Here is a 55,851-nt window from a genome sequence, read left to right as displayed (position 1 = left end):
CTTCGTGCGGATGCCGTTGCGCGCCTTGTACCAGTTGGGCGTAGCGCCCTGCTTGATACGCCACTTCTTCTTCGGGTGGCGGTACTCGGGATAGATCGCGAACGGGTCAGACGGCGGCTCGGACAACTCGGACATCGCCGGCGACTCCAGCGACGTCGCCTGGTTCAGCTCGATCTGCACGTTGGTCATGCCGCTGTGAATCGATGTTTCCACATCGCGTGCGGCCGACTCCACGGTGTCCTTCATTTTCTTGAGTTCTTCAAGATCCATCGACCGGTTGACCTCGGCCTTGACGTCGGCCACATAGCGCTGAGCCTTGCCCAGCAGCGTGCCCACGGTGCGGGCCACGCGCGGCAGCTTTTCAGGCCCGATGACGATCAGCGCCACAGCGCCGATCACCATCATCTTTTCTATTCCGAGGTCAATCACGGCGCTTGCTCGCTCAACCCTTGTTGCGCGCTTCGACGTCGATGGTGTTCTTGTCGGCGCCCGCCTGCTGAGCAGCTGTCACCTGGCTTTGCGCCTGTGGCGGCGTCGGTGTTTCGGGCGTGCTGCCTTCCTTGATGCCGTCCTTGAAGCCCTTCACCGCGCCGCCAAGATCGGTGCCGATGTTCTTGAGCTTCTTGGTGCCGAACACCAGCACGATGATCAGGAGCACGATCAGCCAGTGCCAGATTGAAAACGAACCCATGGAAATCTCCTAAACCTTGTCTGTGGTTGATTCTAGTCGGCACGCCTGGTTCGGCATTCGTGCGAAAGACCCTTTACCGACGTGGCGCGCACCACCTCACGCGTGGCGCAATGCTCAGCCTTTGGCCCAGGGTCTGGGGCCACCGAAAACGTGAATGTGCAGATGATGGACTTCCTGCCGGCCATCTGCGCCGGTATTGATGGCAATCCGAAAGCCGCCTTCCGGATAAGGCCGGCAGCCCTCCTGCATGGCAAGCTTCGGCGCCAGGGTCATCATGCGGCCGAGCAGCGCCTGGTGGCTGTCGTTGACCTGCGCCATCGATGCAATGTGCTGCTTGGGGATCATCAGGAAATGAACCGGCGCCCACGGATTGATGTCGTGGAACACGAGCATCTCGTCGTCCTCATACACCTTTCGCGAGGGAATCTTGCCTTCGACGATCTTGCAGAAAATACAGGTCGGATCGGGTGTACTCATGATCAAAACGGCGGCTTGCCTTCTGAAAAACGGAACAGGCCGCGCAGGCACCGGTAGAGGTACCACAAGCCCACAATGCCGTAGGCAATCGCGCCCGGAAACACCAGCAGCAGCCACAGTGGCGCCGTCACGATCAGCCACAGCACCGTCCACCAGAAGGTGGAAATCATGTAGTTGTGGTGGCTCGCGTACACGGCGTCAGCTTCGTCCATGCGCTTGATGTAATTCAGGATCACCGCAATAACGGCGAGCGTGCCCATGCTGGCCCACGCCACCGTGTGAAGGCCGTACAGCACATACATGAACGTGCGGTCATTGGCGGATTTCTCAGTGAATTCCGCGAAATTGGTTTCTGCCATGGCGTTCTCCTTCGTGAAAGGCGACCTACTCGCCCGATCCCTCGCGCGCACGCGCCTTGCGCAGCGCCTTTTCTTCGATGCCGCTTGTTCCCTCACGGCGCTCCAGCTCGGCCAGCACATCGGCCGGCGTGAAGCCATAGTGGGCCAGCGCAATGAGCGAATGGAACCACAAGTCAGCCATCTCGGTCACGACTTTGTTGCGGTCACCGCCGTGGTCGGCATCCTTGGCGGCCATCACGACTTCGGTCGCCTCTTCGCCGATTTTCTTCAGGAATGCGTCCGGACCGCGAGCGAGCAAGCGCGCGACGTAGCTCGCCTCGGGGTCGCCGCCGTTGGCCTGCTTGCGGCTCTCAACGATCGCGGCCAGACGGGCCAGTACGTCGGCGGCGTTGATGGCGGCAGTGGTGGGCGCTGTCATGGTTTGTTCGCAGAACTGTAGATCGATTCGGGGTTTTTCAAGACCGGCTCGACAGATTGCCACGCACCATCGCGGTAAAGCTGGAAAAAACAGCTGTGGCGGCCGGTGTGGCAGGCAATCGACGGGTCATGCCCCTGCTGTGTCACCTTCAACAGCACGACGTCGTTATCGCAATCAAGACGAACTTCATGCACCAGCTGGACGTGCCCCGACTCCTCGCCCTTGAACCAGAGTTTCTGGCGCGACCGGCTGAAGTACACGGCCCGCCCCGACTCCACCGTCTTGAGCAATGCCTCGCGATCCATCCACGCGAACATCAACACGTCGTTTGACGCAGCTTCCTGCGCGATCACGGGCACAAGGCCCTGCGCGTCCCACTTCACTTCATCGATCCAGCTCATGGTCCTATTGTGACCAATGCAGGCAGCACACTCACAGGCGCACGGGAATGCCGCGCTCGGCCATGCGTGCCTTGGCCTGGCCAACGGTGAATTCGCCGTAGTGGAAGATGCTGGCGGCCAGCACGGCGTCGGCGCCGCCCTTCTGGATGCCATCGGCCAGATCATCGAGATTGCCGACACCGCCGGACGCAATCACCGGGACCGACACTGCATCGCTCACGGCGCGCGTGAGCGCGAGATCGAAGCCGGATTTCGTGCCGTCGCGGTCCATGCTGGTCAGCAGGATTTCGCCGGCGCCGCGCCGCGCCATTTCCCTGGCCCATTCAACGGCGTCGAGGCCGGTGTTCTTGCGGCCGCCGTGGCTGTACACATCCCAGCCGCCGCCCTCGCGCTTCTTGGCGTCGATCGCCACGACGATGCACTGCGCGCCGTACTTTTGCGATGCAGCAGAAATCACTTCCGGGTTGGCAATCGCCGCTGAATTGAAACTGGTCTTGTCGGCACCGGCATTGAGCAGCCGCCTGACGTCTTCTACCGTGCGCACGCCGCCGCCCACGGTGAGTGGAATGAAAACCTGGGACGCGACGGCCTCGATGATGTGCAGGATCAAGTCACGGTCGTCGCTGGTCGCCGTGATGTCGAGAAAAGTGAGTTCATCAGCGCCCTGCTCGTTGTAGCGGGCCGCGATTTCGACGGGATCGCCTGCGTCACGCAGCTCGACGAAATTCACGCCTTTGACGACGCGCCCGCCCGTGACGTCCAGGCACGGAATGATTCGTTTGGCAAGCATGGTTGGTTCGGCGTTCAGCGTTCGGCGTTCGGCGTTCAGCGTTCAGCGTTCGGCGTTGGGCGGGGATTCCGCCCGACGCCCTGCGCTCAACCTGCCCCCAGTTCGTCTGCTCGCGCCTGCGCGGCAACAAAATCGAGATCGCCGGAATACACAGCACGGCCGCAGATCACGCCTTCGATGCCCTCGTCTTCCACGGCGCAGAGCTTTTCGATGTCGGCCATGTTCGACAGGCCGCCCGAGGCGATCACTGGAATGGTCAGCGCCTGTGCGAGCTTGACCGTTGCCTCGATGTTGATGCCGGTGAGCATGCCGTCGCGGCCGATGTCGGTGTAGATGATCGAATCGACGCCCCAGTCCTGGAACTTGCGCGCGAGATCGACGACTTCATGGCCGGTGAGCTTGCTCCAGCCGTCGGTGGCCACTTTGCCGTCCTTGGCGTCCAGGCCCACGATGATGTGGCCGCCGAACGCGGTGCAGGCGTCTTTCAGGAAGCCGGGGTTCTTCACGGCTGCGGTGCCGATGATCACGTAGCGCAGGCCGCCGTCGATATAGCGCTCGATGGTGTCGAGGTCGCGGATGCCGCCGCCGAGCTGCACCGGAATGTCGTCACCGACGGCTTTGAGGATGGAGCGGATGGCCGCGAAATTCTGCGGCTTGCCCGCGAAGGCGCCATTCAAGTCCACCAGGTGAAGGCGACGCGCGCCTTTGGCAAGCCAGGCTTTTGCCATGGCTGCCGGGTCTTCGCCGAACGTCGTGGCTTGCGCCATGTCGCCTTGCTTCAGGCGCACGCAGTGGCCGTCCTTGATGTCGATCGCGGGGATAAGGAGCATGGTGGGGGGTGAAACGGCCTGAAGGGCGAAGCGAATTGCGCCCGCGAGTTCAAGGGTTCCAGTGCAGGAAGTTTCGGTAGAGCCTCAGGCCTTGGTCTGCACTTTTCTCGGGGTGGAACTGTGTTGCGAAAATATTATCGCGTGCAATCGCGGCGGTAAAGCGTGACCCATAGTCTGCCTGCCCCGCGCTGTGGCGCGCATCAGACGGCCGGGCATAGAAGCTGTGCACGAAATAGAAGTAGCTCGCCTCGGGAATGCCGTCCCAAAGCGGGTGCGAAGCAGTCTGCATCACCTGGTTCCAGCCCATCTGCGGCACCTTGAAGCGGCTGCCGTCGGCCTGCAACTGGCCGTCCAGCTCGAACTTGCGCACGTCACCCGGGATCAGGCCAAGCCCATCAGTCGGGCCTTCGTCGCTGCGGTCGAGCATCATCTGCATGCCCACGCACACGCCCAGCAGCGGCTTGGTTGCTGCTGCTTCCAGCACGCAGGCCTGCAAGCCTGATTCACGCAGTTCGCGCATGCAGTCGGGCATGGCGCCCTGGCCGGGCAGCACCACACGGTCAGCTGCGCGCACCTGCTGCGGGTTCGATGTGACGACGACATCGAAACCGCTGTCCTGCGCCACATGAATGACAGCCTGCGCCACCGAGCGCAGGTTGCCCATTCCATAGTCAACAACAGCAACGGTTTTCATCGCAGGGAAACCTCAGAGCATTCCCTTGGTGGACGGGATCGTGCCGGCAGCACGTGCGTCAAGCTCGATCGCCGCGCGCAGGGCGCGGGCGAATGCCTTGAACACCGTTTCGCACTGGTGGTGCGCGTTCTCGCCGCGCAGGTTGTCGATATGCAGCGTTGCGAACGCATGGTTCACGAAGCCCTGGAAAAACTCATGCGCGAGCTGGCTGTCGAACGTGCCGATCATTCCGCTCTTGAACGGCACATTCATGACCAGGCCCGGCCTGCCAGAGAAGTCGATCACGACGCGCGAGAGCGCTTCATCGAGTGGCACGTAGGCGTGGCCGTAGCGGCGAATGCCCTTCTTGTCTCCCAGCGCCTTGAAGACGGCCTGCCCCAGCGCAATGCCGACATCTTCCACCGTGTGATGACCGTCGATGTGCAAGTCGCCCACGGCCTCAATGTCGAGATCGATCATGCCGTGACGCGCGATCTGGTCGAGCATGTGGTCGAAGAAACCGATGCCGGTGGACAGCCTCGCCTGGCCCGTGCCGTCGAGGTTCACGCGCACTGCGATCTTTGTTTCGGCGGTATTGCGGGTGATGTCTGCGATGCGAGCTTGTGTCATTGGGCTTGGGCGATGAAGTGCTCAGAGGGAATCGCGAAGGGCGGCCATCATCTGCGTGTTCTCTTGCGCCGTCCCGACGGTCAAGCGCAGGCAGTTGGCCAGCAATGGATGCATTCTAGAAACGTTCTTGATGAGGATGCCACGCGACTTCAGTCCTTCGAAAGTCTTCGCTGCATCGGGCACACGCACAAGAATCATGTTGGCGTCGCTCGGCCAGCTCTTGACGGCCGGCATTTCAGCCAGCGCGGCCTGAAGCCATGTGCGTTGCTCGCGCAATTGCTGCGCCTGTTGCGCGAACACGGCTTCATGCTCCAGCGCGAACAATGCCGTCTCGCAGTTCAAGACGCTGATGTTGTAAGGCGGGCGCACCTTGTCGACTTGGGCGATCACGGCCTTCGGCCCGATCATGTAGCCAATGCGCACACCCGCCAGGCCGAACTTGCTCATCGTGCGCATGAGCAGCACATGGCTGTGGCGCGCGATGCGATCGATATAGCTGCGGCTTGCGAACGGCTGGTACGCCTCGTCAAACACGACGAGGCCCGGCGCGGCTTGAACGATGCGCTCGATCACTTCGTCGTCCCAGAGATTGGCCGTGGGATTGTTCGGGTACGCGATATAGACGATGGCCGGCTGGTGCTTTTCGATGGCAGCGAGCATCGCAGGGCCGTCGAGTTCAAAGTCAGCCGTGAGCGGTACGCCGACATAGCCCAGGCCCTGCAGCTTGGCGCTCATGCCGTACATGACGAAGCCGGGCTCGGGAGCAAGTATCGATGCGCCCGGAATATCGCAGGCCATGGCCAGCAGCGAGATCAACTCGTCGGAGCCGTTGCCCAGCATCAGGTCAAAGCCTGCCGGCAGGCTTGCGTACTCGCCCAGCTTGCGCCGCAGCGTGTTCGTCTGGTCAGCGGGGTAGCGGTTCAACGCCATCGCGCCGAGCCGGCTGCCGAGCTCGGCCTGCAGTTCTGGCGACAGCCGATGCGGGTTCTCCATCGCATCGAGCTTGAGCATGCCGGTCGAGTCCTGGATGGCGTAGGCATGCATGCTCTGCACGTCATCACGGAACACGCGCAGCACCTGCGCCTCGTCGCGCCGCGTCATCGCTTCATCCTCATTTCAGCGGCACGCGCGTGCGCCTGCAGGCCTTCACCATGCGCGAGCACCGACGCAATCTGGCCAAGCGCTAGTGCGCCTGCCTCGCTTACCTCAATCAGGCTGCTGCGCTTTTGGAAGTCGTACACGCCCAGCGGGCTGGAAAACCGCGCAGTGCCGCTCGTGGGCAACACGTGATTCGGGCCAGCGCAGTAGTCGCCCAGCGACTCGCTCGTGAAGCGGCCCAGAAATATCGCGCCGGCGTGCCTGAGATGCGGCTCCCACAAATGCGGATCGTCGCTCGCGATTTCCAGGTGCTCGGGCGCGATGCGATTGCTGATGTCGCACGCCTCCTGCATGCTGCGCGTGTGAATCAACGCGCCGCGGCCATTGAGCGACCTGGCAATGATCTCCGCGCGCGGCATGTCCGCCAGCAGCCTGTCGATGGCCTGCTGCACTTGCTCGATATACGCCGCGTCGGGGCACAACAAAATGCTCTGGGCCAGCTCATCGTGCTCGGCTTGCGAGAACAGGTCCATCGCAACCCAGTCGGGCGGTGTGGTGCCGTCGGCCAGCACGAGAATTTCGCTGGGGCCCGCAATCATGTCGATGCCCACGGCGCCGAAGACGCGGCGCTTGGCGCTCGCGACGTAAGCGTTGCCGGGGCCGGTGATCTTGTCGACCTTGGCGATGGTCTTCGTGCCGTACGCCAGCGCGCCAACGGCCTGGGCGCCGCCGATCGTGAAAGCGCGGCTCACGCCAGAGACGTGCGCTGCTGCCAGCACCAGCTGGTTTCGCTCGCCACGCGGCGTCGGCACCACCATGATGATTTCTTCAACCCCGGCGACCTGCGCAGGGATCGCATTCATCAGCACCGACGACGGATAAGCGGCCTTGCCGCCAGGCACATAAATGCCCACGCGATCAAGCGGCGTCACCTTCTGCCCCAGCAGGGTGCCCATCTCGTCGCGGTAACTCCAGCTCTCGCCAGTCGCGCGCTTTTGCGCGACGTGATAGGCGCGCACACGGGTTGCAGCGGCCTGCAGTGCTTCGCGCTGCTGCACGGGCAGGCCGTGATACGCATTCTTTAATTCACGCTGCTCGAGCTCAAGCCCTGACACTGACGCAACAGCCAGGCCATCGAACTTCTGCGTGTATTCGAGAACGGCCTCATCGCCGCGCACACGCACATCAGCCAGGATGTCGGCGACAACCTGCTCGACCTGCGCGTCGGTCTCGGCCGACCAATGCAGGCGGCGCGATAACTCGGCTTCGAAATCCGGCGAGGTCGTGGAAAGGCGCAAGGGACGGGCGTTCATCCGGCAATCAGTCTTTCGCAATAGCAGACGCAAACGCGTCGATCACGGCGCGGATCGGTTCCTGCTTGAGTTTGAGCGCAGCCTGGTTCACGACAAGGCGCGAGCTGATGTCCATGATCCGCTCGACTTCGACCAGGTTGTTCGCCTTGAGCGTGCCACCCGTGGACACCAGATCGACAATTGCGTCGGCCAGGCCCGTCAACGGCGCGAGTTCCATGCTGCCGTACAGCTTGATCATGTCCACGTGCACACCCTTGGCCGCGAAAAACTCGCGCGCGATGTTCACGTATTTCGTGGCGACGGTCAGCCGCGAGCCTTGCTTCACGGCGCTCGCGTAGTCAAAGTCCGACCGCACGGCCACGCTGACGCGGCACTTGGCAATGCGCAAGTCGAGCGGCTGGTACAGGCCCGCACTGCGGCCCCAATCGGCGCTGTGTTCAATTAACGTATCGAGGCCGGTCACGCCAAGGTCAGCGCCGCCGTACTGCACATACGTCGGCACGTCGGTCGCGCGGACGATCACGACGCGCACGTCTGCACGGCTCGTGGCCAGGATGAGCTTGCGTGACTTCTCGGGGTCTTCAAGCACCTCGATGCCAGCCGCCTTGAGCAGCGGAAGTGTCTCGTCGAAGATGCGCCCCTTCGACAGGGCCAGGGTGAGTGCCATGGTCAGCGGATCCGCTCGATGTCGGCGCCGATGGCGCGCAGCTTGGCTTCCATCTGGTCGTAGCCGCGGTCCAGGTGATAGATCCGGTCGACAAGCGTTTCGCCTTCAGCCACGAGCCCGGCAATCACCAGGCTGGCCGATGCGCGCAAGTCAGTGGCCATCACGGTCGCGCCCGAGAGCTTCTCGACGCCGTCGATCACGGCCAGCCGGCCATCAACCTGGATGTTGGCACCCAGGCGAGTCATCTCGTTCACGTGCATGAACCGGTTCTCGAAAATGGTCTCCTCGACCTTCGAAGAGCCACTGGCAATCGCATTGAGCGCCATGAACTGCGCCTGCATATCCGTCGGGAAGCCCGGGTATTCAGTGGTGCGGAAGCTCTGCGCCGTGAGCCGGCCCTGCGACTGCACACGGATGCCGCCTTCGACAGCCGTCACAGTGGCACCCGCAGCACGCAGCTTGTCAATCACAGCGGCAAGGTGGTCGGCGCGGCCGTGCCGAAGCACGACATCGCCACCCGCCGCCGCCACCGCGCACAGGAAGGTGCCGGCTTCGATCCGGTCGGCCACCACCTCATGCGTGCAGCCGGAAAGCTTTTCCACGCCCTGGATGACGATGCGGCTCGTACCGTGGCCCTTGATGTTGGCGCCCATGGCGATGAGCATTTCCGCCAGGTCGGAAATCTCCGGCTCCTGCGCAGCGTTCTGCAACACCGTCTCGCCTTCGGCAAGCGAGGCGGCCATCAGGAAATTTTCGGTGCCGGTCACGGTAACCATGTCGGTCGTGATGCTGGCCCCCTTCAGGCGCGTCCAGCCCTTGGGAAGCTTGGCGATCATGTAGCCGTGCTCGACCACGATCTCCGCGCCCATCGCCTGCATGCCCTTGATGTGCTGGTCAACCGGCCGCGAGCCGATTGCGCAGCCACCCGGCAGCGACACAGTTGCCTCGCCGAAGCGCGCGAGCAGGGGCCCGAGCGCCAGAACAGCGGCGCGCATTGTCTTGACCAGCTCGTAGGGCGCTTCAGGCGAGCTCAGGCGCGCGGAATCGATCCGCACGCTGCCTTCGCCGTCGCGCTCGATGGTCACGCCCATGTTGCGGATCAGCGTGAGCATCGTGGCCACGTCCTGCAGGCGCGGCACGTTCGTGAGCACGACGGGCTCGGCCGTCAGCAGCGCCGCGCACAGCTCGGGGAGCGCCGCATTCTTGGCACCGGAAATCCGGACCTCGCCGCGGAGTTGGTGGCCACCGCGGATCAGAAGCTTGTCCATAGCGAATTCAGTGTTGGTCTGGGGAGGCAGCCCACTCGGCGGGCGTGAAAGTCTTCATCGAAAGCGCATGCACTTCGTCTGTCTGCATTCTCGCACCCAGCGTGGCGTACACACGCTGGTGCCGCTGGATGAGGCGCTTGCCCTCGAAATCGGCAGACACGATCACGGCGCTCCAGTGGCGGCCATCGCCCATGACTTCGAGGTGCGTGCAGGCCAGGCCCGCGGCAATGATGGATTCGAGTTCTTCGGAAGTCATGACCTGATTTTGTAGCCGATTCGCAGCAAGTTAATCGCGATGGCGCTGACCACCAGAAAGGCCGTGCCGACGATGCCAAGGCTCAGCCATGGCGACACATCGCTCACGCCGAAGAACCCATACCGGAAGCCGTCGATCATGTAGAAGAACGGGTTGAGGTGGCTCACCTGCTGCCAGAACGGCGGCAGCGAGTGGATCGAATAGAACACGCCCGAGAGGAACGTCATCGGCATGATCACGAAGTTCTGGAACGCGGCCATCTGGTCGAACTTCTCGGCCCACAGGCCCGCGATGATGCCCATGGCGCCGAGCATGGACGCGCCGAGCACCGCAAACACGATGATCCACACCGGCGCCACAAACGCCGGCCTGCCGAAAAGCACCGTGACGACAAACACCCCAACCCCCACTGCAAGGCCGCGCGTGACAGCGCCGCCCACATAAGCGGCAAACCAGTGCCAGTGCGACAGCGGCGCGAGCAGCACAAACACCAGGTTGCCCGTGATCTTGCTCTGGATGAGGGACGACGAGCTGTTGGCAAACGAGTTTTGCAGCACGCTCATCATCACGAGCCCCGGCACGAGGAAAGCCGTGTAGCTCACGGTGTCATAAATCTTGACGTGGTCTTGCAGCACATGGCCGAAGATCAGCATGTACATCACTGCTGTGAGTACCGGCGCTGCCACCGTCTGGAAACCCACTTTCCAGAAGCGCAGCACTTCCTTGTAGAGCAGTGTTTGCCAGCCCGTCATGCTGCGCGCGCTCCCGCCAGCGGCTGCTCGCCGTGCCGCGCCATCACCTCGAGAAATACATCTTCAAGGTCAGCCTTGCGGATTTCGACGTCTTCGACGCTCAGGCCCGCCTGGCGAAGCGCCGCCAGATACTGCTCGATCTCGTGTGCGTCATGCGCGGGTAGCTGCACGATCCGGCCCGTGACCCGCGCCTTGCCTGCAAATTCGGCGGGAAGGACGCTGTCGAGCTTGAAGCGCAGCACACTGCTCGAAGCGGACTTGAGCAGGTCGCTCGTGCGCTCGAGCGCGACTGCCTTGCCGGACTTGAGCATCGCAATGCGCCCGCACAGCGCCTCGGCCTCTTCGAGGTAATGCGTCGTGAGCAGTACGGTGTGCCCCTGCTTGTTCAGGCGTGCAATGAACTGCCACAGCGTCTGGCGCAGTTCCACATCAACACCGGCCGTGGGCTCGTCCAGGACGATCACGGGTGGCTTGTGAACCAGAGCCTGCGCGACGAGCACACGCCGCTTCATCCCGCCCGACAGCTGCCGCATATTGGAGCCGGCCTTGTCCGCAAGGCCCAGGCTTTCGAGCAGTTCATCGATCCATGCGTCGTTGTTTTTCACGCCGAAATAGCCGGATTGCATGCGCAGCGTCTCGCGGACATTGAAAAACGGGTCGAACACCAGCTCTTGCGGCACCACCCCGAGAAGGCGGCGCGCCTGCGCATAGTCGGCCTGCACATCGTGGCCATGCACCAGTGCGCGTCCGGAAGTCGCGCGTGTCAGGCCAGCCAGCACACTGATCAGGGTTGTCTTGCCTGCGCCATTGGGCCCGAGCAGCCCGAAGAACTCGCCCTGCTCGATGTCGAAGCTGACGCCGTCGAGCGCCTTGAGGGTCGAGCGGGCCGGATTGCTGGCGCCGCCACGCGATGCGTAGTGCTTGGAAACAGACTGGAAAGAGATCGCGGGCATGGAGAACCCGCAATTTTAGCGAGCGATGCCGCCCGCCGCCCCGCGATGGGGCAAGGCCTTACGGCGCGGCGGGCAGAAGTTGCGCCACGCCGTAGAGCGTGGCGAGTTCGCGCAGGCGCGCAGGCATGCGGCTGATCGACAGCGTCTTGCCGAGCGCCGCGGCCTCGCGACGGATCTCCAGCAACACCGCCAGCGCGGACGAATCAAAGCGTTCCAGCCCACCCGCGTCTGCAACGACAGCCGCTTCGGTCTGCGATCGCAGGCCTTGCGCCAGCATGCGGCAGCAGGCAGCTGCCTCCTCGTGCGTGATTTGAGAGGGCAGGATGATCACGAGCTCTTCTTGCCTGCGTTGGACTTGTTGCGCTGCTCGAGCGCTGCAATCAGGCCGTCAATGCCCTTTGCATTGATTTCAGATGCAAACTGGCTGCGGTAGGTTTCAACCAGCCAGACTCCCAACACATTCAGGTTGTAGATCTTCCAGCTGGAGCCGACTTTCTCAAGCCGGTAGTCAAGCTGGATAGGCTCGCCACGGCCGCGGATTTCAGTTCGCACCAGCACGTCGGTGTCTGTTGGCGCGCCGCGCTGCGGCTTGGTGCTGATCGTCTGGTCGTCAACCTGGGCAAGCGCGCCCGAATACGTGCGAACCAGCAGGATCTTGAATTCTTCCTGCAGGCGCTTTTGCTGCTCGGGTGTTGCCTGGCGCCAGGCCGGGCCGACCGCCGCGGCGGTCATGCGCTGGAAGTTGACGCTTGGCATCACCTTGCCATCGACCAGCGCAATGAGCTTGTTCGTGTCGCCCGCCTGGATGGCCTTGTCGGCCTTGATGGCCGCCAGCACGTCGTCGGACAGGCGCTTGATCATCGCGTCGGGCGTTTCGTCGGCGGCGAGCGCAACCGGCGCGAGCTGCGCCATGCTGACCGCCGAGAGCAGGCATGCCGCCCACTGGATGAGGATTCGTCGATTCATTCACTGACCTTTCATGTGTCGGCCGACAGGGGCCGGCCCTGGTTGGAACAACGGGCAAGCGCCCGGTTCCGCGGACATTGTCATTTTTTGGGCGCTGGCCCTGCGGGTTTGTCAGCGGGCTGCCCATCGGCCTGTGGTTCCTTGCCGGCATTGGGGTCCTCGTCGGACTTGCGCTCAAAGATCTCGGCGCGGCGGCGCTGCAGATGCGCGTCGCGCGTGAACGAGTATTTGTCGAGCGCAGCGCCATCGACCACATCGCCGACGCGCAACAGGTTGGCTCGCAAATCGACGCCGCGCAGCGTGTAGAGCTCGTAGCGGGGCGTCCAGGGTTCAACCCGGCGAATCGGGTCGCCAAGCCTGTCGAACGACAGCGCAAACGTATCGCGCAGCGTGGAGGGGCCCAGCAAAGGCAGCACCACGTAGGGGCCGGCCGGAACGCCCCAGCGCCCCAGCGTCTGGCCGAAGTCTTCCTTGTGGCGCTCAATATTCAATTCACTCGCGACATCGAGAATGCCACCCAGCCCGAGAAAGGTATTGACGTTCAGCCGCATGAAGTTTTCAGCCGCGGCCTGGAACTTGAACTGCAACGCGCTGTTGACGAACGACCAGCCGTCGGTCAGGTTGCCGAAAAAATTGCTCACGCCCGTGCGAACGAGTGCCGGAACGTAACGGCGATAGACGATGGCGGCAGGCTTGAGCGCGACGGAGTCGACGCCGTCGTTGAGCTGCGAGATGCTTCGATTGAGCGGCTCCAGGGGGTCGCGCGGGTTCTGGCCCAGGCTGGCGCAGCCTGGCAGCATCAGCACCGACGCCGTCAAAGCCATTCCAGTCAGCACACTGCGTGAGAGCGCGCTCGGAGGGCTGTGGAAAGTTGTTGTCATTTCTTCGCGGCTCCCTGCGAATTGCTGCCGTCAGCCGCCTTGCTGTAGAGGAACTGGCCGATCAGGTTTTCAAGGACGACAGCCGACTGGGTCGAAGCAATGGTGTCGCCAGCGGCAAGATTTTTGTCCCCTGCGCCTGCTTCGATTCCGATGTATTGCTCGCCCAGCAGGCCGCTCGTGAGGATCTTGAGCGAGCTGTCTTTCGGGAAGGCATAGCGGCTCTCGAGCGTGAGCGTGACTTGCGCCTGGTACGACTTGTCGTTGAAGGTGATCGAATCGACACGCCCGACGACCACGCCGGCGCTCTTGACCGCCGCCCGTGGCTTCAGGCCGCCGACGTTGTCGAACTTGGCGGTGACTTTGTATTCGGACTGGAAGCTGAGGTTGAGCAGGTTGGCTGCCTTCAACGCGAGAAAGAGCGTCGCCACCAGGCCGACGATCACGAACAAACCTACCCACACATCATTTTTGGAACGCTCCATGCGGTCCTCCTAGTAGTTTGAACAGCCGCTAGATACTGAACATCATGACGGTCAGGATGAAATCCAGACCAAGTACCGACAGCGATGCGATCACCACGGTGCGAGTCGTCGCGCTGGACACACCTTCTGGTGTCGGCTGAGCTTCATAGCCCTGGAGCAGCGCGATGAACGTCACGGCCACCCCGAACACAAAACTCTTGATGAAGCCGTTGCCCACGTCTTTCCAGACATCGACACCGCCTTGCATCTGGCTCCAGAACGATCCGGAGTCGATGCCGATGAGCAGCACGCCGACCACATAGCCGCCAAAGACACCCACGGCGCTGAACACGGCGGCGAGCATCGGCATGGCGATGATGCCGGCCCAAAACCGTGGCGCCAGGATGCGGCTGAGCGGATCGACGGCCATCATCTCCATCGCTGATATTTGCTCGCCGGCTTTCATCAGGCCGATTTCTGCCGTGAGTGACGCACCTGCCCGCCCGGCGAACAGCAACGCCGTGATCACCGGCCCGAGTTCGCGCACCAGACTCAACGTGACGAGCAAGCCCAGTGCTTCGGACGATCCATAGCGCTGCAACGTGTAGTAACCCTGCAGCCCGAGCACGAAGCCGACGAACAGCCCCGACACGGTGATGATCGCGAGCGAGTAGTTCCCGAGGAAGTGGATCTGGTCGCGCACCAGGCCGAACCGCTTCATCGTGGGCGCGAACAGGGCCGTGAGCCGCCACAGCAGGCGCGCACCATGGCCCCAGTTGGCCATGACTTTGCGAGTCGAGTAGCCGATCTCGGCGGGCTTGTACCAACTCATGCCAGCCCCCCGCCGAAGTCTTCTGCCACCGTCGGGCCCGGGTAGTGAAAACGCACCGGGCCATCGGGCAAGCCGTTGACGAACTGGCGCACCAGCGGGTCCTCAGACTGCCGTACCTCTTCAGGCGTGCCCATGGCTGCGATCCGGCCGTTGGCGAGCACCACCACCTGATCGACCATATGGAACGTCTCGGGGATCTCGTGCGACACGACCACGCTCGTGATGCCGAGTGTGTCGTTGAGTTGGCGGATCAGGCGTGCCGCCGTGCCGAGCGATATCGGATCGAGGCCCGAAAACGGCTCGTCGTACAGGATCAGGTCGGGGTCCAGCGCGATGGCGCGTGCCAGCGCCACACGGCGGGCCATGCCGCCTGACACCTCGCTGGGCATCAGGTCGCGCGCGCCGCGCAAACCCACAGCGTCGAGCTTCATCAGGACGATGTCGCGGATCATGCTTTCAGGCAGGTGCGAGTGCTCACGCAACGGAAAGGCCACGTTGTCGAACACGCTCAGGTCGGTGAAGAGCGCGCCGAACTGGAACAGCATGCCCATGCGCCTGCGCACGGCATAAAGGCCCGCCTTGTCGAGCTTGCCGACGTCGGCGCCGTCAAAAAGAAGCTCGCCCTTTTGCGCGCGCACCTGGCCGCCGATCAGGCGCAGCATCGTGGTCTTGCCGCCGCCGGACGCACCCATGAGCGCCGTCACCTTCCCGCGAGGAATGGTGAAGCTGATGTCTTCAAGGATGGGGCGGGCGCCGTAGCCAAAGCTGAGGTGCCGGCACTCGACCAGCGCCGTAGCGTCGGGTTCTGTCATTCACCGATGATAAAGGCTAGGTCCTTAGTTCACCGTGAGAAAGGGTCATCGCGGCAGGTCGCTGAAACCCATGAGGTACTCATCCACGGAACGTGCCGCCTGGCGCCCTTCGCGAATCGCCCACACCACGAGCGACTGGCCGCGGCGAATATCGCCGGCCGCAAACACCTTGGGAACATTCGTGGCGTAGCCGCCGGTGAATTCAGTCGATGCCTTGGCGTTGCCGCGTGCGTCCTTGTCAACGCCAAAGCCGTCGAGCACGCTCGCGACCGGGCTGACAAAACCCATGGCCAGCAAAACGAGATCGGCCTTGAGCACTTGTTCGCTGCCAGCGACCTCATGCATCTTCCCGTCTTTCCATTCGACACGAACGGTCTTCAGGCCGGTGACTTTGCCGCCCTTGCCTTCGGAGATGAACTCCTTGGTGGCAATGGCGAATTCACGATCGCAGCCCTCTTCGTGGCTGGAGCTGCTGCGCAACTTGTAAGGCCAGTAGGGCCACGTCAGCGGCTTGTTCTCGTGCTCGGGCGGCTGCGGCATCAGCTCGAACTGCGTCACGCTTGCGGCGCCATGGCGGTTGCTCGTGCCCACGCAGTCCGAACCGGTATCGCCGCCGCCGATCACGATCACGTGCTTGCCCGCAGCGGAGATCTGGCCCTTGACCTTGTCGCCTGCATTCACCTTGTTTTGTTGCGGCAGGAATTCCATCGCGAAATGAATGCCGTCCAGGTCGCGACCAGGCACCGGCAAATCACGCGATTGCTCCGCGCCGCCAGTGAGCACCACAGCGTCGAACTGTTTCACCAGCTCGTCAGGCGCGATAGTTTCCTTCGCCCAGTTGGTGACCTTCGTGCCTTCCGGCAGCTTGCCGATCATCACGCCGGTGCGGAACGTGACGCCTTCGGCCTTCATCTGCTCGACCCGGCGGTCGATGTGCGACTTCTCCATCTTGAAGTCGGGAATGCCATAGCGCAGCAGTCCGCCGATGCGATCGTTTTTCTCGAAGAGCGTTACGTCATGTCCCACGCGTGCGAGTTGCTGCGCCGCGGCCATGCCCGCAGGGCCTGAGCCGACGACGGCCACTTTCTTGCCGGTGCGGATCTTCGCCACGCGCGGCGTGACGAGGCCCATCTCCCAGGCGCGGTCGATGATCGCGTGTTCGATCGACTTGATGCCCACTGCATCGTTGTTCACATTGAGCACGCACGCTGCCTCGCAGGGCGCGGGGCAGATGCGGCCGGTGAACTCCGGGAAGTTGTTCGTCGAATCGAGCACCGTGAATGCATCGGCCCAGTCCTGGCGGAACACGAGGTCGTTGAAGTCCGGAATGATGTTGTTCACGGGGCAGCCGCTGTTGCAAAAGGGCGTGCCGCAATCCATGCAGCGCGCGCCTTGCACTTTCGCCTGCTCATCCGTGAGGCCGATGACGAATTCCTTGTAGTGCTTCACGCGCTCTTCGGCGGGGCGATAGCCCTCCTCGATGCGCTCGAATTCCATGAAGCCGGTGATCTTTCCCATTGTGTTGTCCTTGGTCCTTGCGCTTTTCAGGCTGCGGCAACAGAGTGCTTGGTGGCAACCTGTGCGTTGTTGCCCGAGCTCGCCACTTCGACTTCGCGGTCATGCATTTCGGCCAGCGCGCGCTTGTATTCGTTCGGGAACACCTTCACGAACTTCTCGCGCGATGTCGCCCACGTATCGAGCAGGTCGCGCGCACGCTTGCTGCCCGTCCAGCGGTTGTGCTCTTCCAGCAGCTTCTTGAGCAGGTGCTCGTCGTGCTCGTCCTTGTGCAGGCGCGTCTTGCCTGCGGCCGCTTGTTCTGCCGCCGTCTTCACGCGTTCGAGCGACACCATCGTGGTGTTGCAACGGCTCGCGAACTGGCCGTCTTCGTCGTATACATAAGCGATGCCGCCCGACATGCCCGCCGCGAAATTGCGGCCAGTCTTGCCGAGCACGACAACGGTGCCGCCCGTCATGTATTCGCAGCCGTGATCGCCCGTGCCTTCGACGACGGTCGTCGCACCCGACAGGCGCACGGCAAAGCGCTCACCGGCCACGCCGCTGAAGAACGCTTCGCCGGTCGTCGCGCCATAGAGCGCAGTGTTGCCGATGATGGTGTTGTTCGTCGCGACGCCGCGGAAGTCGATCGACGGGCGCACGACGATGCGGCCGCCCGACAAGCCCTTGCCCGTGTAGTCGTTCGCGTCGCCGATCAGGTAGAGCGTGATGCCGCGCGCCAGGAAAGCGCCGAACGACTGGCCGCCCGTGCCTTCCAGCTGGATGCGGATGCTGTCGTCAGGAAGGCCTTCCGGGTGCACCTTCGTCAGCGCGCCTGAAAGCATTGCGCCCACCGAGCGATTGACGTTGCGCGCCACTTCCATGAAGTGCACCTTCTCGCCCTTGTCGATGGCGGCACGAGACTTCTCGATCAGCACACGGTCCAGCGTGTTCGACAAGCCGTGGTCCTGCACGTCAACATGGAAGCGCGGCACATCGGCCGGCACATTGGGCTGTGCAAACAGGCGCGAGAAGTCAAGGCCCCGCGCCTTCCAGTGCGTGATGCCCTTGCGGATGTCGAGCAAGTCGGCGCGGCCAATCAGTTCATTGAATGTGCGGATACCCAGCTGCGCCATGATCTGGCGCACTTCTTCGGCAACGAAGAAGAAGTAGTTGACGACGTGCTCGGGCTTGCCCGCGAACTTCGCGCGCAGCACCGGGTCCTGCGTGGCAACGCCAACGGGGCAGGTGTTCAGGTGGCACTTGCGCATCATGATGCAGCCCTCAACCACGAGCGGCGCCGTGGCGAAGCCGAATTCATCTGCGCCGAGCAGTGCACCGATGGCAACATCGCGGCCCGTCTTCATCTGGCCGTCGGCCTGCACGCGAACGCGACCACGCAAGCGGTTGAGCACCAGCGTTTGCTGCGTTTCAGCCAGGCCGATTTCCCACGGACTGCCAGCATGCTTGATCGACGACCAGGGCGAAGCGCCCGTGCCACCGTCATGCCCCGCAATCACGATGTGATCGCTCTTGCACTTCGTCACGCCCGCGGCAATCGTGCCCACACCGATTTCCGACACGAGCTTCGTGCTGATGCTGGCATGCGGCGCGACGTTCTTCAGGTCGTGAATCAGCTGCGCGAGGTCTTCAATCGAGTAAATGTCGTGGTGCGGCGGCGGCGAAATCAGGCCCACACCCGGCACCGAGAAGCGCAACTTGCCTATGTACTTCGACACCTTGCCGCCCGGCAGCTGCCCGCCTTCACCCGGCTTGGCACCTTGCGCCATCTTGATCTGGATCTGGTCGGCGGACGACAGGTATTCAGCCGTCACACCGAAGCGGCCAGAAGCCACTTGCTTGATCTTTGAGCGAAGTGAATCGCCTGCCTGCAATTCATAGTCGGCAGACGCTTCGATGACGTCGCTGCCCATGATGTCGGCCAGCTTCTGGCCTTGCACGATCGGGATCCCCTTGAGCTCCTGGCGATAGCGCGCGGGGTCTTCACCGCCTTCGCCGGTGTTGCTCTTGCCGCCGATGCGGTTCATGGCAACGGCAAGCGTGCTGTGCGCTTCTGTCGAGATCGAGCCGAGCGACATCGCGCCGGTTGCGAAGCGCTTGACGATTTCCTTCGCGGGCTCGACTTCATCAACCGGGATGGCCTTGGCCGGGTCGATCTTGAATTCGAACAGGCCGCGCAGCGTCATGTGCCTGCGCGACTGGTCGTTTATCAGCTGGGCGTATTCCTTGTAGGTGTTCCAGTTGTTCGCGCGGGCGGCGTGCTGCAGCTTGGCGATCGCATCGGGCGACCACATGTGCTCTTCGCCGCGCGTGCGCCAGGCGTATTCGCCGCCTGCGTCGAGCATGTTCTGCAAGATGGGGTCGTCGCTGAAGGCGGACTTGTGCATGCGGATCGCTTCCTGCGCGATCTCGAAAACGCCGATGCCTTCCACACGGCTGGCCGTGCCGGTGAAGTACTTGTCCACCGTATCGCTGTTCAGGCCAATCGCCTCGAACAACTGCGCGCCGCAATAGCTCATGTAGGTGGACACGCCCATCTTCGACATGATCTTGGACAGGCCCTTGCCCACCGCCTTCACGTAGTTGTAGATGGCCTTGTCCGCCGACAGGTCGCCCGGCAGATCCTTGTGGATCGACACCAGCGTTTCCATCGCGAGGTACGGGTGAACGGCTTCTGCGCCGTAACCTGCAAGCACGCCGAAGTGATGCACTTCACGGGCCGTGCCGGTTTCCACCACCAGGCCAGCCGTCGTGCGCAAACCTTCACGCACGAGATGCTGGTGAATCGACGACAGCGCGAGCAACGCGGGAATCGCAATCTGCGTTTCACTCACCGCACGGTCACTGATGATCAGGATGTTGTTGCCGCCCTTGATCGCATCGACGGCTTCTGCGTTCAGCGAGGCCAGCTTCGCTTCAACACCCTCTTCGCCCCAGGCGAGCGGATACGTGATGTCTAGCGTGTGGCTGCGGAACTTGCCGTGCGTGATCGCCTCGATGTCGCGCAGCTTCGCCATATCGGCAAAGTCGAGAATCGGCTGCGACACTTCCAGCCGCATCGGCGGGTTGACCTGGTTGATGTCGAGCAGGTTCGGCTTTGGGCCGATGAACGACACGAGCGACATGACGATGGCTTCGCGGATCGGGTCGATCGGCGGGTTCGTGACTTGCGCGAACAACTGCTTGAAGTAGTTGAACAGCGGTTTGTTCTTGTTCGACAGCACGGCGAGCGGGCTGTCATTGCCCATCGAGCCAATGCCTTCCTCGCCGGCTTGCGCCATGGGCGACATCAGGAACTTGATGTCTTCCTGCGTGTAGCCGAAGGCTTGCTGGCGGTCGAGCAACTCAACATCGCTGTGCGGCACATTGCCCGATGTATCGGAAAGATCGTCGAGCTTGATGCGCAGGTTTTCGATCCACTGCTTGTAGGGCTTGCCATTGGCCAGGCCCGACTTGAGCTCTTCGTCGTCGATCATGCGGCCCTGTTCGAGGTCGATCAGGAACATCTTGCCGGGCTGCAGGCGCCACTTGCGCACGATCTTGTTTTCCGGAATCGGCAGCACGCCGGATTCGGACGCCATGATCACGAGGTCGTCATCAGTGACGCAGTAACGCGACGGACGCAGGCCGTTGCGGTCGAGCGTGGCGCCGATCTGGCGGCCATCGGTGAACACGATGGAAGCGGGGCCGTCCCACGGCTCGAGCATCGCAGCGTGATATTCATAGAAGGCCTTGCGCCGCTCGTCCATCGTCGAGTGCTGCTCCCACGGCTCGGGGATCATCATCATCACGGCCTGGCTGATCGGGTAGCCGGCCATCGTGAGCAGTTCGAGGCAGTTGTCGAACGTGGCCGTGTCGGACTGGCTCGCGAACGAGATCGGATAGAGCTTCTTCAGGTCGGCGCCGAGCACGGGCGACGACATCACGCCTTCGCGCGCCTTCATCCAGTTGTAGTTGCCCTTGACGGTGTTGATCTCACCGTTGTGCGCCACGTAGCGATACGGGTGCGCGAGCGGCCACTCGGGGAACGTGTTGGTCGAGAAGCGCTGGTGGACGAGTGCCAGCGCCGAGACGCAGCGCGCGTCCTTCAAGTCGAGGTAATAGGTGCCGACCTGGTCGGCGAGCAGCAGGCCCTTGTAGACCACCGTGCGACTCGACATCGAGGGCACGTAGTACTCCTTCGAATGCTTGAGCTTGAGGTTCTGGATGGCGGCGCTGGCCGTCTTGCGGATCACATACAGCTTGCGCTCCAGCGCGTCCTGCACGATCACATCCTGGCCGCGGCCAATGAAGATCTGGCGAAGGATCGGCTCCTTCAGGCGCACGGCGGGCGACATGGGCATGTCGCGATCGACCGGCACATCGCGCCAGCCCAGCAATACCTGGCCTTCGGCTTTGACGGCACGCGCGAGCTCCTGTTCGCAGGCCATGCGCGATGCATGCTCCTTCGGCAGAAAGATCATGCCGACGCCGTACTCGCCCGGGGGCGGCAGCTCGACGCCTTGCTTGGCCATTTCTTCGCGGTAGAGCGCATCGGGCAACTGGATGAGGATGCCGGCGCCGTCGCCCATCAGCTTGTCGGCGCCGACGGCGCCGCGATGGTCGAGGTTTTCGAGAATCTTCAAGCCCTGCTGGACGATCGCGTGGCTCTTGGCACCTTTGATGTGAGCCACAAAGCCCACGCCACACGAATCATGTTCATTCGACGCGGAATACAGGCCGCGTTCTTGCATGTCGGAAATCTCAGCGGCCGTCGTCATGGCGCAATCCTGCTTCTGGGTACTAGGGCTTAGGAGAATACTGCGCCGCAGCATGACAGCGCAAGCAGAATAATCGGAATAATCGGGGTCAGATTCCAATTAATCAGGCCAATCCTGCCACTTTCATTAATTGGGGACAGGTTATTGGACTATTGTTTGGGGCGGTGAACCAATCCAGTGGCGTGGTTACCAAGTGGTCTCTTTACAGATCAACTCATGAAACCTCTCTCCTCCCAGCGCTTTGTGCCGCCTCACTTAGCAGACTGCCGGACCGAACCCGCGCAGGCTGCAGACAAATCTGCGACTGTGCATCCCCTGGGCGCTCGGACGACCACAGTGCCACCCGCAGCGCCGCGCAGTTGTGCTGGTGGCGTATCGATGCTGAAGGCAGCGCTGTTCTCGCCCATGCTTGCCCATGCCTTCCTTCCTGCAATGCTCGGCCGTGAACAGCCGGCGTTCGACAACGTGATCGGGCATCTGTCGGTCGCGACGGACAAGCCTGTTGACATGGTCCGGGTCCACATACCGGATGACGGCTACGACTTCATCAGGAATCTCGCGGCGAGCGGCCCGGACGGAACCGTCGTCATGTCCGACCCTGCCCGCCTGGCCCACTTGCGGCAGGGCCAGGACACCTCTGCCACAGCGGTGCGCACGACGCTTTCGGGCATGCACCACAAAGTTACATCGCTCGACTTCCCGGTGAATTTCGCCAACCTGGCCTTCGATGCCGATCTGGATCTGCTGGTGCTGGCGTTGCCTGCGGCGCGCGAGCCACACTGCAGCTGGATCCACCCCACGCTTGGCTGCAACACGCAGATCCGGCAGCTGGAGAAAGCGTTTGGTGCGCCAGCCAACGTGCTCAAGTTCGAACCGTCACGAACGCTCGCGCAGACGGGCGTGCCGCAGGGCAGTTCCTGCTACGACCTCGACACCTACTACTTCATGATGCGCAATGCGCGCGGCGAGCATGTGGCGCTCGTTTATCCGCCATGCATCCGCGAATCGCCCTCGTCCAAGGCCGCAGCGAAGAGCGGCAGCGTTGGCAGGGCACAGGCCATGTCAATGCTCGAAGAGCTCGACGTCACGATCGTGGAAGTGTCCGAAGCCGACTTCTTGCGCCGCGCCTGTAATTCCATCAGCCCTGAGCCGGGTCAGATTGTTTTCACTGAGCCTGTTTCGAAGGCTCTGCGCAACCGGCTCGCCAAGCTGCACGTGGAGTCCGTGGCGCTTGAAGATTTTGCGCCAGGACGCGAGTTCGGCATCCACTGCCTGACGCTGGAATTGCCGCAGCAGCCAAGGCTCGCCAAGCGCGATCTCTGAAACCTACTTCGCGCGTGGCCTGCCAGGCGCGCCGGGGCTCACGCGCCGGTCGGTCTTCTTTTGCAGCGCCGCGACGTAACCGGGCTCGCCGAGCGCCCAGCCCCGCAACGCTGAGTCTGTGAGTGCACGCTGCGCACCTGAATCAATGCCGGCGTTCACAAGCTCGACGTACGCGGCGTCGCGCGCAAAGGGCGTGTTGCCCAATTCCCAGAAGAGCGGATGCGGCGTCACCAGCTTGTCGGTGCGCAGGCCTGCATAGTGACGGTGACTCGACCACGGATAGTCCACCGGTGCCGCGACCATGCCGGCTCGCACCGGGTTCAGGTCGATGTAGACCATGCAAGCCAGCAAGTACCGCTCGGCCTGGATCAATGTCGATTTGTAGCGGCCCTCCCACAGCGTGCCGGTTCGCGCCTGCCGCTGGTTGAAATAGCGAACGTAGCGCCGGCCCACGGCCTGCATCATCTGCGGGATCGCTTCTGCGCTATCAGGCGTGGCGAGCAGGTGAAAGTGATTGGTCATCAGCACATAGGCGTGCAGCGCGACGCCTTGCGCCCGCGAATGCTCATCCAGCATGGCCAGGAATGCCTCGTAGTCAGCATCTGCCGCAAAGATCGGCTGGCGGTTGTTGCCGCGCTGGATGATGTGATGAGGGTAGCCGGGGACGGTGAGTCGGGGCAGTCGGGCCATCGGGCGGGCAACTAATTGGAATCTGACCCCAATTTTATGACCCCAATTTTAGTGCCGGGTAGCGGATTGCTTCGAGTGCTTCGAGCCCGAACTCGCCGAGCAGCGCGCGCATGCGGTCGGCGGGGGCGCGCTTGCGCTGGCCTGTCCAGCGGGCAAGGATCAGCTCGTTCTTCATGCTGTGCTCCCAGCCAACCAGCTCAGTCACCGTGACTTGGTAGCCGCAGGCTTCGAGGTACAGGCAGCGCAACACGTTGGTGAGCTGGCTGCCCATTTCGCGGGTGTGCAAGGGATGGCGCCACAACTCGGCCAGCGGTGTGCGCGAGAGTGCGAGTGCCTTGTTCTGGCGCAGCGAGGCGGCCAGCTCAGCCTGACAGCACGGCACCAGCACGAGGTGCCGCGCGTGCTTGCGAAGGCCGAAGTCGATGGCGTCGTCGGTCGCTGTGTCGCAGGCGTGCAGCGCCGTGACGACATCGATGTGATCGGGCAGCGCGACGTCTTGCGATGCGGCTGCGGCGCTGATGTTCAGGAACTTCATCCGGTCAAAGCCGAGCCGCGCTGCCAGCGCACGCGACTTGTCGACCAGTTCGGCGCGCGTCTCGACGCCGTAAATCGTGCCTTTGCCCAGCTGCTTGAAATACAGGTCGTACAAAATAAACCCGAGGTACGACTTGCCCGCGCCGTGGTCGGCAAGTGTGGGCCCCGCGTCGCTATCGGGCAGCTCCTTGAGCAATTTTTCGATGAAGCCGTACAGGTGCAGCACCTGCTTGAGCTTGCGGCGCGAGTCCTGGTTGATGCGGCCTTCGCGCGTGAGGATGTGCAGTTCCTTGAGCAGCTCGACAGACTGCCCCGGCCGCAGGTCAAGTGCGTCGCCGCTCATGTCGCTGCCTTGATGCCGAGCGCGCGCCAGCCATCAGGCCCCAGGTCGCGCATCGTCTTCATGTTGGCTTCAAAGATGGCATCGGCCTGCGGGAATGCTTCCACGGCTTTGTCGATGCTCGACTCGCGCAGCAGATGCAGCGTCGGGTAGGGTGAGCGATTGGTGAAGTTCGTGATGTCGTCGGCCTCTGTGTCTGCGAACTGGTAGTGGGGGTGAAAGCTCGCGAGCTGGATCACGCCTTCGAGCTGGCGTTTGCGGATCATGCGCTCTGCCGAATCGAGGAAGTCGTTGAAGTCCAGGAAATCGTGCAGGCAATGCGGCGCGATGAGCAGCGTCGTCTCACGCTGATCCGGCTCACAGGCAACAAGTGCATCGAGTTCGGCTCGCAGGTCAGCCAGAAGCTCGCTCGCCTGTGTGGCCGGGCTCACCGCAAAGTGCACCAGCCCTTTCACATGCACAGCCTTGGCGAACGGGCACAGGTTCAGCCCGATGACTGCGCGTTCCATCCAGTGCTGGGTCTCGCGTTGCGCCTTCAATGAGTCAGGGGATGTCACGAGGATTCGCCAGTGGATGCTGCGTGCGATTCTACGTAGCGTGATTGCCGCAGCAAGCGGCCGATCATCGCCGCGACCAGCAGCCCCGCGCTGGCACACGCTCCTGTCACGAGCCAGCTCCAAGACCAGCCGCCCATGCGTGTCGCGACCCAGGCGACAGCAGGGGGCCCCATGAACTGGCCGAACGCCGAGCATTGGTGCATCCAGCCCAGCGTCGTGGAGATGCTGCGGTCATCCGGCGACACGCGCACGGCCAGCGAAAAGAGCGTGCCGGGAATCAGCCCGCCCACCATCGAGAACATGAGCACGCCCGCAAAGCGGATCGCTGCGACTGTCGCGGCGTCACCTGCAAGCGGCGCGAACGCGAGGACACCGCCAGCGCCCATTGCGAGAAATCCGCAGTACAGCAGCCAGTGTGGCCGCACGCCGCGATGCAAGAGCCGCCCTGCCGTGACATTGCCCGCGATATTGACGGCGGCGGCAAGCGCCGTTGCCGCACCCGCAAGCCCCGCAGCGAGCCCGCTTTGCGCGTAGATCGAAGGCAGGAAGCCGATCACGGCGAGCCACTGGCTCGAATAGAAGGCGAAACATAGCGCGATCAACCACGGCCCCGGAAGTGACAGCGTGCGCCGCAATCGATGCAGCCAGCCTTGCGCGCCGTGGCTTTGCGATGAGTGGGCCAGGGGCTCGTCCGCAGGGATCGCAAGCCACAGCCACGCACCCATGATGGCCGACAGCGCCGCCAGCATGTCCCACCAAAGAGGCCAGCCGAGCGATGCAATCGCGACGGGCCCGCACAGGAGCGCCAGCGCCGTGCCGAACGGCATGTAGGCGCCCCACAGCCCCAGCCAGAGCGGCACACGCGATGCCTCAACCAGGCGGCGAATCAAGCTGGGTGCCGGCATCGAGGCGAGCAGGAAACCGAAACCCTCCACAGCGCGCAGCAGCATGAGCGTCTGCGCGTCGTGCGCGCCGCTGCCGAGGGCACTGGCAAAGGACAGGATGGCCAGACCCGCGACCATCGTGCGCTTCGCGCCTAACGCGTCCGCGGCGAGGCCGACGAGTAGCCCGAGCGACATGCCTGCCAGCTGCACGAGCGACAGCAGGAATCCCGCTTCCAGCAGCGTCACGCCCAACGCCTCGCGCAGCACCGGAATCGCGGTGGGCAACTTGCCGACGTGCAGTGCGGCGCTCACGCCGGCCAGCACCACGATCAACGCGGGATTGATGCGTCGCATGTGCTTCGTGTCAGCTCAGCAGCTTGCGGCCGGTCATGCGCTCGTGTTCGCGTGCTGCGAACCGGTCTGTCATGCCGGCGATGTAGTCGGCAACGGCGCGCGGCGAGTCGACGCGCGCCGTGAAATCAGCGGGCATGCGCCGCGGATCTTCCATGTACGCCGCGAACAGTTCACGCACGACTTGCTTGGCCTGCCCCGTCATCGCCATGACCTGCGGATGGCGATACAGGTTGTGCAGCAGGAAGCGCTTGAGCACTGCCGACTGATTGCGCATGCCTTCAGAAAACATCACGAGTGGTCCGGCCAGGCGAGCTTCAGCCGCGTTGGCGGGCGCACGCGCCTCGATCGCTGCGCGCGTTGAGTCGATCACGTCGTACACCTGCGCGCTGAGCATCCTGCGGATCGATTCGTAGAGCAGGCGCCGGCCCTGCAACTGCGGGAAGTCGCGTGCCGTGTCCGCGCGAAAGGTTTCGAACAGATCGACTTCCTGCAGCTGCTCGATGGTGATGAGCCCCGAGCGAACGCCGTCGTCGATGTCGTGGGCGTTATAGGCAATTTCGTCAGCGAGGTTGCACAGCTGCGCCTCCAGGCTTGGCTGCGTGCGGTCCAGGAACCGCCTGCCAACGCCGTTTGGCTGCTCGTCCTCGATGCGTTGGGCATTGGCGCGCGAGCAATGCTTCAGGATACCTTCGCGTGTTTCAAACGTGAGGTTCAGGCCATTGAACGCGGGGTAACGCTCTTCGAGCTCGTCGACCACACGCAGGCTCTGCAAGTTGTGCTCGAAGCCGCCGCGCTGCTTCATGCAATCGTCAAGCGCATCCTGGCCGGCATGGCCGAAAGGTGTGTGCCCGAGGTCGTGCGCCAGCGCGATGGCTTCGACCAGGTCTTCGTTCAGCGCCAGCGCACGTGCAATCGAGCGGGCCAGCTGCGCCACTTCGAGCGAGTGCGTCAGGCGCGTGCGGAACAGGTCACCCTCGTGATTGAGGAACACCTGCGTCTTGTAGACCAGGCGGCGGAAGGCCGTTGAATGCACGATGCGGTCGCGGTCGCGCTGGAAGTGGGTGCGCGTGGGCGCCGGTGCCTCTGCATGACGCCGGCCGCGCGATTGCGCCGGATCACAGGCATAGCGGGCAAGGCTCACGTCAGGCGGCGCGGCAGCACTGGTCGATGACATCGCGCACCACGCTTTCCGGCGCGGGTCGCATGCTGGCACTGCCCGGCTTGTCGATCACGACGAATCGGATTTCACCGCCTTCGGCTTTCTTGTCGACGCGCATCAGTTGCAGATAGCGGTCTGCGCCGAGTGCTGGGCCGACAACAGGCAGGCCCGCTTGTGCAACGAGCCGCGTGAGCCGCTGCACCAATGCGTCATCGATGAGGCCCAGCCGCATCGACAAATGCGCGGCCATGACCATGCCGCAACCCACGGCTTCACCGTGCAGCCACTCGCCATAGCCGAGACCCGCTTCGATTGCGTGGCCGAACGTATGGCCGAAGTTGAGGATCGCACGCAGGCCTGCTTCGCGCTCGTCCTGCCCGACCACCCACGCCTTGATCTCGCAGCTTCGCTTGACTGCGTGCGCGAGCAACGCAGCGTCGCGCGCCATCAGGCCCGTGATGTTCGCTTCGATCCAGTCGAAGAACTGCATGTCGGCGATCGGGCCGTACTTGATCACCTCGGCCAGCCCGGCGCTGAATTCACGCGCGGCAAGCGTGGAGAGCGTGGCCAGGTCGCACACCACCAGCCGCGGCTGGTAGAACGCGCCGATCATGTTCTTGCCCGCAGGATGGTTGATGGCCGTCTTGCCGCCGACAGACGAGTCCACTTGCGCCAACAGTGTCGTCGCGACCTGCACAAAGGGTACGCCGCGCATGTAGCAGGCGGCGGCAAAGCCAGTCATGTCGCCCACCACGCCGCCGCCCAATGCGTACAGCACTGTCTTTCGATCCGCCTCGCCACCCAGCAATGCATCGAACACAAGGTTGAGCGTTTCCCAGCTCTTGTAGGCCTCGCCATCGGGCAATTCCAGCACCCGGATGGAGCGATACAGGTGCGAAATTCCACGCTGCAGCTGCGCGGCATACAGCGGCGCCACCGTGGTGTTCGTCACGATCATGGCCTGGTCAGCGCGGGGGGCGGCCGAGAAGGTGGCGGCGTCTTCGAGAAGGCCCGCGCCGATGCGAATGGGATAGCTGCGGTCGCCGAGGTCGATGTTGACTTCGGCGATGAAAGAAAGACGCTCAGGCATGTGCGGAGTTTAAGGCGCGGGCGGCGCCAACCCCGCCAGCTCAAGCTGCATCAGGATCTTGCCGACCAGCGCAGGCACCGTGGGCCGGCCGGTTTCGATGATGAAGTGGGCGGCCTGCATGTAGAGCGGGTCGCGTTCGGCATGCAGCTCTCGCAGCTTGGCCATCGGGTCGGCCACCTGCAGCAACGGGCGTTTGTGGTCGTTGCGCACCCGCCGCCAGATCGCCTCGGGCGTGGACCGCAGGTAGATCACAGGGCCGCCTGCGCGCAGGCGCTGCCGGTTTTCTTCGCGCAGCACGGTGCCGCCTCCGGTCGCGAGGACGCCTGTGGACGCACCGGCCAGCTCGGCTATCACCCGGGATTCGAGATCGCGAAAAGCAGTTTCGCCCTCACGGGCGAAGTACTCGCGAATCGAGCAGCCTATGCGCTGCTCGATCACGTGGTCACTGTCGTTGAAGGGCAGGTTGAGCCGCCGGGCCAGATGTCGCCCGACTGTCGACTTGCCAGAGCCCGGCATCCCGACAAGCGAAATGACGCTCATCGGAATGCTGGCCGGAACTTACCGGTCAAGGAATAACAACCTTGCCCAACAGCGTCTGGTTGCCCTTCGGCGTGGTTGCCTTCACGGAAACTTCAGCTCCGATGCAGCTGTCGCCCGCTGCATTGCCCTTGCTGATGATCACGCGATGGAAAGTAGGCGCCGTCGTGTTCTGAACGGTATCGGGGATGACCGACTGCAGCGTGCAGTTGACACCGCCGCTGATGGTCGCGTCGACCTTGGTGCCGTTCGGCATGCCGTTGTTGTTGAAGTCCTGCAGCTTGACCGTCACGCCCGAGGTGCTGATGTCGCTGAATACGGCAGGCAGTGCGAAGCTCGTCGAGAAAGTCACCACGATGCTCGAACGCACGCGGGTCGCTCCCCAGACGCCGTTGCAAGTACTCGGCACATTGAAGACACCGTATTTGCTTGCCGGGCAAACGCTGGTACCGATACCCGCGCTCGGGATGCTCGGGTCGCCCACCTTCTGCTCGGCCGGCGAGGCATTCCAGGTGAAGTCCCAGTTGGAGTCCAGGAACGGCTGGCCCATGTCATAAAACACTTCGCCAGGGTCGTACTTGTTGTTGCCGTTGGCGTCTTCGAAAGGCTCCTCACCTTCGGTGTAGGCCAGGATCGTGACGCGCCCGTCGGCCGGCCTGAAGGCCTGCGAGACGAGGCTCACGGAGCATCCGGATTTGCCGTTCTCATCGATCGTCACGAAGCACGACGCCGTCACCTGGCCGCCTTCGGTGATGAAGGAGATGGGTGTGCCGGCTGGCACGGGTTGGCCGAGGCGGTCCGCCACGAGCACACTCAGCTTGATGATTTCACCGTCGTAGGCATCGCCTTCGATGTTGTACTTGTCGGCCGACAGCGAGAAGAAGTTCTGCACCGGTTGACCGGAGTTCACCGAGAGGTTTGCCGAAGAGGCGGTGATGCCGGTGCCAACAATCGCCGCGTTAACGCTCAGCGGCGTCGGCACAGAGCCCGCCTTGACGATGGCATTGACCAGACCATTCACGTCAGTCGTGAGTGTCTTGGTGGCTGTCGTTCCAGTGTCAGCAAAGGTCACGCCTGCGGCGATGGCCGATGTGGAAAGACTGACCAACACCTGCGTGCCGGGGCCCACACCATTGCCGCTCGCGTCGACAACCTTGAACTGGACCGTCGCCTGCTTGACGCCAAAGGCTGCCTGCAGCGTATAGATCGTTGTGGGGTCAGCCTTGACGAACAACAGGTTGGTCGGTGTCGCTGCACTGATCGTGAGGTTGGCGGTTGCAGATGCAGCCGCGCCGGTGGCGGAAGCCGTGATCGTTGCAGTGCCAGCCGAGCATCCGGTTGCCTGGAAGGTCGAGACTGCCTTGCCCGCGGAATTGGAAGTCACCTGGGCCGGAGCGAATGAGCCGCAATTCGCGGTGAAGCTCACCTGCACCGGTGTACCCGTTGCTGCAGCGCCATTCACGTTGACATCCACGCTGACGGGAGTCGACTGGAACGTCGTGAGTGTGGGTTGTGTCGCCGTGAAATTCGTGAGCGTGACGTTCGCAGCCGATGTCTGAATGTCGATCGTGGCAGTCAGGTTGACCGGTGTGCTGGCTTGCGGCACCGTCGCGTTGGCCGTAATCGTTTCAGCGCCGGCAGTCGTCAGTGACGCAGGCACCAGCTGAACCTTTGCGACGCCGGCGGCGTCCGTCAGGACTTGCCCGGTCGACGGCTGGAACTTCGTCAGGTTCGAACCCGAGAGGAACACGACCAGTTTGTTCGGCACAGCTGCGCCGGCGCCATCCTTGAGGACAGCCTTGGCGAACACCACATTACCGTTGGTCACGGAATTGTTGGAAATTTGTGCGCCAGCAGAGTCCACGATGCTCAGCGTCAATGTCGGCGTGAGCGGTGCACCGGTCGATGTGACCTGGATGTCGATGCTGGCAGAAAGCGCCGTGGGGTCGCCTGTGCTGTTGTCAATAGTGGCCGCCACGCTGATCGTGCCTGCCCCAGCAGCAGTGCTTGAGGCGGGCGTCAACAGGACGCGGGCGACGCCGTTCGCGTCGGTCAGCACCGAGCCGCTGGCAGGCGTGAACTTCACGAGCGCAGAGGCGCCTGAAAACGAAACCAGCTTGTTGACAATCGCAGCGCCGCTGCCGTCCTTCAGGACCGCCTTGGCGAACACCGGCGTGCCGCCGATGCTGTTGCCGACGATCGCTGCGTCTGCCGAGTTGACCAGGGAAATGGTCAATGTCGGCAATGACGGAGTTACCACGGGCGGGGTGCCGCCACCCGTCGTCGTGCCGGCGCTACCGCCTCCGCCGCCGCAAGCCGCGACGACGGCTGCAACGAGCAGCGCCACCAGCAATTTAAAAATCTGCGTCATGTGACTACTTCCTCTTCCTGGTTGCGTTAGCGGGCGGCTGACCGGTCCGCGATCATTTTGGGTGTGATGAAGACGAGCATTTCCTGCTTGTTCGAACTGCGCGTTCTTGTCTTGAACGCATTTCCGACGATGGGCAAGTCACCCAGCAGCGGAACCTTGGCTTCGTTCTCGGCTTCCGTCAGTTCAAAAATGCCACCGATCACCACGGTGCCGCCGTTTTCCACGAGCACCTGCGTCTTGATGTGCTTGGTGTTGATGGCGATACCGGCAGCCGTCGTCTCACCGCGGCTGTCCTTGCTGATATCAAGGTCAAGGATGATGTTGCCTTCAGGCGTGATTTGCGGCGTGACTTCAAGCTTCAATGTGGCCTTGCGGAACGCCACCGATGTTGCGCCACTCGACGTCGCCTGCTGGTAAGGGAATTCCGTACCTTGCTCGATGATGGCCTTGGTCTGGTCGGCGGTCACGATACGCGGGCTGGACACCAGCCGGCCCTTGCCATCGGCCTCCAGCGCGGAGAGTTCCAGATTCAGGAAGCGGTTGGCGGCCGAGCTGAACAGGGAGATCGCGAAGGTGGAAGGGCTGAAGCCGCCCTGGCCCGCCGCCGGCAGGTTGACGAAGGTGGTGCTGACGGTATCGAGCGCACTGGCCACCGTCTCGCCTGCCGTTGCCGACACGGCGTTGTACGTGCCGCCCAATGCGACGCGCGTATTGTTGCCGAGGGAATAGCCGGCATCACCGCCGCGGACACCGCGCAAGTCGCTGCCGCCCAGGCGCACACCGAGCGACTTGCCGAACGTGTCGGAAGCTTCGACGATGCGCGCTTCAATCAGCACCTGCCGCACGGCAATGTCGAGCTTGCCGATCAGCTCCTGCACGGCTTCCAGTCTGGAGGTGATGTCAGTCACGAAGATCTGGTTGGTGCGCGGCTCGGCGATCACGCTGCCGCGCGTGCTGAGAATTCGCGCAGCGCCCGTACCCGAGGTGATCTGCGCTGCGATGTCCGCAGCCTTGGTGTAGTTCAGCTGGAAAGACTGCGTGCGCACGGACTCCAGGCTCTGGATCGCCACGCGCGACTCCAGGTCGAGTTTTTCCTTGGCCGCAATTTCATCCTTCGGTGCGATCCAGATCACGTTGCCCTGCTTGCGCATGCCCAGGCCCTTGGCCTGCAGGACGATGTCCAGCGCCTGGTCCCATGGCACGTCTTTCAAGCGCAGCGTCACGGAGCCGGTCACTGAATCGGAAGTGACGATGTTGAAATTGGTGAAGTCGGCGATGACCTGCAACAGCGAACGCACTTCGATGTTCTGGAAGTTCAGCGAGAGCTTTTCACCAGCAAAACCCGGGCCTTGCGTCAGCTTGGTCGGATCGATCTTCTGCTGGCGCACTTCGACGACGAACTGGTTGTCACTCTGGTAGGCCGAGTGTTCCCACAGGCCCTTGGGCTCGATGACCACGCGCACGCGGTCTCCAGCCTGGAACGTGGTGACGGTTTGTACGGGCGTGCCGAAGTCGGACACATCGAGCTTCCTGCGCAGGCCCTCGGGCAGCGAAGACTTCAGGAATTCGACCACGAGGTTCTGGCCTTGCTGGCGAATGTCCACACCGACCTGGTTGCTCGGCAGCGCAACGATCACACGACCCGAGCTGTCAGCGCCGCGACGGAAGTCGAGATCGCGGATGGGCTGAGTGTCGACGTTGCGGCTCTCGGCAAAAGCAGGCTGCTGTGAAACGGCGGCAGGCGCCGCGACGCCACCGCCTTCGAGAACCACCAGCAGCGACTTGCCTTGCAATTGCGCGCGGTAGCTTGCCGCAGATTTGAGGTTCAGGACGATGCGCGTGCGCTCGCCGGACTGCACCACGTTGACCGACCGCACGTTGCCCTGGTTGATGTCGATCGTGGAGCGCCCCATACCGTTGGTGGCACCGGGCACATCCAGCGCGATGCGCGCGGGCGACTGGATCGCAAAGCCGGCCGGCACTGCCGGCAGCGGTTGCGAGAAGTCGATGCGTATCACGTCCGTGCCGCCCTGGATCGAGCTGGTGACAGACTCCACCACAGCCTGGGCCCACGAACCGCTTGAGGCGAGGAGCGCTGCGCCGAACAGCAGCGCTCGTTGCCAATGGAGCCAGTTCTTGTTCATTTCGACCTCTCTTGCAAATTCAATGTAGCTGGGCGTTCAATCCACTCGCCGGCGGCGTCCTGCACGATCTCGCGCAGCACCACCTCTGTCTCGCTCACCTTCACAATCTTTCCGTAGTTCTGGCCGAGATACATGCCCGGCTTGACCTGGTAGAGCAGGTTGTCCACCTTGACCAGGCCTACGGGATTGCCGTCGCGCAACATCATGCCGACCATCTTCATGGCATCGAGCGGGAAGGCTTCGAGCGGCTCCTTGCGGCGGGCGAGCTCAGGCGCGACCAGCGCGGCATTCGACGTCGATTGCGACGACTCGCTCTTGAGCGCCTGCGTGAGCTTCTGTGTGCTGAACGGGTCGGTCGCGCTTTCCTGTGTGTAGGCCTGCGGCGTGAACTTCTTGGGCTCGGGAATAGGCTGCACGCGCGGCTTGGTCTGGGCCCGCTGCTCGTTCATCCACTCCTGCAATTCTTCCTGCCCGGACTGCCCGCAGGCCGACACGAGCAGCGCCACTGAAACCGCCATCGAAATCCTGGTCGCGTTCATTTCTTGGCCGCTCCTGGTGCAGCCTTGCGCTGGGCCGCGACTTCTTCGGAGTCGAGGTAGCGGAAGGTCTTGGCCGTGGCATCCATGGTGAGGATGCCGCCGCCGCCCGGAACCACCGCGACGTTATTGAGCGTCACGATTCGCGAGAGGTTGGCAATGTCAGAGGCAAACGCGCCTACGTCGTGGAACCTGCCCGTGACGCGCAGTGCAATAGGCAACTCGGCGTAGTATTCCTTGACGCTCACGTTGCCCGGTCGGAACAGCTCGAAATTCAGGCTGCGACCCAGGCCCGCCTGGTTGATGTCGGACAGCAGGGCATCCATTTCAGCCTTGCTCGGCAGCTGCTTTTCAAGCTGCGTCACGTATTGCTGGACCTGGTTGCGCTGTTTCTTCAGTGCGTCCAGGTTGACGGCTTCGGCGAGTTTTTTCTTGTAGTCATCGCGAAGGGTGAGCTCCTTCTTCTGCTCGACTTCGAGTTCGTCCGCGGAACTGCTCAGCCACGAGAACCAGAGCGCCACCACGATGCCGATCATGAGTACCAGGCACAGAAGTGCGCGCGGCAGGATCGGCCAGGAGGACGGGTCTTCCGGGTTCAGGCCACGGAACTGTCCGACGAGCGCCTGTTGCAGCGCTGCGGTATCGATTTTTGGGGTCTTGATGGTTGCCATGGCGATCAGGTCTTGGCGGGGCCGGAAGCGGCGGCCGAAGCTGAAGCTGCCGATGCGGGTGCAACGGCGGCGGAGGCGCCACTGCCAGCAGCAGCGGCTTTCTGGGCCTCGCTGGCGCGCAGCAGGCGCAGGCGCATCACAAAGCTGGACACCCGCCGCTGGTCGCGCGGGGTGAGCGCTACCTGCGCCGCAGTGATTTCAACCAGTTCAGGGCGCGAGAGCCAGGCGCTCTTGGAGCCCAGGTTGCGCAGCAGCTCGGACACGCGCTCGTTCGACTGGGCCATGCCCGTGATGGTGACGACCTGGTTTTCCTGCCTGAGGCTCGTGACGTACACGCCGTCAGGCAACTGCCTGACCAGTTCGTTGAGCAGGTGGACCGGCATGTTGCGGTCGGCCTGCAGGTCTTCGACCGCCTGTTGCCGCGCACGCAGTGCGGCAATTTCGGCCTGCAGGTTTGCAATGTCCTTGATCTGGGCTTCCAGCCGCTTGATTTCCGTCTGAAGGACGGTGTTGCGGCTCTGCTGGCTGGAAATCTGCGCGGCGTACCAGAGGTAGATCACGCCGGCGATCACACCGCCTGCGAGCGCCGAGGCGCCCAGCGCTGCGTAGAACGCATCACGTCGGCGCTTGCGGGCCGCCTCCCGGTGCGGCAACAGGTTGATCAGGATCACTGCAAGAACCTCCGCATCGCCAGGCCACACGAGGTGAGATAGGAAGGCGCTTCACGGCGCATCTTCTTTTCGCGGACACCCTCGCCGACCTTCATGCCCTCGAACGGGTTCGCCAGGTTGCAGGGGAATGAGGTCTGCAGCGTGACGGCGTCTGTCAGCCCGGGCAGTGCGGCGGAACCGCCTGCGAGCATGACGTAGTCGACGCGATTGTGGGGTGTGCTGGTGAAGAAGAACTGCATCGCGCGAGCCACTTCCTGGGCCATGCCATCCACGAAGGGCTTGAGCACGCCTGTCTCGTAGTCTTCCGGCAGGTCCCCGTTGCGCTTCTTGCTTTCAGCTTCTTCCGGCGAAAAGCCGTATTGGCGAACGATCAGCTGGGTGAGCTGGGCGCCACCGAATGCCTGGTCCCGGTCATACAGCACTTCGTCGTTGCGAATGACCTGCATGCTGGTGGTGAAGGCGCCGACTTCGAACAACGCCACCATCGTGTCGACACCCTGGTTAGGCAGCGACTGGATCAGGCGGCCTGCAGCCAGACGCGAGGCGTACGACTCGACGTCGATGATCATGGGCTTGAGGCCTGCGGCCTCGGCCAGACCCTGACGATCCTGGACCTTTTCCTTGCGGGAGGCAGCGATCAGTACTTCGACGTCGCCCTGGGAGTTATTGCTGGGCCCGATGACACAGAAGTCTAGACTCACTTCGTCGAGCGAGAACGGGATGTACTGATTGGCTTCGGCCTCGACCTGGACCTCAAGCTCCTGCTCGGACAACCCACCCGGCAGCACGATCTTCTTGGTGATCACTGCTGAGGGCGGCAGTGCCATGGCCACACTCTTGGTGCGGGTGCCGCTTTTCTTGACGACGCGACGCATCGCCTCGGCGACTTCCTCGAATTTTTCGACGTTTCCGTCGGTGATCCAGCCGCGCTCAAGCGGCTCGATAGCGCAACGCTCAAGAATGAGGTTGCCTTCTTTGTCCCTGCCAAGCTCGACCAGCTTCACGCTGGAAGAGCTGATATCCAAACCCAGCAAGGGAGCCGCCTGACGGCTAAACAGCGAACTCAAAGCGTTCAACTCGGTCTCCTGAAACGCGGACTGCTAGGCGTAACCAAACTTAAGATTTCACGTTGAATGCTAGCAGTAACATCCTTGTCTCTCAAAGGTTTTTTCCTGTTTGGACCCATGAGACCGTTGCCAAAACCCTACGTGCTTGGGGCCTGCAAGAGCAAAAAGCCCGGCGCGGAAATACCTCCTTACAGATGACCTTCGCGCATGATGGTCAGGCTCCGCGCGATCAGCCCCCATTTTTATAATGACCCAGACGACGCTCCAAGAGAAACTTCATGCCTTCTGATTCCCCTGCCGACAATTCCGCGTCGTCACAACCCCGGCGCGACACGTTCGGCCTGACCGGCTGGCGACGCGCGCTCGCCCGGTTCGCCATGTGGACAGGCGGCATTGCCCTGGCGGGCCTGGTCTCCATCCTGATCGTCATCGGCGTCGCACTGGCTGTGGCTTATCCGAACCTGCCCGATGTGTCCGACCTGTCGGATTACCGGCCCAAGTTGCCGTTGCGCATCTATTCGGCCGACAACGTGCTCATCGGCGAATTCGGCGAGGAGCGCCGCAACCTCACGCCCATCGACCAGATCCCCAAGGTGATGAAAGATGCCGTGCTCGCCATCGAGGACTCACGGTTCTATTCGCACGGCGGCGTCGATTACCGGGGCCTGATGCGTGCCGGGCTGGCCAATCTCGGCCGCGCCAAGAGCCAGGGCGCCTCCACGATCACCATGCAGGTGGCCCGCAATGTTTACCTGTCGTCGGAGAAGACTTTCACCCGAAAGCTTTACGAGGTGCTGCTGACGTTCAAGCTCGAGCATCAGCTGACCAAGGACCAGATCCTCGAGATCTATATGAACCAGATCTTCCTGGGCAACCGGGCCTATGGGTTCGCGGCGGCGGCCGAGGCCTACTTCGGCAAGCCCATGAAAGACCTGACCATTGCCGAAGCGGCGATGCTTGCCGGCCTGCCGAAGGCGCCGTCGGCCTACAACCCGATCACCAATCCGAGCCGGGCGCGCGCACGCCAGCAGTACATCATCGACCGCATGCTGGAGAACGGCTTCATCACTACAGGGGAGGCAGAAGCCGCCAGAGCGCAGGAGCTGAAGATCCGCGTGGGCACTGACAACACGAAAGCGCACGCCGAGTACATTGCCGAGACGGTGCGCCAGCTCGTGTATTCGCAATACGGGGACGACGCCTACACCCGCGGCCTGAACGTATACACGACCGTCAATGCGGTCGAACAGGAAGCGGCTTACAAAGCGCTGCGCAAGGGAATCATGGATTACGAGCGCCGCCAGATCTACCGCGGCCCCGAAGAGTTCATCGACCTGCCTGACAACCAGAAAGAGGCCGATGAGGCGATCGACGACGCGCTTGCCGAGCATCCTGACAACGGTGATGTGATGGCCGCCGTCGTGCTTGAAGCCACGCCCAAGCGAATTCTTGCCGTGCGCCAGAACAGCGAGCGCGTGGAAATTACAGGTGAGGGCCTGCGGCCTGCGCAGTCGGGCTTGTCCGACAAGGCCCCGCCCAAGATCAAGTTGCGCAAGGGTGCCGTGATCAGGGTGGTTCGCACGCCCAAGGGCGCGTGGGAAATTACGCAGATTCCGGAAGTCGAAGGCGCGTTCGTCGCCATCGATCCGCGCGATGGCGGCATCCACGCGCTGGTGGGCGGCTTTGATTTCAACAAGAACAAGTTCAACCACGTCACGCAGGCGTGGCGCCAGCCCGGCTCGGGCTTCAAGCCGTTCATTTACTCCGCCGCGCTCGAAAAGGGCTTCACGCCGACCACGGTGGTCAACGACGCACCCCTTTTCTTTGATGCGGGGGTCACGGGCGGCCAGCCATGGGAGCCGAAGAACTACGACGGAAAGTTCGAAGGGCCGATGCCGCTGCACACGGCGCTGGCGAAATCCAAGAACATGGTGTCGATCCGCGTGCTGCAAGCCGTGGGTGCCCAGAACGCGCAGGACTGGATCACCCGATTCGGCTTCGACGCCGAGAAGCATCCGCCTTACCTCACCATGGCACTGGGCGCGGGCTCGGTCACTCCCATGCAGATGGCGACGGGTTATGCCGTGTTCGCCAATGGGGGCTACCGGGTCAACCCGTGGCTGATCACCAAGATCACCGATCAGCGCGGCAAGACCCTGGTGGAAAGCCAGCCGCCGCTGCCCAATGAGTCTGTGCGCGCCATTGACGCGCGCAACGCATTCATCATGGAGCGCCTGCTGCAGGAAGTGGCACGCTCGGGCACCGCCGCGCGCGCGCAAGCCATGCTCAAGCGCCCGGACCTGTACGGCAAGACAGGCACGACCAACGACTCGATCGATACCTGGTTCAACGGCTTCCAGCCCAATTTGGTGGCCATCGTGTGGATGGGCTATGACACGCCGCGCTCGCTGGGCGACCGCGAAACCGGTGGCGGCCTGAGCCTGCCCGTGTGGATCAATTTCATGGAGACAGCGCTCAAGGGCGTGCCCGTGATGGAGCCGAAGGCGCCAGAAGGCGTCGTCAATATTGGCGGCGAGTGGTACTACGACGAGTATTCGCGCGGCGGTGGCGTGAGCAACGTGGGTGGCACTTCCATGGAAGCAGGTCCGGGCAGCCCGGTTGTCCCGGCAGTTGCGGGCACTGCGGGTGCTCCTGCACCTCGCTCACCAGAAGACAAGAGCCTGCTCAATTCTGACGGCCTGCCGCCGGGCCGCCCCCCAGCGTCACCCACCGAGGAGCGCAAGTCGATACTCGACCTCTTCCGCAACTAGGCGCGCAGAGATTTCATGAGAACACGAGCGGGGTGCCACCCTGCTCGCTCGCATAGCGGGACAGGTTCTCAAACAGCTCGCCGTTGCCTTTGGTGTCCATCCAGCGCTCGCCGTCGAACTTGTAGTGAAAGCCGCCAGCCTTGGCGGCGACCCACACTTCCTGCAACGGCTTTTGCAGGTTCACGATGATCTGCGACTTGTTCGCGAACGTGATCGTCACCATGCCCCCGACGCGTTGGTTGTCCAGATCCGCGTCGCCCTCGTCATTGAGGCGATCGCATGAAGCCTCGATGCGGCTGAGCGCAGCTTCGGCGTGATCCAGGTATTCGGTGTCGGTCATTACAATTTCGCGATGCTTGATGTTTTCCAAATTCTAGTGACGCGGCGACCTGCGCAGCTTGTCCTTGCGCTCATAGTGGTCGCCTCGCTCACGGCATGCGGCCAGAAAGGCAAGCTCTACTTGCCGCAAGGGGAAGCCGCGAAAGACCGGGCCACATTACCTGAGATCATCAGTCCGTCGCGCGCTCCTGCGGCGAGCGCCTCTGCTGCCTCGCCTGCACCTGCACCTGCACCCGCACCCGCGAGCGTCACGCCGACCGGCCAGGCCAACCCGGTACCTCGCCCATGAGCGAGTCACTCCTGCCCGGCCACCCTCACTTCGCCTATCGCGCAAGCGACCTCTTCGTCGAGGGCGTGCGTGTCGCCGATCTCGCGCGCCGCCACGGCACGCCGCTGTTCATCTACTCGAAGTCATCCATGCTCGACGCGCTCGCTGCATACCAGCGGGGCTTCGCGGGCCGCAAGTCGAAGATCTGCTACGCGATGAAGGCGAATTCCTCGCTTGGCGTCCTGCAGGTTTTTGCGCAGGCGGGCTGCGGCTTCGATATCGTCTCCGGCGGTGAACTCGAACGTGTGCTGGCCGTCGGCGCTCAGGGCAAGGACATCATTTTCTCGGGCGTCGGCAAGACACGCGCGGAAATGAAGCGCGCACTCGATGTCGGCATTGGCTGCTTCAACGTCGAGAGCGAAGCCGAGCTGGAAGTGCTCAACGAAGTCGCCGCCGCTGCGGGCAAGGTTGCGCCCGTGAGCATCCGCGTCAATCCGGACGTTGACCCGAAGACGCATCCGTATATCTCAACCGGCCTGAAGGGCAACAAGTTCGGCATTGCGCATGAGCGCACGCTGGCCGCCTACCAGCGGGCTGCGTCGCGCAAGGCGCTGCGAGTCGTCGGCATCGACTGTCACATCGGCTCGCAGATCACCGACGAGTCGCCCTACCTCGACGCAATGGATCGTGTGCTCGACCTCGTTCAATCGATCGAGGCGGCGGGCATTCCATTGCGGCACATCGACTTTGGCGGCGGGCTTGGAATTTCCTACGACGCAGACCAGCCGCCTGCTGCCGATGCGCTGTGGGCCAAGCTCTTTGCCAAGCTCGACGCGCGTGGGTTCGGCGATCGTGAGTTCATGATCGAGCCGGGCCGCTCGCTGGTGGGCAATGCCGGCGTGTGCGTGACTGAAGTGCTGTACCTCAAGCCGGGCGAGCACAAGAACTTCTGCATCGTGGACGCGGCGATGAACGACCTGCCGCGCCCCGCCATGTACCAGGCCTTTCACATGATCGAGCCGGTGACGCGCCGCAGCGAGCTCGCGACGCATTACGACGTGGTCGGCCCCGTATGCGAGAGCGGCGACTGGATCGGCCGTGACCGCGCTTTAGCCGTGCAAACCGGCGACATGCTCGCCGTGATGTCCGCCGGCGCATATTGCATGAGCATGGCCAGCAACTACAACACGCGAGGCCGCGCAGCTGAAGTGCTGGTCGAAGGCGAGAAGTCCTGGCTTATCCGCGAACGCGAGACGGCGGCTGACCAGATGCGCGCGGAGCGCCTGCCGACCTGAGCCGGGCGAACTGCACGACGCGCCAGCCGAGCAGCACGGCGAGGATGGCCGCGTAAACAGCAACTTCCGCAAAGTTGTTTTTGCCGGCGCGCATCCAGAAGAAGTGCAGGATGCCCAGGCCGGCCACCGCATAAACCAGCTTGTGCAGCAACTGCCAGCGGCGCGCACCCATCGCCTTGATCGCCCGGTTGAAAGACGTTGCGGCCAGTGGCGTCAGCAGCACGAACCCGGCAAAGCCCACCAGGATGAAGGGCCGCTTCGCGATGTCCTTGGCGATATCGGCGAGGTCCAAACCCATGTCGAACCACGCGTACCCGAGCAAGTGCAAGACGACGTAGAAGTATGTGAAGAGGCCGAGCATGCGCCGAAAGCGCGCCAGCGCCGGCGTTTTGGTCACGACGCGCAGCGGCGTGATGGCCAGTGTGAGGCAGAGAAAGCGCAGCGTCCAGTCACCCAATGAGCGTATGAGGTGCTCTGCTGGATTTGCGCCCAGATTGTTGGTGAATGCCGCATAGACCAGCCACACGAGAGGCAACAAAGCCAGCAAGAAAACCGCTGGCTTCGCAGCTGGGTGCAACAGGGCCTTCGCGGCGCCCATCAAAAGTTCTTCTTCAGGTCCATGCCGGCGTAGAGCTGGCCCACCTGAGCTTCGTACCCGTTGAACATCAGCGTCTTGCGCTTCTTGGCGAACAGGCCGTCTTCGCCGATGCGGCGCTCAGTGGCTTGTGACCAGCGCGGGTGATCCACATCGGGATTCACGTTCGAATAGAAGCCGTATTCATTGGCTGCCGCCTTGTTCCACGCGGTCTTCGGCTCGCGGTCCGTGAAGCGGATGCGCACCAGGCTCTTGCCGCTCTTGAAGCCATATTTCCACGGCACCACAAGACGCACCGGTGCGCCGTTCTGATTGGGCAGCACTTCGCCATACATGCCGAACGTGAGCAGAGTCAGCGGATTCATCGCCTCATCCATGCGCAGCGCTTCAACATACGGCCAATCGAGCACGCGCGAGCCAACAAAGGGCATCGTCTTCGGATCGGCCTGCGAGATGAACTCGACGTACTTGGCGTTGCCGAGCGGCTCCACTTTCTGGATCAGGTGGCTGAGCGAATAGCCGACCCACGGAATGACCATTGACCAGCCTTCGACACAGCGCAGGCGGTAAATGCGCTCTTCCTGCGCGGAGAGCTTGATCAGGTCTTCAAGCTGGTACTTGGCGGGCTTTTTGACGAGGCCATCGACCTCAACAACCCACGGCGTGGTCTTGAGCGTGTGTGCGTTCTTCGCCGGATCGGCCTTGTCGGTGCCGAATTCGTAGAAGTTGTTGTAGCTGCTCGCATCTTTGTAGTCAGTGACTTTGTCCATCGTCACCGCACCGGGCACGGCTGATTTGGCACCAGCTAACGCCGCCAGCTTGTTGGGCCGCGTTACTTGCGCCAATGCGTCACGTGAAGCCCAGGTAGCCAGGGCAGCGCCTGCAGCACCGCCAGCCATCAGCTGAATCAGCCGGCGCCGGTCGCGATAGACCGCCTGCGACGTGATCTCGCTGGAATTGGGGTGGATGAAACCGTCGTCGCGCTTGATGAGCATGGTGGTGATCCTTGTACTGCCATTGGTAGATGTACGCGCGGCATTCTTACAAGGATTCAGATTCCATGCTTTGCGGCATCCGTCTGTGCCCAGACCATCGGTTCTATCCACGCGCATTGTGTCTTTGGAATCATTTCGCTTGGCGCAAACGCGCTACCGCGCCTGGGCCGACTCCATCAGCGGCTTCCCTACCCCGAAACCGCCAAATCGTCATCTCCGCACACCCACCATATCCCGAAACCAGACTTCACATGACCAGAGTAAGCACTCCTCCTCTCCGTCCCTTGGCTCACCCCGACAATACCGGCCCTGACACACGAACGGATCCGACACAACAATTTGAATCGCGTCCATTGACCATTGAGCCAAATCCTGATTTGCCCATCGGCCCCAACGTCGCGAACATTGGCGCAAGCGTGGCCCATGAGCCGCGCGGTGTGCTGTCCTTGGACGTCTCACCTTCCGATCCGTCGGCCAGCGAATGTGCCGTCGGACCATCCACTCCCACGCAACAGCAGGCCCTCTTGGCGCAGGAGCCAGACGGCCGGTCGCCCGTCGTCATGCATGTTGGTCGCCCGCCAAACCAAGCGCTCGATTCCCTGCACCGAAGAATTGCCAGACTCGTGACGCTAAGCGAGCCAGAGCCGGGCGTGTTGGAACAAAAGACGGGCTGGGAGCAGGACGCCATGGACCTGATTGCGGAAATCGACAAAGGTGACGCAAGCGCGAAAGATGAACTGCTTACAAAGCTGGAAAAAGGATTGCCCTCTACGTCCAGAGCGAGCACTGAAATTCGCAGGCGACGCGAGGCGCAGGTTTTGGAGTTGCTCAGTTTCGCAGGGTACCTGCTGACGATCGAAGGCGACGAGTTCGATGCAGAAGCCGCACTGACTGCAATCCACAATGTGATCGACCAAATTGTGTCGTGCCCCAACAAAACTCAACAGTCAACCTTGAGTATCCAACTGCTGGGCTTACTGGGCACTAGTTCCCATCCAAGTATTCTCAAAGCCGCCACTGGCGATCTCTTCCGGCGGGTCGAGTCTTCCAGGACTTGCGTCAGCGCATTTCAGGAACAACGACCAGCCATCTTCAAAACCTCGGGCGCAGACGAGTTCGAAGCGCTCGCAACCAGAATCAATACGCTGACTGATGCGCTTCAAAGCCAAGGCGCGGCTGCTGCCGATCTGCGTGGGAGTTTGGCGAAGATCTGTGAGGACTTGGAAAAGCGCATCCCGCGTGACCAACAACAGATCGGCAGCTCGTTGCGACTGATGCTCTCGCTAGTGACTGGTACCAATAAAGCGCTCGCCGTTGAGCTTCTCGATTCCCTGAACGGGGTTCAGGCCGCGCCAGGCCCGCAGGATCAAAGCTCGCGCGCACCTGGCGAATACGCTCAGGGAAGGCAGCAATCTGGCCAGAACGAAGTTCCCGATTCGGGCGAGTCAAAAACGCCACCAGCGCGTGAGCTCCATCCGCTGGGCCGCTACGGCGAACCGATGAAGCAACTCGGAGAATCGACCGCCGCTGAGCTACGCGCCGCCATTACCAGCCACAACAACGACTTCAAAACGTGGGGACTGACGCTCACTGTTCTTGTGCCTCAGCTCATCAACAAAATCATTCGGCTCAAACACAACGAGTCGATGCAGCTTGTCAGTCAGTTGGAGGAAATCCTCAAGCAATGGGAACCGCCGGCGGATCAAAAATGGAAAACAGTCATCGACAACTTGATCGCAATGTATTTCACCGGTGGGACATCAAATGCCGACCTCGTAGGCAACCAAATCTCAGTTCTTCTGCGGGCTTGGAAGCAAATGGGCGACGACACTTACGCCTACGTCAACGACCTGACTAGCACTATCAACACCCTTGATGCCACTCCGAAGCAAGTGATGACTGACTATCTCATCCGCGGGATAGAAGGTTTGTCAAAGGCACCAGGATCAAACGAATCAAAAGGATCGGCTGCGCAAACTGATGTCGATGCTGATGCAATTGCCGAATTGCAGGCACTCGTCTTCAATGGACTGTTCCCGCAAACCTGACCAGCCTCGCCTCGCTCCCGACCGCTTAACGGCGCAGCGAGGCATATTTACGGGGGGCTGGAATCCAGCAAAGCCGATCACTTGGAACTGACTGATCCAGCTTCACCCAACCCGAATCAAGCTGCGGCCCGCGGCGGCCACGGGCAGGCACTTGCGCAGCGCGCAGTGCCAGTCTGGTGAAGAGTTTTCTTGGGGCTCAGCGCAAGCCGGCGATGTAATCAGCCACGGCTTTCATCTCGCGATCGTTCAGGCGGGCTGCAACTTGCGCCATCTGCACGCTGTTCTGGCGCACACCGTCGCGGAAGCTGGTCAGCTGCGCCACCGTGTAGTCAGCGTGCTGGCCAGACAGACGCGGGTACTGCGAGGGAATGCCCGCGCCGTTGGGGCTATGGCAGCCCGCACAAGCTGCCACCTGGCGCTCAGCAATGCCGCCGCGGTAAATGCGCTCACCCAGCGTGACGAGCGCTTTGTCTTTGGCAAAACCGGGCTTGGCTTTTTGCGAGGCCGTCCAGTAGGCGATGTTGCGCATGTCGTCATCAGACAGGCCGGCTGCCATGGCTTGCATGGTCGCGTTGACGCGCTTGCCAGACTTGAAGTCCTGCAGCTGCTTGACGAGGTATTCGGGGTGCTGCTGCGCCAGCTTCGGATTGACTGGGATGCCGGAATTGCCATCGGCACCGTGGCATGCAGCGCAGACTGCAGTGAATTTTTCGCCGCCCTTGGCCAAGTCTGGCTTGGCGGGAGCTGGTGCGGCAGCGGCGGCAGGCTTGGCTGCAGCATGTTCAGCGGCGGAAGCCGTCAGGACGGGCGCTGCCAGCGCAGCGGCGATCAGCAGGAGAGCAAGCGACTTCATCGTGTGGGGCATCGTTATGTGGCGCAAAACCTCGTGATTCTACAATGCCCCATCTGGCCCACGAGCCGGCGGATCAACCCGCACAGGGCCCGCCCATTCCAAGGCCACCCCCCGGCGTCATTCCCCAGCGCATTCGCCGGCGCATCCCGACACAAAGGCTCGACATGACCTCCCCCCCGGCAAAACCCGCCGGCACCAAGACCGACGCAGCACTGGCCATGGGCTGGCTGCACACGGCACGCTTTCTCACGACAGCGCCCACGCTGGAGTTCCTGCCCGCGCTCAACGTGCCGGAAATCGCCTTCGTCGGCCGCTCCAACGCGGGCAAGTCCACCTGCATCAATACGCTCACACAGCAAAAGCGCCTGGCCTTTGCTTCGAAGACACCCGGCCGCACGCAAAGCATCAATTTGTTCTCGCTTGGCAAGCAAGGCGTGACTGACGCTGTGCTCGCCGACTTGCCCGGCTACGGCTACGCCGCCGTGCCCAAGCAGGACAAGATCCGCTGGCAGCGCGTGATGGCGAATTACCTCGTCACACGCGAGTCGCTCACGGGCGTCGTCCTGTTGTGCGACCCGCGCCATGGCCTGACGGAGCTCGACGACATCCTGCTCGAAGTGATTCGCCCGCGCGTCGAAGAGGGCCTGAAGTTCCTGGTGCTGCTCACCAAGTCCGACAAGCTCAATCGCAGCGAAGGCACCAAGGCACTCTCGATTGCCAAGCTGCAGGCAGGCGGCGGCGAAGTCAAACTCTTTTCGGCACTGAAAAAGCAGGGCATTGAAGAAGTCGCGATGCTGCTGTCGCAGTGGGCCCACGGGAGCCCGGAATGATTGACAAATTCCAGCTCGAACTGCCTCACGGCATTACCCTCAGCTGCCGCACGGCAGGCGAACGTGGCAAGCCGGTGCTGGTGTTTCTGCATGGCTTTCCTGAAGCGGCCTTTGTGTGGGACTGGCTGCTCGAGCACTTCGCCGCACGCGGCTGGCGTTGCATCGCCCCCAACCTGCGCGGCTTCGAGCAATCGACGCGGCCAGCAGACGTCAAGCAATACCGCGCCAAGTACCTCGTGCAAGACATCGCTGCGCTCATCGCATCCGAAGGCGCGCCGATTGAATGCCTCATCGCGCACGACTGGGGCGGCGCGGTGGCGTGGAACCTTGCCAACCAGCTGCCGTACCTGACCCGGCGCCTGGCCATCATCAACTCGCCGCACCCCGGCACATTCCTGCGCGAGCTCAAGCACAACCCGAAGCAGCAGGCCGCCAGCGCGTACATGAACTTCCTGGCGCGGCCCGACGCGGCGCAGATCCTGCGCGAGGACGACTATCGACGTCTGTTTGAATTTTTCACGAAAGGCGGCAGCGCGGCGTGGATGACAGACGACGTGAAGCAGCAATATCGCAACGTGTGGGACGCCAGCCTCGAGGGCGGCTGCAGCTACTACAGCGCCTCACCACTGCGTCCGCCTCGTGGCGATGACCCGGGCGCTGCGGCGATTGATCTGCCGCGCGAGGCACTGACTGTCGACATACCAACACTCGTGGTCTGGGCCATGGACGATGTCGCGCTCTGCCCGGAACTCGTCGAAGGCCTGGAAGGTTACGTGAATCACCTCACCCTTGAACGCGTGGAAGGTGCTTCGCACTGGATCATCCACGAGCAGCCTGAGCGCGTAGCGCACTCGCTCGCAAACTTTCTCGCGCGCCCCGTTTAATAAACCGGCGGCTCGCCCGGTGGGCGCGATTTGAAGCGCTTGTGTACCCAGTAATACTGCTCGGGTATCTCGTCGATGAAGCCTTGCAGCCGCTCGTTCATGAGCGCAGTGTCGGCCACCGGATCGTCAGTCGGAAAATCGCGCCAGGCCGGGTACGCGCGCGTCTCGTAGCCGTCTTTCGTGATACGGGTGATCAGGGGCACGACCCTTGCGCGGCCCAGTTTCGCGAAGCGTGACAGCGAAGGCACCGTTGCAGCGCTCACGCCATAGAACGGCACAAAAACCGACTCCTGCGCGCCGTAGTTCATGTCGGGCAACAGGCAGAACCGTTCGCCCCTGCGCAGAGAAGCCACGATGGCCTTGACACCGTCCGCACGCCTGAAAAGTTCAACATGGCCGTAGCGCTGCCTGCCCTTGAGGATCCATGCATCCACGACTGCGTTGCTCTGCGGCGTGTAGAGCGTCGAGAACGCGCGAGTCAGCTGCTGCGTGCAAGCTGTCCAGCCGGCATCCATGCCCACGAAGTGCGGCACGAAGATCAGTGCAGGGTCACTGCCTGTAAGTTCTTCGACAGCGCCCGTGAGCTTCAGGCGCCGCAGCGTGACTGGCGGCTTGCCGTGCCACAGCCAGCTGCGGTCGAGCCAGGCCTGCGCGAACGCTACGAAGATGCGCGGGATCAGCGCAGCGCGCTGCTGCTGCGGCCATTGCGGAAAACACAAGTCGATGTTGCGCCTTGCAATGCGCCTGCGCGGCACGATAACGATGTACAGCACCCAGCCCAGCAGCCAGCCGAGGGCTCGAATCCACGTGAGTGGCAGGTGAGCCAGCGCACGCATGAACCAGACGCCGACGTGGCTCATCCGGCACTTTCCGTGCGCGACGGATCATTCTTCGCCACTGGCCCATCACTGCGCGGCGCCTTGTACCGCGCATAGCCCCACAAATACTGGGCCGGGCACTCACGAATCAGCGATTCCATTCGCGCGTTGACCTGGCTCGCCGCCACAGCCGGATCGCCCGAGATTGCTTCATTCCATGGCCGCACGTGAAGCCGGAAGCCCCGGCCCCACGACAGGCGCTGCGCCCATATCAGCACGATGCAGGCGCCTGTCTGCTGGGCAAGCCGTGCCGACAGCGTCATGGTGTACGCATTGCGGCCAAAGAAGGGGGCCCATTCACCCAGGCCAGCGGGCGGCACCTGGTCCGGCAAGAGCCCCACTGCCTGGCCAGCCTTGAGCGCCTTGAGCATTTGGCGCACGCCAGACAGGGTCGTCGGCACAGTGGCGAGGTTGGCGCGCGCTCTGGACGTATCGACCAAGTCACGCAGCCACGCCTTTCGGGCGGGACGGTAGAGCACCGTGATCTGCCCGTAGCGCTGCGCGTAGCCCTGCGCAGCGACCTCGAACGAACCCAGATGCGGCGTGAGAAAGACGATGCCCTTGCCGCGCCCTCGTGCTTCTTCGACGCACGCCTCGTTCTCCCACTCGACATGCACCGGCCGGCCAAACCACAGACGCGGCACTTCGGCAATGAGCTTGCCCGACTCTGCGATGGCACCGCGGACCTCGCTGAAGACCAGGCCCGCCTGCCGGGCGTTCTCAAGGAAGCGCCTGCGATAGACAGGCGACGCCACGAAGGACACCCAGCCCACTGCGGCACCCAATGCGTGCAGGATGATGAGTGGCACATGGGCCAGCACGCGGAACAGGGTTTTCACAAGCGTTTAAAATGCCTCGGTCGCCGAGTTATGAACTACTTGCAGGGCGACTTCAAAAAAATTCTGCTAAAGCGTTCGCCGCAAGCTCAGGCTCAAGGCAACGCGCCTTACAACCTGTGGAGTTTATTCAAATGGCGAACGACTTTCTCTTTACTTCCGAATCCGTCTCCGAAGGCCATCCCGACAAGGTAGCCGACCAGATCTCCGACGCGATTCTCGATGCGATCTTCAAGCAAGACCCGCGCAGCCGCGTCGCCGCTGAAACGCTGACCAACACCGGCCTTGTGGTACTGGCCGGTGAGATCACCACCAACGCCCACGTTGATTACATCCAGGTCGCGCGCGACACCATCAAGCGCATCGGCTACGACAACACCGAATACGGCATCGACTACAAGGGTTGCGCCGTGATGGTCTGCTACGACAAGCAGTCCAACGACATCGCGCAAGGTGTCGATCACGCGAGCGACGACCACCTCAACACCGGCGCAGGCGATCAAGGCCTGATGTTCGGCTACGCCTGCGACGAAACGCCCGAGCTGATGCCAGCGCCGATCTACTACGCACACCGCCTTGTCGAGCGTCAGGCACAACTGCGCAAGGACGGCCGCCTGCCTTTCCTTCGCCCCGACGCGAAGAGCCAGGTCACGATGCGCTATGTCGATGGCAAGCCGCACAGCATCGACACTGTGGTGCTCTCTTCGCAGCACAGCCCTGAGCAAAGCGACGGCCACAAGATGAAAGCGTCGTTCACCGAGGCGATCATCGAAGAGATCATCAAGCCGGTGCTGCCCAAGGAATGGCTGAAGGACACGAAGTACCTGATCAACCCGACGGGCCGCTTCGTCATTGGTGGCCCGCAAGGCGACTGCGGCTTGACCGGCCGCAAGATCATTGTGGACACGTACGGTGGTGCCTGCCCCCACGGCGGCGGCGCATTCTCGGGCAAGGACCCGTCCAAGGTTGATCGCTCGGCTGCTTACGCCGCGCGCTATGTCGCGAAGAACATCGTGGCTGCCGGCATCGCACGGCAGTGCCAGATTCAGGTGGCGTATGCGATTGGTGTGGCCAAGCCCATGAACGTCACGGTGTACACCGAAGGCACGGGCGTCATTCCTGATGACCAGATCGCCGCGCTCGTGAACGAACACTTTGACCTGCGTCCCAAGGGCATCATCCAGATGCTCGACCTGCTGCGCCCGATCTACGAGAAGACGGCTGCCTACGGCCACTTCGGCCGCGAAGAGCCGGAGTTCACGTGGGAGCGCACAGACAAGGCAGCCGCGCTGAAGGCGGCCGCCGGAATCAAGTAACCAGGCGCGGCTTCAAACGCGCGCTGATCAATTCAGCGCCGTCTGGGCCCGCTCGTACTCGGCTCGCTTCATCGACACATACTGCGCGCGATCCATCTCATGGAGTTGCCGGGCGTATCGCTCTGTCGCGTTGAACCACGTCGATATCTGCTTGTCGACCCGCTGCTGCGGCGAGGCCGACTGCGACACCAGGTACGAGTCGATGGCCAGGTAGTAGCGCATCACATTGCGTTCGATGGCGCCGCGCATGCCGCCGATCAGCACTGGCTCACCGTTGGCCGTCTTGCCTGCCGACGAGAAGCCGACCTTGCTCGCACCGGCGGTTGACAGGTAGGCCTGCATCGCCAGGCGTCCTGCAAAGCCGTAGCCGTACGAATAGCTCAGGTGCATGAACGACTTTCCGTTGTCCAGCGGAACGGCCGAGATGGCGATGCGATAGTTCCGGGTGCCAAGGGGCCCCGTCGCCGCCGTCAGCCGGCTTTCAAGATAGTCCGCCGACGCCGCGACCGCCTTGTACGCAAAGTCAATCTGGTAAGCATCCTGCACCGGTTGGTCAAACTTGCGGCCTATGCGCACATCCAGCGTGACAGCGTCACCCGCTCCGTTCGCATGGCAGTACTTCGTGTTGAACGGCAGCAGCATGATGTCGCACCAGTCTCCAGGCCCTTTGAGCGACTCGCTCACCGTCTTGAACGGATGATCCAGCACGGCGTAGATGTCGCCCGTGAGCACATCGTTCGTCTCCGTCGAATTGATGTATATCGCGCGGCCGAAGCTGTTGCTGCGCAGCGGCTCGCGCAGCTCTGCGTACTTGGCCCGCAACGCGTTGGGGTCTTCTGCGTGGGCCAGCAGCGAGGTGATGCCCAGCGCAGTCGCCACGAGGACGTGGAGCAGCTTTTTCATACGTGTTCCTCGTTGCATTCATGCCGGCGTGCGTTTTGCGCAGGCCCGTCATTGAGCACCTCCAGAACATCCAGCTGGATACCGCCCATGAAAAGCGAGTGAGGGGCCACCACATAGACGAAGCAGCCATGCTGCCCCAGGTCGAGCACCAGACGCAGCGTCGGGCGCTCCACTTGCTCCCAGGCGCGTATGAGTCGGGTTCGCACAAGGTTGTCGCTCACCTGCAGGAAGCGCAGCTTGTGATGGTTCTGCGACAGGCTGACTGCGTCCAGATAGGTGGATGCTGCCTTGTTGCGCGTCTGGAAATTCGGCGTGAGATCGACCGACAGCGTGAGTACCTCGCCCTGGACTTCCAGCACGAAGTTCCTTCCGAGCAGCGCGTCACTGCTCTCGCCGTACTTGTATGCGAGGTGAAGGTGTGAGGGCGTCTTGCGCAGAGAGTGCTTCATGGCATGTCGGTCCTGGGAACGCCGCGGGGTCTTGCGGCACGCTCCAGAGACTGCAGTGAGCCTGTGCACCCGTGTGTAGGACAAGCATGGATTTGTCTGTACGGCTGAGCAAAGCAGAGCCGGCGCCTGCCCCATCAACGCGCTCCTACAGCCGGTCCACGGCTTGGCTGACTGGCCGTATGCGCTGCGGCGCGAAAGATGTGTGCTCTATCACTATCAGGAGTTCAGAACATGGCAGATAACAGTGCCGACCGTGATGACGTCATCGACGTATTGCAAGACTTGGCCGAGTGCTCGAAAGACGGGGAATACGGCTTTCGCGCTTGCGCCGAGCAAGCTGACCGCGCTGACTTGAAGGCAATGTTCCTGCAACGTGCCGCCGATTGCCGCAACGCCGTCGCAGAACTCAATGAGCACATCCGTTCGATGGGTGGCAACATCACCGAGCACGGCAGCGCAGCCGCGGCAATCCATCGCGGCTGGGTGGCCGTGAAGACGACGCTCACCACTTACGACGACAAGGCGGTGCTCGAAGAGTGCGAACGCGGCGAAGACAACGCGAAGGCGCGCTACATGAACGCCTTGAAAAAGCCATTGCCAGCGGCCGTGCAGCTCATTGTCGAGCGCCAGTACCAGGGTGTGCTGCGCAATCACGAGCAGATCAAGTCGCTGCGCGACCAGTTCCGCGCTACTGCCTGAAGGGCACGCGCCATGTTGCTGCCAGCGCCGGCCCTTGTCGACGTTTGCAGCACCCGAGGCCGGCGTTATGCCGGCCTTTTTTCTTGTGCCCACGGACAATGACACCATGAGCGACCGTGCTTCCACCGCGTTGAAGGCCTATCGCGCCAAGCGCAATTTCAAGGCGACACCGGAGCCCGCCGACGGCGGGCTCGCCAATGACGACCTGCGCGCCTTCGTCATCCAGAAACATTGGGCAACGGGCCTGCACTACGACTTCCGGCTGGAACTCGATGGCACGATGAAAAGCTGGGCCGTGCCCAAAGGCCCGAGCTACGACCCTGCAGACAAGCGGATGGCCGTGCAGGTCGAGGACCACCCGCTCTCCTACAACACCTTTGAAGGAGAGATTCCCAAGGGGAACTACGGCGCGGGCAGAGTGATCATCTGGGACAAAGGTGTGTGGATTCCGCTGGAAGACCCGCACAAGGGCTATCGCGACGGCAAGCTGATGTTCGAGCTTCGGGGCCACAAGATGCAGGGCAAGTGGACGCTGGTTCGCATGAAGTCGCGCGAAGATGAACGGCAGATACCTTGGCTGTTGATCAAGGAGCGAGACAGTTTCGTGAGGCCTTCCGGCGAATACAGCGTGGTGGACGAGATGCCCGGCAGCGTGAAAAACCTCGAAGCGCCCGCAGCGTCCGGGCCACCAGTCGGGGCCCAGCCTGCGGAACTGCCGACCCATTTGCAGCCCCAGCTTGCGACGCTCGTGACCGGCCCGCCGGCAGACAGCGGCCAGTGGCTCTACGAAGTCAAGTTCGATGGCTACCGGATGCTCACTCGCGCCAAAGGCGGCGGCATCTCACTGGTCACCCGCAACGGCAACGACTGGACGCGCAAACTCCCTGAGCTGCAAGCCGCGCTCCAGCAGATGGACTTGCCCGACGGCTGGTACGACGGCGAGATCATCATGCCCAGCGCGCGGGCGCCGTCCGACTTCCAGGCGCTGCAAGGCGCGTTCGATACAGCACGCACGACGGACATCGTCTATTACCTCTTCGATGTGCCTTACTGTGCGGGCTTCGATCTGCGGCAAGTGCCGCTTGTCGAGCGGCGCGCGGTGCTGGTGCGCATCGTCAGGCGGAAGCCCCATGCGAATGTGCGCTTCAGCGAAGTGTTCGACGCCAAGCCAGAGGAAGTGGTCGCCTCGGCCTGCAAGCTCGGGCTGGAGGGTGTGATCGCGAAGCGTCGCGACTCGGCTTACGTGCCGCGACGATCGACCGACTGGATCAAGCTCAAATGCGGCCATCGACAGGAATTCGTCATTGGCGGCTTCACTGATCCGCAGGGCGAGCGCGCGGGCATCGGCTCCCTGCTTCTCGGGGTACACGATGAATCGGGCGCCCTGCAATTCGCGGGCAATGTGGGCACAGGCTTCAGCGATGCAACCTTGCGCGATTTGCGCAAGAAGCTTGATGCCCTGGCGGCCAGCCAGAGCCCGTTCGCACCCGACGCGCAAATCCCGCGCCGGTCGCACTTCGTGAAGCCGCAATTGATCTGCGAAGTGTCGTTCGGCGAGTGGACGCGCAGCGGCCGCGTGCGCCACTCGGTGTTCCAGGGCCTGCGCGACGACAAACGCGCTGCCGCGATCCAACGCGAGAAGCCCCGTGCGGTGAAGAAGACTGCAAACAGAAATGTCGCCGCGGAGCCTGCCGCGGCGCCGCCTCAAGCTGTTGAACTGCCTTCAACGCTGCGCGTCAGCCATGCCGACCGCATCATCGACGCCGAATCGGGCATGACGAAAATCGACCTCGTGCGGTACTACGCGCAGGTTGCAGATCTGATGATGCCGCACCTGAAGTCACGCCCCGTGTCGCTGGTACGCGCTCCAAAAGGCATTGGCGGGGAGCTGTTCTTCCAGAAGCATCCCGAGCGCTACAAGATGCCCGGCATCGTTGAACTCGACGCCGCACTGGCGCCTGGCCATCCGCCGATGCTCGAGGTCGCGCAGCCGCTCGGGCTGTTGTCCGCAGCGCAGATGAACGTGATCGAGTTTCACACCTGGAACGGCGTCACGACGGCCATCGACAAACCCGATCGCATGACGTTCGACCTGGACCCCGGCGAAGGCGTGAGCTGGCCGCAAATCCAGGAAGCAGCGCAGCTCGTTCACGCGCTTCTCGATCAGCTGGGCTTGCCTTCGTTCCTGAAAACCAGCGGCGGCACCAATCGCGTCGGCAAAATCTTCATCGACTACCTGCGCAATGGATTTGGCGCGACAACCCCCTGCGCGTGGTCGGCACGGTCGCGGCCCGGGCTCGGTATTTCGGTACCGGTGCGCTGGGACGAACTGGCGCAGCTCACGAGCGGCGCACACTGGACAGTGAAGTCACTGCACTCGCGCCTGCCCGTGGGCAACACACCTTGGGACGACTACGATGCCAGCCGCGCGCGCCTGTCACCAGCGATGAAGACGCTGGGCTTCACCCCCGCGCGTTGACGCTTGCCGCTCATTCCACCGTCACACTCTTTGCGAGGTTGCGCGGCTTGTCCACATCGGTGCCGCGAGCGCAGGCCGTGTGATACGCCAGCAGCTGCAACGGCACCACGTGCAGCAGCGGGCTGAGCGGGCCGTAGTGCTCAGGCATGCGGATCACATGAATGCCCTCTTCACTCTCGATCTTCGTGTCGGCATCGGCCAGCACGTAGAGAACGCCGCCGCGCGCACGCACTTCCTGCATGTTGCTCTTGAGCTTTTCGAGCAATGCGTCATTCGGCGCCACCGTGACGACGGGCATTTCGCTCGTGACGAGGGCCAGCGGGCCGTGCTTGAGTTCACCGGCAGCGTACGCCTCGGCGTGGATGTACGTGATCTCCTTGAGTTTCAGCGCGCCTTCGAGTGCGATCGGGTAGTGCAGCCCGCGACCGAGGAACAACGCGTTCTCCTTGTTGGCGAAATCTTCGGACCAGCTGATCACCTGCGGCTCCAGCGCCAGCACGGCCTGCAGCGCGGCGGGCAGGTGCCGCATTGCCTTGACGTGTTGCGCTTCTTCTTCGTCCGACAGCCGCCCTTTCGCCTGCGCGAGCACAAGTGTGAGCAGGAACAGCCCCGCCAGTTGCGTGGTGAAAGCCTTCGTCGATGCAACACCGATCTCGGCACCGGCGCGCGTCACATAGGCGAG

57 protein-coding genes (2 of these 57 only partly in view) are annotated in these 55,851 nt (G+C 62.6%); 10 read left to right on the top strand and 47 right to left on the bottom strand.

Annotated features, from left to right (window positions below; all coding sequences use genetic code 11):
* From tatB to GHT07_RS07660, 25 genes are all read right to left on the bottom strand, one after another.
* Positions 1–429, bottom strand: partial view of a Sec-independent protein translocase protein TatB gene (gene tatB, locus GHT07_RS07780; protein WP_323740836.1) — the 5' portion only. The gene continues 54 nt to the left of window position 1, outside the view; the window shows 429 of its 483 coding nt (coding positions 1–429); the start codon lies at positions 427–429; its stop codon lies off the left edge, out of view.
* 13 nt (positions 430–442) lie between these two features.
* The gene (tatA, locus tag GHT07_RS07775) at positions 443–691 is read right to left on the bottom strand and encodes a Sec-independent protein translocase subunit TatA (RefSeq protein WP_153584501.1); all 249 of its coding nucleotides are present in this window, start codon (positions 689–691) and stop codon (positions 443–445) included.
* Between the two features lie 114 nt (positions 692–805).
* A complete protein-coding gene (locus GHT07_RS07770; RefSeq protein ID WP_153584500.1) occupies positions 806–1,168 on the bottom strand; it encodes a histidine triad nucleotide-binding protein in 363 nt (120 codons plus the stop codon).
* Between the two features lie 2 nt (positions 1,169–1,170).
* Complete coding sequence (locus GHT07_RS07765; RefSeq protein WP_153584499.1) at positions 1,171–1,527, bottom strand: DUF4870 family protein; 357 nt, start codon at positions 1,525–1,527, stop codon at positions 1,171–1,173.
* A 25-nt stretch (positions 1,528–1,552) separates the two neighbouring features.
* Positions 1,553–1,945, bottom strand: coding sequence for a phosphoribosyl-ATP diphosphatase (locus GHT07_RS07760; protein ID WP_153584498.1), 393 nt, complete (start codon positions 1,943–1,945; stop codon positions 1,553–1,555).
* Complete coding sequence (hisI, locus tag GHT07_RS07755; RefSeq protein WP_153584497.1) at positions 1,942–2,346, bottom strand: phosphoribosyl-AMP cyclohydrolase; 405 nt, start codon at positions 2,344–2,346, stop codon at positions 1,942–1,944. Before hisI ends, GHT07_RS07760 begins: the two co-directional genes overlap by 4 nt.
* Positions 2,347–2,377: 31 nt before the next feature.
* Positions 2,378–3,136: an imidazole glycerol phosphate synthase subunit HisF gene (hisF, locus tag GHT07_RS07750; RefSeq protein ID WP_153584496.1), complete on the bottom strand. Its 759-nt coding sequence runs from the start codon at positions 3,134–3,136 to the stop codon at positions 2,378–2,380.
* Positions 3,137–3,222: 86 nt separating this feature from the next.
* Positions 3,223–3,966 carry a 1-(5-phosphoribosyl)-5-[(5-phosphoribosylamino)methylideneamino]imidazole-4-carboxamide isomerase gene (gene hisA / locus GHT07_RS07745; protein WP_153584495.1) on the bottom strand — a complete coding sequence of 248 codons (744 nt, stop codon included), beginning with the start codon at positions 3,964–3,966 and terminating at the stop codon, positions 3,223–3,225.
* A gap of 49 nt (positions 3,967–4,015) precedes the next feature.
* Entirely contained in the window at positions 4,016–4,660 is a 645-nt protein-coding gene (gene hisH / locus GHT07_RS07740; protein ID WP_153584494.1) for an imidazole glycerol phosphate synthase subunit HisH, read from the bottom strand.
* A 12-nt stretch (positions 4,661–4,672) separates the two neighbouring features.
* Positions 4,673–5,269, bottom strand: coding sequence for an imidazoleglycerol-phosphate dehydratase HisB (gene hisB / locus GHT07_RS07735; RefSeq protein WP_153584493.1), 597 nt, complete (start codon positions 5,267–5,269; stop codon positions 4,673–4,675).
* A 21-nt stretch (positions 5,270–5,290) separates the two neighbouring features.
* Positions 5,291–6,370, bottom strand: coding sequence for a histidinol-phosphate transaminase (gene hisC / locus GHT07_RS07730; protein WP_153584492.1), 1,080 nt, complete (start codon positions 6,368–6,370; stop codon positions 5,291–5,293).
* Entirely contained in the window at positions 6,367–7,680 is a 1,314-nt protein-coding gene (gene hisD, locus GHT07_RS07725; RefSeq protein ID WP_153584491.1) for a histidinol dehydrogenase, read from the bottom strand. The genes hisC and hisD overlap by 4 nt, the downstream gene beginning before the upstream one ends.
* A gap of 7 nt (positions 7,681–7,687) precedes the next feature.
* Entirely contained in the window at positions 7,688–8,347 is a 660-nt protein-coding gene (gene hisG / locus GHT07_RS07720; protein ID WP_153584490.1) for an ATP phosphoribosyltransferase, read from the bottom strand.
* A 2-nt stretch (positions 8,348–8,349) separates the two neighbouring features.
* Entirely contained in the window at positions 8,350–9,615 is a 1,266-nt protein-coding gene (murA, locus tag GHT07_RS07715) for a UDP-N-acetylglucosamine 1-carboxyvinyltransferase (protein ID WP_153584489.1), read from the bottom strand.
* Positions 9,616–9,622: 7 nt separating this feature from the next.
* A complete protein-coding gene (locus GHT07_RS07710) occupies positions 9,623–9,871 on the bottom strand; it encodes a BolA family protein (protein WP_153584488.1) in 249 nt (82 codons plus the stop codon).
* Positions 9,868–10,623, bottom strand: coding sequence for an ABC transporter permease (locus GHT07_RS07705; RefSeq protein ID WP_153584487.1), 756 nt, complete (start codon positions 10,621–10,623; stop codon positions 9,868–9,870). The genes GHT07_RS07710 and GHT07_RS07705 overlap by 4 nt, the downstream gene beginning before the upstream one ends.
* Positions 10,620–11,576 carry an ABC transporter ATP-binding protein gene (locus GHT07_RS07700; protein ID WP_153584486.1) on the bottom strand — a complete coding sequence of 319 codons (957 nt, stop codon included), beginning with the start codon at positions 11,574–11,576 and terminating at the stop codon, positions 10,620–10,622. Before GHT07_RS07700 ends, GHT07_RS07705 begins: the two co-directional genes overlap by 4 nt.
* 58 nt (positions 11,577–11,634) lie before the next feature.
* A complete protein-coding gene (locus GHT07_RS07695) occupies positions 11,635–11,907 on the bottom strand; it encodes an STAS domain-containing protein (protein ID WP_323740835.1) in 273 nt (90 codons plus the stop codon).
* Positions 11,904–12,542: an MlaC/ttg2D family ABC transporter substrate-binding protein gene (locus tag GHT07_RS07690; RefSeq protein WP_153584485.1), complete on the bottom strand. Its 639-nt coding sequence runs from the start codon at positions 12,540–12,542 to the stop codon at positions 11,904–11,906. The genes GHT07_RS07695 and GHT07_RS07690 overlap by 4 nt, the downstream gene beginning before the upstream one ends.
* A gap of 80 nt (positions 12,543–12,622) precedes the next feature.
* Positions 12,623–13,423, bottom strand: coding sequence for an MlaA family lipoprotein (locus GHT07_RS07685; RefSeq protein ID WP_153584484.1), 801 nt, complete (start codon positions 13,421–13,423; stop codon positions 12,623–12,625).
* Entirely contained in the window at positions 13,420–13,905 is a 486-nt protein-coding gene (gene mlaD / locus GHT07_RS07680) for an outer membrane lipid asymmetry maintenance protein MlaD (protein WP_153584483.1), read from the bottom strand. The genes GHT07_RS07685 and mlaD overlap by 4 nt, the downstream gene beginning before the upstream one ends.
* A 28-nt stretch (positions 13,906–13,933) precedes the next feature.
* Positions 13,934–14,716 carry a lipid asymmetry maintenance ABC transporter permease subunit MlaE gene (gene mlaE, locus GHT07_RS07675; RefSeq protein WP_153584482.1) on the bottom strand — a complete coding sequence of 261 codons (783 nt, stop codon included), beginning with the start codon at positions 14,714–14,716 and terminating at the stop codon, positions 13,934–13,936.
* On the bottom strand, positions 14,713–15,528 hold the full coding sequence (locus tag GHT07_RS07670; protein WP_153584481.1) for an ABC transporter ATP-binding protein: 816 nt from the start codon (positions 15,526–15,528) through the stop codon (positions 14,713–14,715). The genes mlaE and GHT07_RS07670 overlap by 4 nt, the downstream gene beginning before the upstream one ends.
* A gap of 45 nt (positions 15,529–15,573) precedes the next feature.
* Positions 15,574–17,046 carry a glutamate synthase subunit beta gene (locus GHT07_RS07665; RefSeq protein ID WP_153584480.1) on the bottom strand — a complete coding sequence of 491 codons (1,473 nt, stop codon included), beginning with the start codon at positions 17,044–17,046 and terminating at the stop codon, positions 15,574–15,576.
* A 26-nt stretch (positions 17,047–17,072) separates the two neighbouring features.
* Positions 17,073–21,803 carry a glutamate synthase-related protein gene (locus tag GHT07_RS07660; protein WP_153584479.1) on the bottom strand — a complete coding sequence of 1,577 codons (4,731 nt, stop codon included), beginning with the start codon at positions 21,801–21,803 and terminating at the stop codon, positions 17,073–17,075.
* Between the two features lie 378 nt (positions 21,804–22,181).
* Here GHT07_RS07660 and GHT07_RS07655 point away from each other — a divergent pair, with 378 nt between their 5' ends.
* Complete coding sequence (locus tag GHT07_RS07655; RefSeq protein ID WP_153584478.1) at positions 22,182–23,126, top strand: hypothetical protein; 945 nt, start codon at positions 22,182–22,184, stop codon at positions 23,124–23,126.
* 3 nt (positions 23,127–23,129) lie between these two features.
* Here GHT07_RS07655 and GHT07_RS07650 read toward each other — a convergent pair whose 3' ends face one another.
* From GHT07_RS07650 to GHT07_RS07590, 13 genes are read right to left on the bottom strand one after another with little or no spacing between them, the layout of a single operon-like run.
* Positions 23,130–23,816: an REP-associated tyrosine transposase gene (locus tag GHT07_RS07650; protein WP_153584477.1), complete on the bottom strand. Its 687-nt coding sequence runs from the start codon at positions 23,814–23,816 to the stop codon at positions 23,130–23,132.
* Positions 23,817–23,850: 34 nt separating this feature from the next.
* Positions 23,851–24,693 carry a class I SAM-dependent methyltransferase gene (locus tag GHT07_RS07645; protein ID WP_153584476.1) on the bottom strand — a complete coding sequence of 281 codons (843 nt, stop codon included), beginning with the start codon at positions 24,691–24,693 and terminating at the stop codon, positions 23,851–23,853.
* Complete coding sequence (locus tag GHT07_RS07640; protein WP_395687352.1) at positions 24,690–25,247, bottom strand: DUF1415 domain-containing protein; 558 nt, start codon at positions 25,245–25,247, stop codon at positions 24,690–24,692. The genes GHT07_RS07645 and GHT07_RS07640 overlap by 4 nt, the downstream gene beginning before the upstream one ends.
* Entirely contained in the window at positions 25,244–26,485 is a 1,242-nt protein-coding gene (locus GHT07_RS07635; RefSeq protein WP_153584475.1) for an MFS transporter, read from the bottom strand. The genes GHT07_RS07640 and GHT07_RS07635 overlap by 4 nt, the downstream gene beginning before the upstream one ends.
* Positions 26,486–26,495: 10 nt before the next feature.
* A complete protein-coding gene (locus tag GHT07_RS07630; RefSeq protein WP_153584474.1) occupies positions 26,496–27,659 on the bottom strand; it encodes a deoxyguanosinetriphosphate triphosphohydrolase in 1,164 nt (387 codons plus the stop codon).
* On the bottom strand, positions 27,628–28,734 hold the full coding sequence (gene aroB / locus GHT07_RS07625; RefSeq protein ID WP_153584473.1) for a 3-dehydroquinate synthase: 1,107 nt from the start codon (positions 28,732–28,734) through the stop codon (positions 27,628–27,630). Before aroB ends, GHT07_RS07630 begins: the two co-directional genes overlap by 32 nt.
* A 9-nt stretch (positions 28,735–28,743) precedes the next feature.
* On the bottom strand, positions 28,744–29,274 hold the full coding sequence (locus tag GHT07_RS07620) for a shikimate kinase (protein ID WP_153584472.1): 531 nt from the start codon (positions 29,272–29,274) through the stop codon (positions 28,744–28,746).
* Positions 29,275–29,299: 25 nt separating this feature from the next.
* A complete protein-coding gene (locus tag GHT07_RS07615) occupies positions 29,300–31,642 on the bottom strand; it encodes a hypothetical protein (RefSeq protein WP_153584471.1) in 2,343 nt (780 codons plus the stop codon).
* 26 nt (positions 31,643–31,668) lie between these two features.
* A complete protein-coding gene (gene pilQ, locus GHT07_RS07610; RefSeq protein ID WP_153584470.1) occupies positions 31,669–33,786 on the bottom strand; it encodes a type IV pilus secretin PilQ in 2,118 nt (705 codons plus the stop codon).
* On the bottom strand, positions 33,783–34,325 hold the full coding sequence (locus GHT07_RS07605) for a pilus assembly protein PilP (RefSeq protein ID WP_153584469.1): 543 nt from the start codon (positions 34,323–34,325) through the stop codon (positions 33,783–33,785). The genes pilQ and GHT07_RS07605 overlap by 4 nt, the downstream gene beginning before the upstream one ends.
* Entirely contained in the window at positions 34,322–34,993 is a 672-nt protein-coding gene (locus GHT07_RS07600; RefSeq protein WP_153584468.1) for a type IV pilus inner membrane component PilO, read from the bottom strand. The genes GHT07_RS07605 and GHT07_RS07600 overlap by 4 nt, the downstream gene beginning before the upstream one ends.
* 5 nt (positions 34,994–34,998) lie before the next feature.
* Entirely contained in the window at positions 34,999–35,664 is a 666-nt protein-coding gene (locus tag GHT07_RS07595) for a PilN domain-containing protein (protein WP_323740834.1), read from the bottom strand.
* A complete protein-coding gene (locus GHT07_RS07590) occupies positions 35,661–36,740 on the bottom strand; it encodes a pilus assembly protein PilM (RefSeq protein WP_153584467.1) in 1,080 nt (359 codons plus the stop codon). The genes GHT07_RS07595 and GHT07_RS07590 overlap by 4 nt, the downstream gene beginning before the upstream one ends.
* A gap of 269 nt (positions 36,741–37,009) precedes the next feature.
* Here GHT07_RS07590 and GHT07_RS07585 point away from each other — a divergent pair, with 269 nt between their 5' ends.
* Positions 37,010–39,502 carry a penicillin-binding protein 1A gene (locus GHT07_RS07585; RefSeq protein ID WP_153584466.1) on the top strand — a complete coding sequence of 831 codons (2,493 nt, stop codon included), beginning with the start codon at positions 37,010–37,012 and terminating at the stop codon, positions 39,500–39,502.
* Positions 39,503–39,515: 13 nt separating this feature from the next.
* Here the strand turns inward: GHT07_RS07585 and cyaY are convergent, their stop codons facing one another.
* Positions 39,516–39,842 (bottom strand): iron donor protein CyaY, encoded by a 327-nt coding sequence (gene cyaY / locus GHT07_RS07580; RefSeq protein ID WP_153584465.1) that lies wholly within the window; start codon positions 39,840–39,842, stop codon positions 39,516–39,518.
* Positions 39,843–39,854: 12 nt separating this feature from the next.
* Here cyaY and lptM point away from each other — a divergent pair, with 12 nt between their 5' ends.
* Both lptM and lysA read left to right on the top strand, forming a co-directional pair.
* On the top strand, positions 39,855–40,130 hold the full coding sequence (lptM, locus tag GHT07_RS21785) for an LPS translocon maturation chaperone LptM (RefSeq protein ID WP_153584464.1): 276 nt from the start codon (positions 39,855–39,857) through the stop codon (positions 40,128–40,130).
* On the top strand, positions 40,127–41,404 hold the full coding sequence (lysA, locus tag GHT07_RS07570) for a diaminopimelate decarboxylase (protein ID WP_153584463.1): 1,278 nt from the start codon (positions 40,127–40,129) through the stop codon (positions 41,402–41,404). The genes lptM and lysA overlap by 4 nt, the downstream gene beginning before the upstream one ends.
* On the opposite strand, the gene GHT07_RS07565 is transcribed toward lysA, so the two are convergent.
* Entirely contained in the window at positions 41,346–42,002 is a 657-nt protein-coding gene (locus tag GHT07_RS07565) for a protein-methionine-sulfoxide reductase heme-binding subunit MsrQ (protein ID WP_153584462.1), read from the bottom strand. The two genes, lysA and GHT07_RS07565, sit on opposite strands and share 59 nt — an antisense overlap.
* Positions 42,002–42,994 carry a protein-methionine-sulfoxide reductase catalytic subunit MsrP gene (gene msrP / locus GHT07_RS07560; protein ID WP_153584461.1) on the bottom strand — a complete coding sequence of 331 codons (993 nt, stop codon included), beginning with the start codon at positions 42,992–42,994 and terminating at the stop codon, positions 42,002–42,004. Before msrP ends, GHT07_RS07565 begins: the two co-directional genes overlap by 1 nt.
* A 353-nt stretch (positions 42,995–43,347) precedes the next feature.
* On the opposite strand from msrP, the gene GHT07_RS07555 reads away from it, so the two are divergent.
* A complete protein-coding gene (locus GHT07_RS07555; RefSeq protein ID WP_153584460.1) occupies positions 43,348–45,042 on the top strand; it encodes a hypothetical protein in 1,695 nt (564 codons plus the stop codon).
* A 196-nt stretch (positions 45,043–45,238) separates the two neighbouring features.
* On the opposite strand, the gene GHT07_RS07550 is transcribed toward GHT07_RS07555, so the two are convergent.
* A complete protein-coding gene (locus tag GHT07_RS07550) occupies positions 45,239–45,895 on the bottom strand; it encodes a c-type cytochrome (RefSeq protein ID WP_153584459.1) in 657 nt (218 codons plus the stop codon).
* Between the two features lie 164 nt (positions 45,896–46,059).
* On the opposite strand from GHT07_RS07550, the gene yihA reads away from it, so the two are divergent.
* Together yihA and GHT07_RS07540 are read left to right on the top strand one after the other, a co-directional pair.
* Entirely contained in the window at positions 46,060–46,725 is a 666-nt protein-coding gene (gene yihA / locus GHT07_RS07545; RefSeq protein ID WP_228488234.1) for a ribosome biogenesis GTP-binding protein YihA/YsxC, read from the top strand.
* A complete protein-coding gene (locus GHT07_RS07540) occupies positions 46,722–47,609 on the top strand; it encodes an alpha/beta fold hydrolase (protein WP_153584458.1) in 888 nt (295 codons plus the stop codon). The genes yihA and GHT07_RS07540 overlap by 4 nt, the downstream gene beginning before the upstream one ends.
* Here the strand turns inward: GHT07_RS07540 and GHT07_RS07535 are convergent.
* Together GHT07_RS07535 and GHT07_RS07530 are read right to left on the bottom strand one after the other, a co-directional pair.
* On the bottom strand, positions 47,606–48,469 hold the full coding sequence (locus GHT07_RS07535) for a lysophospholipid acyltransferase family protein (protein WP_153584457.1): 864 nt from the start codon (positions 48,467–48,469) through the stop codon (positions 47,606–47,608). The two genes, GHT07_RS07540 and GHT07_RS07535, sit on opposite strands and share 4 nt — an antisense overlap.
* Positions 48,466–49,326 (bottom strand): lysophospholipid acyltransferase family protein, encoded by an 861-nt coding sequence (locus GHT07_RS07530; RefSeq protein WP_323740833.1) that lies wholly within the window; start codon positions 49,324–49,326, stop codon positions 48,466–48,468. Before GHT07_RS07530 ends, GHT07_RS07535 begins: the two co-directional genes overlap by 4 nt.
* A 131-nt stretch (positions 49,327–49,457) precedes the next feature.
* Between GHT07_RS07530 and metK the strand changes: the two genes are divergently transcribed.
* Complete coding sequence (metK, locus tag GHT07_RS07525) at positions 49,458–50,639, top strand: methionine adenosyltransferase (protein ID WP_153584456.1); 1,182 nt, start codon at positions 49,458–49,460, stop codon at positions 50,637–50,639.
* 27 nt (positions 50,640–50,666) lie between these two features.
* Here metK and GHT07_RS07520 read toward each other — a convergent pair whose 3' ends face one another.
* Both GHT07_RS07520 and GHT07_RS07515 read right to left on the bottom strand, forming a co-directional pair.
* Complete coding sequence (locus GHT07_RS07520; protein ID WP_153584455.1) at positions 50,667–51,542, bottom strand: hypothetical protein; 876 nt, start codon at positions 51,540–51,542, stop codon at positions 50,667–50,669.
* On the bottom strand, positions 51,539–51,991 hold the full coding sequence (locus GHT07_RS07515; RefSeq protein ID WP_153584454.1) for a hypothetical protein: 453 nt from the start codon (positions 51,989–51,991) through the stop codon (positions 51,539–51,541). Before GHT07_RS07515 ends, GHT07_RS07520 begins: the two co-directional genes overlap by 4 nt.
* A 231-nt stretch (positions 51,992–52,222) precedes the next feature.
* On the opposite strand from GHT07_RS07515, the gene GHT07_RS07510 reads away from it, so the two are divergent.
* Entirely contained in the window at positions 52,223–52,690 is a 468-nt protein-coding gene (locus GHT07_RS07510; protein ID WP_228488233.1) for a PA2169 family four-helix-bundle protein, read from the top strand.
* A 106-nt stretch (positions 52,691–52,796) separates the two neighbouring features.
* Positions 52,797–55,169 carry a DNA ligase D gene (ligD, locus tag GHT07_RS07505; protein WP_153584452.1) on the top strand — a complete coding sequence of 791 codons (2,373 nt, stop codon included), beginning with the start codon at positions 52,797–52,799 and terminating at the stop codon, positions 55,167–55,169.
* 10 nt (positions 55,170–55,179) lie between these two features.
* Here ligD and glmS read toward each other — a convergent pair whose 3' ends face one another.
* Positions 55,180–55,851: the 3' portion of a glutamine--fructose-6-phosphate transaminase (isomerizing) gene (gene glmS / locus GHT07_RS07500; protein WP_153584451.1), read on the bottom strand. Its footprint extends 1,176 nt past the window's final position; 672 of the gene's 1,848 nt are visible here — the last part of the coding sequence; its start codon lies off the right edge, out of view; its stop codon occupies positions 55,180–55,182.

It is taken from the genome of Caenimonas koreensis DSM 17982 (assembly GCF_009646335.1).
Lineage (GTDB): Bacteria > Pseudomonadota > Gammaproteobacteria > Burkholderiales > Burkholderiaceae_C > Ramlibacter > Ramlibacter koreensis.
Note: the sequence above shows the minus strand (reverse complement) of the source record. Positions and strands in the feature narration are given on the sequence as shown.

Bases quoted from the DNA above. Each gene is read 5' to 3' on its own strand.
- tatA (WP_153584501.1), bottom strand. From the start codon at position 691: ATGGGTTCGTTTTCAATCTGGCACTGGCTGATCGTGCTCCTGATCATC.
- GHT07_RS07770 (WP_153584500.1), bottom strand. From the start codon at position 1,168: ATGAGTACACCCGATCCGACCTGTATTTTCTGCAAGATCGTCGAAGGC.
- GHT07_RS07765 (WP_153584499.1), bottom strand. From the start codon at position 1,527: ATGGCAGAAACCAATTTCGCGGAATTCACTGAGAAATCCGCCAATGAC.
- GHT07_RS07760 (WP_153584498.1), bottom strand. From the start codon at position 1,945: ATGACAGCGCCCACCACTGCCGCCATCAACGCCGCCGACGTACTGGCC.
- hisI (WP_153584497.1), bottom strand. From the start codon at position 2,346: ATGAGCTGGATCGATGAAGTGAAGTGGGACGCGCAGGGCCTTGTGCCC.
- hisF (WP_153584496.1), bottom strand. From the start codon at position 3,136: ATGCTTGCCAAACGAATCATTCCGTGCCTGGACGTCACGGGCGGGCGC.
- hisA (WP_153584495.1), bottom strand. From the start codon at position 3,966: ATGCTCCTTATCCCCGCGATCGACATCAAGGACGGCCACTGCGTGCGC.
- hisH (WP_153584494.1), bottom strand. From the start codon at position 4,660: ATGAAAACCGTTGCTGTTGTTGACTATGGAATGGGCAACCTGCGCTCG.
- hisB (WP_153584493.1), bottom strand. From the start codon at position 5,269: ATGACACAAGCTCGCATCGCAGACATCACCCGCAATACCGCCGAAACA.
- hisC (WP_153584492.1), bottom strand. From the start codon at position 6,370: ATGACGCGGCGCGACGAGGCGCAGGTGCTGCGCGTGTTCCGTGATGAC.
- hisD (WP_153584491.1), bottom strand. From the start codon at position 7,680: ATGAACGCCCGTCCCTTGCGCCTTTCCACGACCTCGCCGGATTTCGAA.
- hisG (WP_153584490.1), bottom strand. From the start codon at position 8,347: ATGGCACTCACCCTGGCCCTGTCGAAGGGGCGCATCTTCGACGAGACA.
- murA (WP_153584489.1), bottom strand. From the start codon at position 9,615: ATGGACAAGCTTCTGATCCGCGGTGGCCACCAACTCCGCGGCGAGGTC.
- GHT07_RS07710 (WP_153584488.1), bottom strand. From the start codon at position 9,871: ATGACTTCCGAAGAACTCGAATCCATCATTGCCGCGGGCCTGGCCTGC.
- GHT07_RS07705 (WP_153584487.1), bottom strand. From the start codon at position 10,623: ATGACGGGCTGGCAAACACTGCTCTACAAGGAAGTGCTGCGCTTCTGG.
- GHT07_RS07700 (WP_153584486.1), bottom strand. From the start codon at position 11,576: ATGCCCGCGATCTCTTTCCAGTCTGTTTCCAAGCACTACGCATCGCGT.
- GHT07_RS07690 (WP_153584485.1), bottom strand. From the start codon at position 12,542: ATGAATCGACGAATCCTCATCCAGTGGGCGGCATGCCTGCTCTCGGCG.
- GHT07_RS07685 (WP_153584484.1), bottom strand. From the start codon at position 13,423: ATGACAACAACTTTCCACAGCCCTCCGAGCGCGCTCTCACGCAGTGTG.
- mlaD (WP_153584483.1), bottom strand. From the start codon at position 13,905: ATGGAGCGTTCCAAAAATGATGTGTGGGTAGGTTTGTTCGTGATCGTC.
- mlaE (WP_153584482.1), bottom strand. From the start codon at position 14,716: ATGAGTTGGTACAAGCCCGCCGAGATCGGCTACTCGACTCGCAAAGTC.
- GHT07_RS07670 (WP_153584481.1), bottom strand. From the start codon at position 15,528: ATGACAGAACCCGACGCTACGGCGCTGGTCGAGTGCCGGCACCTCAGC.
- GHT07_RS07665 (WP_153584480.1), bottom strand. From the start codon at position 17,046: ATGGGAAAGATCACCGGCTTCATGGAATTCGAGCGCATCGAGGAGGGC.
- GHT07_RS07660 (WP_153584479.1), bottom strand. From the start codon at position 21,803: ATGACGACGGCCGCTGAGATTTCCGACATGCAAGAACGCGGCCTGTAT.
- GHT07_RS07655 (WP_153584478.1), top strand. From the start codon at position 22,182: ATGCTGAAGGCAGCGCTGTTCTCGCCCATGCTTGCCCATGCCTTCCTT.
- GHT07_RS07650 (WP_153584477.1), bottom strand. From the start codon at position 23,816: ATGGCCCGACTGCCCCGACTCACCGTCCCCGGCTACCCTCATCACATC.
- GHT07_RS07645 (WP_153584476.1), bottom strand. From the start codon at position 24,693: ATGAGCGGCGACGCACTTGACCTGCGGCCGGGGCAGTCTGTCGAGCTG.
- GHT07_RS07635 (WP_153584475.1), bottom strand. From the start codon at position 26,485: ATGCGACGCATCAATCCCGCGTTGATCGTGGTGCTGGCCGGCGTGAGC.
- GHT07_RS07630 (WP_153584474.1), bottom strand. From the start codon at position 27,659: ATGTCATCGACCAGTGCTGCCGCGCCGCCTGACGTGAGCCTTGCCCGC.
- aroB (WP_153584473.1), bottom strand. From the start codon at position 28,734: ATGCCTGAGCGTCTTTCTTTCATCGCCGAAGTCAACATCGACCTCGGC.
- GHT07_RS07620 (WP_153584472.1), bottom strand. From the start codon at position 29,274: ATGAGCGTCATTTCGCTTGTCGGGATGCCGGGCTCTGGCAAGTCGACA.
- GHT07_RS07615 (WP_153584471.1), bottom strand. From the start codon at position 31,642: ATGACGCAGATTTTTAAATTGCTGGTGGCGCTGCTCGTTGCAGCCGTC.
- pilQ (WP_153584470.1), bottom strand. From the start codon at position 33,786: ATGAACAAGAACTGGCTCCATTGGCAACGAGCGCTGCTGTTCGGCGCA.
- GHT07_RS07605 (WP_153584469.1), bottom strand. From the start codon at position 34,325: ATGAACGCGACCAGGATTTCGATGGCGGTTTCAGTGGCGCTGCTCGTG.
- GHT07_RS07600 (WP_153584468.1), bottom strand. From the start codon at position 34,993: ATGGCAACCATCAAGACCCCAAAAATCGATACCGCAGCGCTGCAACAG.
- GHT07_RS07585 (WP_153584466.1), top strand. From the start codon at position 37,010: ATGCCTTCTGATTCCCCTGCCGACAATTCCGCGTCGTCACAACCCCGG.
- cyaY (WP_153584465.1), bottom strand. From the start codon at position 39,842: ATGACCGACACCGAATACCTGGATCACGCCGAAGCTGCGCTCAGCCGC.
- lptM (WP_153584464.1), top strand. From the start codon at position 39,855: ATGCTTGATGTTTTCCAAATTCTAGTGACGCGGCGACCTGCGCAGCTT.
- lysA (WP_153584463.1), top strand. From the start codon at position 40,127: ATGAGCGAGTCACTCCTGCCCGGCCACCCTCACTTCGCCTATCGCGCA.
- GHT07_RS07565 (WP_153584462.1), bottom strand. From the start codon at position 42,002: ATGGGCGCCGCGAAGGCCCTGTTGCACCCAGCTGCGAAGCCAGCGGTT.
- msrP (WP_153584461.1), bottom strand. From the start codon at position 42,994: ATGCTCATCAAGCGCGACGACGGTTTCATCCACCCCAATTCCAGCGAG.
- GHT07_RS07550 (WP_153584459.1), bottom strand. From the start codon at position 45,895: ATGAAGTCGCTTGCTCTCCTGCTGATCGCCGCTGCGCTGGCAGCGCCC.
- yihA (WP_228488234.1), top strand. From the start codon at position 46,060: ATGACCTCCCCCCCGGCAAAACCCGCCGGCACCAAGACCGACGCAGCA.
- GHT07_RS07540 (WP_153584458.1), top strand. From the start codon at position 46,722: ATGATTGACAAATTCCAGCTCGAACTGCCTCACGGCATTACCCTCAGC.
- GHT07_RS07535 (WP_153584457.1), bottom strand. From the start codon at position 48,469: ATGAGCCACGTCGGCGTCTGGTTCATGCGTGCGCTGGCTCACCTGCCA.
- metK (WP_153584456.1), top strand. From the start codon at position 49,458: ATGGCGAACGACTTTCTCTTTACTTCCGAATCCGTCTCCGAAGGCCAT.
- GHT07_RS07520 (WP_153584455.1), bottom strand. From the start codon at position 51,542: ATGAAAAAGCTGCTCCACGTCCTCGTGGCGACTGCGCTGGGCATCACC.
- GHT07_RS07515 (WP_153584454.1), bottom strand. From the start codon at position 51,991: ATGAAGCACTCTCTGCGCAAGACGCCCTCACACCTTCACCTCGCATAC.
- GHT07_RS07510 (WP_228488233.1), top strand. From the start codon at position 52,223: ATGGCAGATAACAGTGCCGACCGTGATGACGTCATCGACGTATTGCAA.
- ligD (WP_153584452.1), top strand. From the start codon at position 52,797: ATGAGCGACCGTGCTTCCACCGCGTTGAAGGCCTATCGCGCCAAGCGC.